Annotated in this window: 49 protein-coding genes (1 of these 49 running past the window's edge); 28 read left to right on the plus strand and 21 right to left on the minus strand. The window is 68.4% G+C overall.

Annotated features, from left to right (window positions below):
* Positions 1-546: 546 nt before the first annotated feature.
* From SKC42_RS22905 to SKC42_RS22915, 3 genes are read left to right on the plus strand one after another with little or no spacing between them, the layout of a single operon-like run.
* Positions 547-1563 carry a GHMP family kinase ATP-binding protein gene (locus SKC42_RS22905; protein ID WP_330966546.1) on the plus strand — a complete coding sequence of 339 codons (1017 nt, stop codon included), beginning with the start codon at positions 547-549 and terminating at the stop codon, positions 1561-1563.
* Entirely contained in the window at positions 1551-2168 is a 618-nt protein-coding gene (locus SKC42_RS22910) for a D-sedoheptulose-7-phosphate isomerase (protein ID WP_330966547.1), read from the plus strand. The genes SKC42_RS22905 and SKC42_RS22910 overlap by 13 nt, the downstream gene beginning before the upstream one ends.
* Before the next feature lie 10 nt (positions 2169-2178).
* On the plus strand, positions 2179-2730 hold the full coding sequence (locus SKC42_RS22915) for a D-glycero-alpha-D-manno-heptose-1,7-bisphosphate 7-phosphatase (protein WP_330966548.1): 552 nt from the start codon (positions 2179-2181) through the stop codon (positions 2728-2730).
* Here SKC42_RS22915 and SKC42_RS22920 read toward each other — a convergent pair.
* Positions 2705-3484, minus strand: coding sequence for a WecB/TagA/CpsF family glycosyltransferase (locus SKC42_RS22920; protein ID WP_330966549.1), 780 nt, complete (start codon positions 3482-3484; stop codon positions 2705-2707). The two genes, SKC42_RS22915 and SKC42_RS22920, sit on opposite strands and share 26 nt — an antisense overlap.
* Before the next feature lie 277 nt (positions 3485-3761).
* Here SKC42_RS22920 and SKC42_RS22925 point away from each other — a divergent pair, with 277 nt between their 5' ends.
* The 4 genes from SKC42_RS22925 to SKC42_RS22940 all read left to right on the plus strand — a co-directional run bounded on the left by SKC42_RS22925 (position 3762) and on the right by SKC42_RS22940 (position 8392).
* Positions 3762-4754, plus strand: coding sequence for a GNAT family N-acetyltransferase (locus tag SKC42_RS22925; protein ID WP_330966550.1), 993 nt, complete (start codon positions 3762-3764; stop codon positions 4752-4754).
* Between the two features lie 50 nt (positions 4755-4804).
* The gene (locus SKC42_RS22930) at positions 4805-5494 is read left to right on the plus strand and encodes a DUF5642 family protein (RefSeq protein WP_330966551.1); all 690 of its coding nucleotides are present in this window, start codon (positions 4805-4807) and stop codon (positions 5492-5494) included.
* A 27-nt stretch (positions 5495-5521) separates the two neighbouring features.
* The gene (locus SKC42_RS22935; protein ID WP_330966552.1) at positions 5522-6178 is read left to right on the plus strand and encodes a DUF5642 family protein; all 657 of its coding nucleotides are present in this window, start codon (positions 5522-5524) and stop codon (positions 6176-6178) included.
* A gap of 459 nt (positions 6179-6637) precedes the next feature.
* Positions 6638-8392, plus strand: coding sequence for an SIR2 family protein (locus SKC42_RS22940; RefSeq protein ID WP_330966553.1), 1755 nt, complete (start codon positions 6638-6640; stop codon positions 8390-8392).
* A 16-nt stretch (positions 8393-8408) separates the two neighbouring features.
* Here the strand turns inward: SKC42_RS22940 and SKC42_RS22945 are convergent, their stop codons facing one another.
* Entirely contained in the window at positions 8409-8597 is a 189-nt protein-coding gene (locus SKC42_RS22945; RefSeq protein ID WP_330966554.1) for a hypothetical protein, read from the minus strand.
* A 721-nt stretch (positions 8598-9318) separates the two neighbouring features.
* Here SKC42_RS22945 and SKC42_RS22950 point away from each other — a divergent pair.
* Positions 9319-9651, plus strand: a complete 333-nt coding sequence (locus tag SKC42_RS22950; protein WP_330966555.1) for a DDE-type integrase/transposase/recombinase — start codon at positions 9319-9321, stop codon at positions 9649-9651.
* A gap of 646 nt (positions 9652-10297) precedes the next feature.
* Here the strand turns inward: SKC42_RS22950 and SKC42_RS22955 are convergent.
* The gene (locus SKC42_RS22955; protein ID WP_330966556.1) at positions 10298-10894 is read right to left on the minus strand and encodes an alpha-ketoglutarate-dependent dioxygenase AlkB; all 597 of its coding nucleotides are present in this window, start codon (positions 10892-10894) and stop codon (positions 10298-10300) included.
* Positions 10895-10961: 67 nt separating this feature from the next.
* On the opposite strand from SKC42_RS22955, the gene arcA reads away from it, so the two are divergent.
* On the plus strand, positions 10962-12176 hold the full coding sequence (gene arcA, locus SKC42_RS22960) for an arginine deiminase (protein ID WP_330966557.1): 1215 nt from the start codon (positions 10962-10964) through the stop codon (positions 12174-12176).
* Positions 12177-12244: 68 nt separating this feature from the next.
* On the opposite strand, the gene SKC42_RS22965 is transcribed toward arcA, so the two are convergent.
* On the minus strand, positions 12245-13093 hold the full coding sequence (locus tag SKC42_RS22965) for a hypothetical protein (protein ID WP_330966558.1): 849 nt from the start codon (positions 13091-13093) through the stop codon (positions 12245-12247).
* 235 nt (positions 13094-13328) lie between these two features.
* Positions 13329-14909, minus strand: a complete 1581-nt coding sequence (locus SKC42_RS22970; protein WP_330966559.1) for a dolichyl-phosphate-mannose--protein mannosyltransferase — start codon at positions 14907-14909, stop codon at positions 13329-13331.
* Between the two features lie 24 nt (positions 14910-14933).
* Between SKC42_RS22970 and rsmI the strand changes: the two genes are divergently transcribed.
* The gene (gene rsmI / locus SKC42_RS22975; protein WP_330966560.1) at positions 14934-15770 is read left to right on the plus strand and encodes a 16S rRNA (cytidine(1402)-2'-O)-methyltransferase; all 837 of its coding nucleotides are present in this window, start codon (positions 14934-14936) and stop codon (positions 15768-15770) included.
* Between the two features lie 7 nt (positions 15771-15777).
* Here rsmI and SKC42_RS22980 read toward each other — a convergent pair whose 3' ends face one another.
* The 4 genes from SKC42_RS22980 to SKC42_RS22995 all read right to left on the minus strand — a co-directional run bounded on the left by SKC42_RS22980 (position 15778) and on the right by SKC42_RS22995 (position 20372).
* Entirely contained in the window at positions 15778-16791 is a 1014-nt protein-coding gene (locus SKC42_RS22980) for a hypothetical protein (RefSeq protein ID WP_330966561.1), read from the minus strand.
* 186 nt (positions 16792-16977) lie between these two features.
* Positions 16978-18237, minus strand: coding sequence for an aminodeoxychorismate synthase component I (locus tag SKC42_RS22985; RefSeq protein ID WP_330966562.1), 1260 nt, complete (start codon positions 18235-18237; stop codon positions 16978-16980).
* 48 nt (positions 18238-18285) lie between these two features.
* Positions 18286-19185 (minus strand): RNA polymerase sigma-70 factor, encoded by a 900-nt coding sequence (locus tag SKC42_RS22990; RefSeq protein ID WP_330966611.1) that lies wholly within the window; start codon positions 19183-19185, stop codon positions 18286-18288.
* A gap of 2 nt (positions 19186-19187) precedes the next feature.
* On the minus strand, positions 19188-20372 hold the full coding sequence (locus SKC42_RS22995; protein WP_330966563.1) for an NAD(P)/FAD-dependent oxidoreductase: 1185 nt from the start codon (positions 20370-20372) through the stop codon (positions 19188-19190).
* 290 nt (positions 20373-20662) lie between these two features.
* Here SKC42_RS22995 and SKC42_RS23000 point away from each other — a divergent pair, with 290 nt between their 5' ends.
* The 8 genes from SKC42_RS23000 to SKC42_RS23035 all read left to right on the plus strand — a co-directional run bounded on the left by SKC42_RS23000 (position 20663) and on the right by SKC42_RS23035 (position 32636).
* Positions 20663-22528, plus strand: coding sequence for a putative bifunctional diguanylate cyclase/phosphodiesterase (locus SKC42_RS23000; protein ID WP_330966564.1), 1866 nt, complete (start codon positions 20663-20665; stop codon positions 22526-22528).
* 11 nt (positions 22529-22539) lie between these two features.
* Positions 22540-24207, plus strand: coding sequence for a hypothetical protein (locus SKC42_RS23005; RefSeq protein WP_330966565.1), 1668 nt, complete (start codon positions 22540-22542; stop codon positions 24205-24207).
* Positions 24204-25883: a hypothetical protein gene (locus tag SKC42_RS23010; protein ID WP_330966566.1), complete on the plus strand. Its 1680-nt coding sequence runs from the start codon at positions 24204-24206 to the stop codon at positions 25881-25883. The genes SKC42_RS23005 and SKC42_RS23010 overlap by 4 nt, the downstream gene beginning before the upstream one ends.
* A gap of 206 nt (positions 25884-26089) precedes the next feature.
* A complete protein-coding gene (locus tag SKC42_RS23015; protein WP_330966567.1) occupies positions 26090-27544 on the plus strand; it encodes an AAA family ATPase in 1455 nt (484 codons plus the stop codon).
* Complete coding sequence (locus tag SKC42_RS23020; protein ID WP_330966568.1) at positions 27541-29010, plus strand: O-antigen ligase family protein; 1470 nt, start codon at positions 27541-27543, stop codon at positions 29008-29010. The genes SKC42_RS23015 and SKC42_RS23020 overlap by 4 nt, the downstream gene beginning before the upstream one ends.
* Complete coding sequence (locus tag SKC42_RS23025) at positions 29010-30023, plus strand: glycosyltransferase family 4 protein (protein WP_330966569.1); 1014 nt, start codon at positions 29010-29012, stop codon at positions 30021-30023. Before SKC42_RS23020 ends, SKC42_RS23025 begins: the two co-directional genes overlap by 1 nt.
* A 16-nt stretch (positions 30024-30039) precedes the next feature.
* Entirely contained in the window at positions 30040-30966 is a 927-nt protein-coding gene (locus tag SKC42_RS23030; protein WP_330966612.1) for an aldo/keto reductase, read from the plus strand.
* Complete coding sequence (locus tag SKC42_RS23035; protein ID WP_330966570.1) at positions 30963-32636, plus strand: FAD-dependent oxidoreductase; 1674 nt, start codon at positions 30963-30965, stop codon at positions 32634-32636. The genes SKC42_RS23030 and SKC42_RS23035 overlap by 4 nt, the downstream gene beginning before the upstream one ends.
* A 21-nt stretch (positions 32637-32657) precedes the next feature.
* Here SKC42_RS23035 and SKC42_RS23040 read toward each other — a convergent pair whose 3' ends face one another.
* The 3 genes from SKC42_RS23040 to SKC42_RS23050 all read right to left on the minus strand — a co-directional run bounded on the left by SKC42_RS23040 (position 32658) and on the right by SKC42_RS23050 (position 36320).
* Entirely contained in the window at positions 32658-34334 is a 1677-nt protein-coding gene (locus SKC42_RS23040; protein WP_330966571.1) for a glucosamine inositolphosphorylceramide transferase family protein, read from the minus strand.
* 44 nt (positions 34335-34378) lie between these two features.
* A complete protein-coding gene (locus SKC42_RS23045) occupies positions 34379-35422 on the minus strand; it encodes a glycosyltransferase (RefSeq protein WP_330966613.1) in 1044 nt (347 codons plus the stop codon).
* 73 nt (positions 35423-35495) lie between these two features.
* Positions 35496-36320 (minus strand): class I SAM-dependent methyltransferase, encoded by an 825-nt coding sequence (locus SKC42_RS23050; protein WP_330966572.1) that lies wholly within the window; start codon positions 36318-36320, stop codon positions 35496-35498.
* Positions 36321-36838: 518 nt separating this feature from the next.
* On the opposite strand from SKC42_RS23050, the gene SKC42_RS23055 reads away from it, so the two are divergent.
* Positions 36839-37510, plus strand: a complete 672-nt coding sequence (locus tag SKC42_RS23055) for a hypothetical protein (protein WP_330966573.1) — start codon at positions 36839-36841, stop codon at positions 37508-37510.
* 54 nt (positions 37511-37564) lie between these two features.
* On the opposite strand, the gene SKC42_RS23060 is transcribed toward SKC42_RS23055, so the two are convergent.
* From SKC42_RS23060 to SKC42_RS23080, 5 genes are all read right to left on the minus strand, one after another.
* The gene (locus SKC42_RS23060) at positions 37565-39508 is read right to left on the minus strand and encodes a glycosyltransferase (RefSeq protein ID WP_330966574.1); all 1944 of its coding nucleotides are present in this window, start codon (positions 39506-39508) and stop codon (positions 37565-37567) included.
* A complete protein-coding gene (locus SKC42_RS23065) occupies positions 39505-40980 on the minus strand; it encodes a flippase (RefSeq protein WP_330966575.1) in 1476 nt (491 codons plus the stop codon). The genes SKC42_RS23060 and SKC42_RS23065 overlap by 4 nt, the downstream gene beginning before the upstream one ends.
* A 13-nt stretch (positions 40981-40993) precedes the next feature.
* Positions 40994-42556, minus strand: coding sequence for a sugar transferase (locus tag SKC42_RS23070; RefSeq protein ID WP_442932230.1), 1563 nt, complete (start codon positions 42554-42556; stop codon positions 40994-40996).
* Entirely contained in the window at positions 42553-43131 is a 579-nt protein-coding gene (locus SKC42_RS23075; protein ID WP_330966577.1) for a dTDP-4-dehydrorhamnose 3,5-epimerase family protein, read from the minus strand. The genes SKC42_RS23070 and SKC42_RS23075 overlap by 4 nt, the downstream gene beginning before the upstream one ends.
* Before the next feature lie 87 nt (positions 43132-43218).
* Entirely contained in the window at positions 43219-44397 is a 1179-nt protein-coding gene (locus tag SKC42_RS23080; RefSeq protein WP_330966578.1) for a PPE family protein, read from the minus strand.
* 571 nt (positions 44398-44968) lie between these two features.
* On the opposite strand from SKC42_RS23080, the gene SKC42_RS23085 reads away from it, so the two are divergent.
* The 4 genes from SKC42_RS23085 to SKC42_RS23100 all read left to right on the plus strand — a co-directional run bounded on the left by SKC42_RS23085 (position 44969) and on the right by SKC42_RS23100 (position 48718).
* Entirely contained in the window at positions 44969-45124 is a 156-nt protein-coding gene (locus tag SKC42_RS23085) for a hypothetical protein (protein WP_330966579.1), read from the plus strand.
* Positions 45121-45822 (plus strand): TetR/AcrR family transcriptional regulator, encoded by a 702-nt coding sequence (locus SKC42_RS23090; RefSeq protein WP_330966580.1) that lies wholly within the window; start codon positions 45121-45123, stop codon positions 45820-45822. Before SKC42_RS23085 ends, SKC42_RS23090 begins: the two co-directional genes overlap by 4 nt.
* Positions 45823-45919: 97 nt before the next feature.
* Positions 45920-46618, plus strand: a complete 699-nt coding sequence (locus tag SKC42_RS23095; protein ID WP_330966581.1) for a TetR/AcrR family transcriptional regulator — start codon at positions 45920-45922, stop codon at positions 46616-46618.
* A 114-nt stretch (positions 46619-46732) separates the two neighbouring features.
* Positions 46733-48718, plus strand: a complete 1986-nt coding sequence (locus SKC42_RS23100; RefSeq protein ID WP_330966582.1) for a hypothetical protein — start codon at positions 46733-46735, stop codon at positions 48716-48718.
* A gap of 33 nt (positions 48719-48751) precedes the next feature.
* On the opposite strand, the gene SKC42_RS23105 is transcribed toward SKC42_RS23100, so the two are convergent.
* Positions 48752-49114: a PAS domain-containing protein gene (locus tag SKC42_RS23105; protein WP_330966583.1), complete on the minus strand. Its 363-nt coding sequence runs from the start codon at positions 49112-49114 to the stop codon at positions 48752-48754.
* A 122-nt stretch (positions 49115-49236) separates the two neighbouring features.
* A complete protein-coding gene (gene metG / locus SKC42_RS23110) occupies positions 49237-50796 on the minus strand; it encodes a methionine--tRNA ligase (RefSeq protein WP_330966614.1) in 1560 nt (519 codons plus the stop codon).
* Between the two features lie 56 nt (positions 50797-50852).
* Here metG and SKC42_RS23115 point away from each other — a divergent pair, with 56 nt between their 5' ends.
* The 5 genes from SKC42_RS23115 to SKC42_RS23135 all read left to right on the plus strand — a co-directional run bounded on the left by SKC42_RS23115 (position 50853) and on the right by SKC42_RS23135 (position 56816).
* Positions 50853-51677 (plus strand): TatD family hydrolase, encoded by an 825-nt coding sequence (locus SKC42_RS23115; protein ID WP_330966615.1) that lies wholly within the window; start codon positions 50853-50855, stop codon positions 51675-51677.
* A 145-nt stretch (positions 51678-51822) separates the two neighbouring features.
* Entirely contained in the window at positions 51823-52950 is a 1128-nt protein-coding gene (locus SKC42_RS23120; RefSeq protein ID WP_330966584.1) for a transglycosylase family protein, read from the plus strand.
* The gene (gene rsmA, locus SKC42_RS23125; protein WP_330966616.1) at positions 52914-53852 is read left to right on the plus strand and encodes a 16S rRNA (adenine(1518)-N(6)/adenine(1519)-N(6))-dimethyltransferase RsmA; all 939 of its coding nucleotides are present in this window, start codon (positions 52914-52916) and stop codon (positions 53850-53852) included. The genes SKC42_RS23120 and rsmA overlap by 37 nt, the downstream gene beginning before the upstream one ends.
* Positions 53853-53925: 73 nt before the next feature.
* On the plus strand, positions 53926-54882 hold the full coding sequence (locus SKC42_RS23130; protein WP_330966617.1) for a 4-(cytidine 5'-diphospho)-2-C-methyl-D-erythritol kinase: 957 nt from the start codon (positions 53926-53928) through the stop codon (positions 54880-54882).
* Positions 54883-55181: 299 nt separating this feature from the next.
* The gene (locus SKC42_RS23135) at positions 55182-56816 is read left to right on the plus strand and encodes a fatty acyl-AMP ligase (protein ID WP_330966585.1); all 1635 of its coding nucleotides are present in this window, start codon (positions 55182-55184) and stop codon (positions 56814-56816) included.
* Between the two features lie 72 nt (positions 56817-56888).
* Here SKC42_RS23135 and pth read toward each other — a convergent pair whose 3' ends face one another.
* Both pth and SKC42_RS23145 read right to left on the minus strand, forming a co-directional pair.
* Positions 56889-57464, minus strand: coding sequence for an aminoacyl-tRNA hydrolase (gene pth / locus SKC42_RS23140; RefSeq protein WP_330966586.1), 576 nt, complete (start codon positions 57462-57464; stop codon positions 56889-56891).
* Positions 57465-57476: 12 nt separating this feature from the next.
* A protein-coding gene (locus SKC42_RS23145) for a 50S ribosomal protein L25/general stress protein Ctc (RefSeq protein ID WP_330966587.1) crosses the window boundary here: on the minus strand, positions 57477-57671 show its 3' portion. The gene runs 444 nt beyond the window's last position; only the last 195 of its 639 coding nucleotides appear in the window; its start codon lies beyond the right edge, outside the window; it ends in the stop codon at positions 57477-57479.

Raw genomic sequence — 57671 nt, forward strand, 5'->3', positions numbered from 1 at the left:
GCCGGCCGCCCCGTCACCGTAATCATCCATCCCTCAGGCCTGCCCATCGGACACCTCCACACTTCGAGGTGTTGCGACGATCAGTTGAATTCACCTAGTGCACCAGCATCTTCGGCCGTGCATCCCGCTGTGAACACGTCGAACGTGGGGGAAAAGTATAAACCACCAACACTTTTCGTCCATAGGGCCCACGCTCGGAAACAGGAGCGAAGACTACACCCGAACCAATGACTCATGGCACGGGGTGCTTGGCATCAGCGAGCTGTTCAGCGCCGCGGCATTGCCGGCGCTGCAGCGGGGCGAAGACGTCGGATCCGCCGCGGCAATACGATTCGTCAGCGCGGTGCGACCGACACGCCGTAGACGCGGATTGCGACGGCGATCCGTGCGGCCCGCTCAGCCGAAAAGATCCGCCTATGTTTGCTGGTCGGCCTGCTATTCTGTGCCGGATCCGCCCTGGACGATGACGCATCGACAATGGGGTTTGCGCGTCGCGGGCGCGGTCCCATCGACGTCACTGGGCAAACCGCGCCGAAAGAGAGCCGCATGACACGTCCACGGATACGGGCGCGTGCGCCGCTGCGGATATCGTTTGCGGGCGGCGGCACGGACGTACCTCCTTTCCCGTCGACCGAGGGCGGCTGTGTCCTCTCGGCGACCATCGACCGCTACGCCCAGGGTTCCCTCACTCCGCGCACCGATCGCATGGTCACGATCGAGTCGGTGGACTTCAAGACCACCCACGAGATGACCCTCGACAGCGAGATCCTCTACGACGGCAGCCTCGACCTGATCAAGGCCGCCGTGCGCAGGTTCGGCCGCGACGGCACCGACGGCTACGACCTGGTGCTGCGGTCGAGCGCGCCGCCCGGGTCGGGGCTGGGTTCGTCATCGACGATGATGGTCGCCCTGACGGGTCTGCTCGCCGAGCACTACGGCGTGCCCATGGGGGAGTACGAGACCGCCCAGCTGGCCTGCGCCATCGAGCGCGAAGACCTGGGCATCACCGGCGGCATGCAGGACCTCTACGCGGCGACGTTCGGCGGCTTCAACTTCATCGAGTTCACCGATCGGGTGATCGTCAACCCGCTGCGCATCCGCGACGAGATCGCCTTCGAGCTCGAACTCAGCCTCCTGCTCTGCTTCACGGGCATCACCCGGGATTCCGCGCGCGTGATCGAGGACCAAACGCGCCGCGCCACAGCGGGCGCTGGCGACACACTGGCGGGCCTGCGGGCTCAGAAGGAGCTGGCGGTTGCCATGAAGGCGGCCCTGCTCACGGGCAAGTTGAGCGAGTTCGGCGCCCTGCTGGGTGAGGCCTGGACCCAGAAGAAGCGCATGTCCCCGTACATCACGAACGGGCGCATCGACGAGCTCTACGAGCTGGCCACGCGCAACGGCGCGTTGGGCGGCAAGCTCACCGGCGCCGGTGGCGGCGGCTACATCCTGCTGTTCTGCGACTTCGCCAAGAAACACCGCCTGATCGAGGCCCTGGAGGTGGCCGGGGCCACCATCACCGAGTTCGCCTTCGAAAGCAAGGGGTTGACGACATGGCTGGCATGAGCGGCTCGGACGTCGTCGCCCCGAGCGCGGAGCTGGTCGAGAAACGATTGGCGGAGACGATCGCGGTCAAGCAGCAGATGCTGTCGGGCCCCTTCGCAACGCAGACGGTCGAGATCGCGCGGCGGATGATCGAGTCCCTGCGCTCCGGCGGAAAGGTCATCTTCTTCGGCAACGGCGGGTCCGCGCAGGACGCGGGACACCTGGCCGCCGAACTCATGGGCCGTTTCGCCTTCGACCGTCCGGGCCTTGCCGCGCTCAGCCTTCCGGACGCCACCGCGGCGATGACCGCGATCGGTAACGACTACTCCTACGACGAGGTGTTCGCGCGGCAGGTGCTCGCCGCAGGGCGTGCCGGCGACGTCGTCGTCGGGCTCACCACGTCGGGCAACTCGCCCAACGTCGTGCGCGCCCTCGAGGCCGCCGCGCAGGCCGGGATGACGGCCGTCGCCCTCACCGGCGCGGGCGGCGGCAAGGTGGCCGAGGTCGCCGAGATCTGCGTCCGGGTGCCGAGCGGGGACACCGGGCGCGTCCAGGAGGCGTGCCTGCACCTGGGCCACACGATCTGCGAGATGGTCGAAGCGGCGCTGTTCGCCCGGCCGTCCTGACCGGCCTCCCATGGCCACGATCGCCGGGCGGAGGGTGCGCACCGTCTTCTTGGACCGCGACGGGACCGTCAACGTCAAGGCTCCCGATGGTGAATACATCACCTCGCCGGCCGACCTGGTCCTCTTGCCCGGCGCGGCGAGGGCGATCGCCGCCCTCAACCAGCGCGGCGTCCGAACCGTTCTGGTCACCAACCAGCGATGGCTGTCGCGGCCGTCGGCGGATCTCGCGCGTTTCGCCGCCGTCCACGCCCGCCTGCAAGAGCTGCTCGCCGCCGAGGGCGCACGGCTGGACGCCGCCTATCACTGTCCGCACGCGGCGGGCACGTGTGACTGCCGCAAACCCCTCGCCGGCATGCTGACGCGGGCGGCGCGCGAGCACGGGCTGGACCTGGCCGAGGCGGTCATGATCGGCGACAGCGACAGCGACATGCTGGCGGGCAAAGCGGCGGGCACCGCGACCGTTCTGGTGGGCACCGGCGGCCGGGACGCCGGGGGAGCCGACGCAGTGGCCGAAGACCTCGCCGCCGCGGTACGGCTCATCCTGGGCGGCGGGGGCGCCTGAGTCGTTGCGCCGCCGAGCGGGTCAGCAGCGCGAGCGCAAACGGTAGGTCGTCGCGAAGGTATCGACGGGCGAGCCGGCGCGGCTCGAGCGCCAGCCGGTGCGCCCACTCGAGCCCCAGCCGCTGCAACAGCGGAGGGGCCCGCCGGACCACGCCGGCGGCCATCGCGATGCCACCGCCGCAGGCGAGAAACCAGGCGTGGGGCAGCTCGCGCCGGAGCTGCTCGATCAAGCGCTCCTGCCTGGGGAAACCGAGCCCGACAAAGACCAGGTCCGGCGCAGCGGCCACCACGGCGGCGACCGCCCGGCGGGTCCCGTCCGGGGTCCCGTCGAAGCCGAACGCCGGCGACAGCGTGCCGGCGATACGCAGGTCCGGCGAGCGCGCGGCGAGCGCGCCGGCCGCCGTGTCCGGCACCCCTTCGGCTCCGCCGAAAAGGTAGACCGACTTTCCGTCGGCCGCCGCCGCCGCGCTCAACGCGAAGATCAGCGATGACCCGGCCACCCGCTCCGGCAGTGGGCGGCCAGCGAGGCGCGCCGCCCACACCAGGGGCATCCCGTCGGCCACCACCAGCGAGCCCCTGGCGACGAGCTCGGCGAGCGCGGGGTCCCGGGTGGCCGCGCGGGCGACGTCGACGTTCGCCGGGATGATCGTTCCGCCGCGGCCGGCGCCCCAGGCGGCGCACACCACGTCGACCACCTCGCGCAGTGTCAGCGCGTCGAACCACAGACCGCCGACGTGAATCCTCTTCGGCCCCATGGCTGTTGGGTGCGGCGGCCTAACGGTTGTCCCCCGTTCTCGGGTGCGAATGATGCCATCCGCTGAGCCTCCGGCTGCGCTCCACCCGATGATCATGCCGCAGGCCGACGCTTGCCGGGGTCGGAACACACGCCATAACCTGGGCAACATCCGACCGTGTCCAGGAGCGGGTGGCTGGCGCGGTAGACGACGGCAACGCAGGCGGGCGGCTCATGGCACAGCGGTCAGCGCGACGCGCGGACCCGTCCCGTTGCTGCATGATCGGCGGGCTGGCGCAATGGCCGAGTTGACCGGCGCCCGGGCCGAAGAGCTGGCGACGATGGACATCTTCGAGGGGTGTCCCACCGAGGATTTGGCGCCGCTGGCCTCGGCCGTTCGACCCCTGCGCGCCGAGGGCGGCCAGGTGCTGATGCAGCAGGGCGAGCGGGCCGTGTCGTTCCTGCTCATCTCGTCGGGCATCGCCACCGTCACCCACGTCGGCGAGGACGGTGTGGTGGTGGTCGAGCAGGCCCTGCCCGGCATGATCGTCGGCGAGATCGCCCTGCTGCGCGACATCCCGCGGACCGCGACGGTGACCACCGCCGGGCCGCTGACCGGTTGGGTCGGCGACGGTGACGCCTTCGTCCGGCTGGTACACGTTCCCGGGATCATGCCGCGGCTGCTGCGGACGGTGCGCCAGCGGCTCGCCGCCTTCATCACGCCGATCCCGATCCGGGTGCGCGACGGCACCCACCTGATGCTGCGCCCGGTGCTCCCGGGTGACAGCGAGCGGACCGTGCACGGACACATTCACTTCTCTAGCGAGACGCTGTACCGCCGCTTTATGTCGGCTCGGATGCCCACTCCGGCGCTGATGCACTACCTGTCCGAGGTCGACTACGTGGACCACTTCGTCTGGGTGGTGACCGACGGAAGCGACCCCGTGGCCGACGCGCGCTTCGTTCGCGATGACACCGACCCCGCCGTCGCCGAGATCGCCTTCACCGTGGCCGACGCCTACCAGGGCCGCGGGATCGGGTCCTTTCTGATCGACGCCCTTTCCATTGCGGCCAGCGTGGACGGAGTCGAAAGATTCTCGGCCCGAATGCTTTCCGATAACGCACCGATGCGCGCCATCATGGATCGCCACGGCGCCGTCTGGGAGCGCGAGGACGTCGGCGTCATCACCACCGTCATCGACGTGCCGCGCAGGCGCGACCTGAAGTTCCGGCACGACACCGCCGAGCAGATCATGCGCGTCGCCCGCCAGGTGATCGAGGCGGTCGGCTGACCCGGGCGCGCTTGACGTCGATTCCGGGCGTCGCGTGGTATGAACGCCCGATGCGGCCATCCTGGGTTGCCCTGGCGGCATGTCTCGTGCTGACGATGGCCGTGACCGCATGCAGCCATGCATCGGCGCCCCGGCCGTCCGCCACCCCCGCGAAATCCCCACCACCGCAAGGCTTTGCCGTCAACCCCGCCAACATCCGGCGCGTCGTCGCTGACCTGCCGCCCGGATACGAGACGACCACCGCCATCCCCGGCGGGGTGTCGCCGAGGGCGATCTGGAGTCTGGCCGCCGGCGCGACGGCGGATCCGCCCCAATGCGCGACACTGGCCGACCCGGGCGACGGCCGCGACCAGTCCGCGCAGGGCGTGTCCGGTTCCGGGCCGGGCGGCATCGTCAACGCGGTGGTGGTGACTTTGCCCGGGCCGGTGGTCCTGGCGCCCGACGTCGTCGCAGCGTGCGGGCGGTGGTCGATGCGCGCCGGCCGCGACAGCGCCACCGTGCAGCTGACCGACGCTCCGCACGTCGATGGCGCCGATACCGTCGGCATGGTGGCCGAAATCAGGTCATCGGTCGAATCCGGAACCGAAATCGATTCGCGCATCTACACCTTCATCGCGTACCTGGGTTCTTACTACGCCTTCACCACCTTGAGCGCGGACCCGGGTTCGGCGCTGCCGGCGCTGCCTTCGCAATTCGCCGCGAATCTGCTCGTGAAAACGGTGTCCACGTTGCGCGGGTGAGCCAGTGCCTTGGGTAGATTAGCCCCGGTGTTGAAGCTGCTGCTTGCCGTCGCGTCCGGGTGCGCGCTCGCCGGCTGCTCGTCGGGTGCGGACACTTCCGGGCAGAAAGCCGACATCGGCAAGGTTGCCGCCGTCAAGTCGAGCTTCGGGCCCGAGTTCAAGGTCAACGACATCACCGAGCGCGGGATCGACCCCAAGCTGTTGGCCTCCCGGAAGTTGCCCGACGGACTGACCTTCGATCCGGCGAACTGCGCGAAAGCGGCGGTGGGGCCGGACATGCCGCCCGACCTACAGGGCAACATGGCCGCGGTGTCCGCGGAAGGCAAGGGCAACCGCTTCGTCGTCATCGCGGTGGAGACCTCAAAGGCGTTGCCGTTCAACGACCCCGGAAAAGACTGCGCGAAGGTTGCGTTCTCCGGAACGGGGGTGCGCGGCGGCATCGAAGTGGTGGACGCGCCACACATCGACGGGGCGCAGACCCTGGGCGTGCACCGGGTGCTGCAGGCGCTCGTGCCCGGCGGCGCGCGTACTGGTGAACTCTACGACTACTCCGCCCAATTCGGGGACTACCAGGTCATCGTGATCGCCAACCCGCTGGTGATCCCCGACCAGCCCGTCGCCCCGGTCGACACCCAACGCGCCCGCGACCTGCTGGTGAAGGCGGTTGGCGCGGTCCGCGGATAGCCGGTTAGTGGTGCGTCCTGTATTTCATGGACTTTCCCCCCTTTCTGCTACTCGGCGATTGGTCGAACTCAGCCCCAATTGCCACGCTTGACCTTATATGTGGCTCGTGCCGCGCCGACGGGTTGATGTGCGTAGCCATCGGCCGCCGTGGGGCTGGACGCTGCCGCTTGGGACCACGGTCGAGCATGCGCGGCCCGGTTGGGAGCCGAACAGGTGAACCAATCCTTGGAGCGGCTTATCGCCGAGTGTTGTCCGCTCGACGTCTGCTCGCTGATTCCGCGGTGTAGCGCGGGAGCAAAATGGCTGCGTCGAATGTGAAAGCGGTCTCGCGGCCGTCGCATAATCGCTAGACTCGACGCCGGTGCTGGAGGCGAATAGCCCTGCCCGTGGCCCGTCCGCGAGTGGCCATGTGACTCGGCTAGACGACAGTCGTTCACAATTAGCCCAAAGGAAGTAACGGTGGCGCAGACAAATGCAGATTTCTCTGTGAAATTTTTTTCCAACCCATCTATTTCATTTGCGACTCAGCATGATCTTAAGTTACTCTTCGACACCTTGGCCAACCGCGAGGAGCGCTTCACAATCTTTGTCGGTGCCGGGGTCTCGTTGGACGCGGGCCTTCCTTTATGGCCAAGGCTCATCGACAATATCATTGCGCAAATCCCCGATAAGGATTGGCAACGAGAAGCGCGCCTTGACCACAACGATCTGATGCGTAAAGCGGAGTATGTCATTCGATTGACAGAGAGTTTAACAGTATTACCGGTCGAGAGTGTCATACTTAAGGCTTTGTATTTGAAGAGCTCTGGAGACACCCAATTTATTCGCGATCCACAGCCAGGCAGGCTGGCCGATGCGATAGCTCGCTTGTGTATATCGCTTGGCGATCGAGTCGATATTATCACAACGAATTTTGATATATTGCTCGAAAAAAAGGTGGAGGAATACGGGCAGAACGTAGACTCAGCGCACTTCCGCAGCGGAATCGACGACGCTGCTTGGGCGAAGGGAAAGGGTGTTCTTCACTTGCACGGGATTCTTGTTCCAGGCGAAAGGGCAAAGGGAAACATTGTCCTGACCGAGAACGATTTCTTGGAACACGGACCCCAGATTAAGTCATTCATGTTGAATCGATTAAAGCAGACGAACGTACTGTTTATTGGCGTTAGCATGACAGATCCAAATTTGGTAGGACCTTTGTGGGATATTTTTAACTCCAACAAGAAGCATGCGGGCGTCGACCGAAAGCGGTGCTTTATGCTGTCGGTGGCGGCTCCCAGTGTCGAGTCATCCGCAGACGCAGCGACGGTGGACGAGGCAAGGGATCGCGCAATGGCGTCGAAGAAATTCGCAGTCTTGCGGACGAGTTACTTGCGGGACACTCTTGATGTAAACACGATTTTCTTCAAGTCATACGGTGAGCAGATTCAAGCAATCTATGAGATGTCGCTGGCGCTCAGTGACTATGCCGCATACCAATCAGACGACGAGGCAACGTCGAGCCGATATGGCTTTCGTCTCATACGGGCGCTACGGGACAGTTATCGCAACATTGGGTGTGCAGACAACAGCGAGATGCCGGTTGGCGAGCATGCCGAAGCGTTGAGCGATCTCTTGCACGAGCATCTGACTGTCCGGGGTGGCGCGTTGCGAACGGTCATCGACGACGCCAGGAAAGACGCAGCGCAGGCGGCGCTCCAGGGTGAGTTGGGAAAGTATCAGTCTGATTTCGACTCGGAGCAGTTTGGTTTGTTTCTCTGGCTTCGTTTACGGGCTTCTCGTGGCAACGACTCGTACGAATTGCGGCTGGTCGGGTCGTCTGTGTACCGGTATCGCGACGCGTGGTCTGTGGAGAGAACGGCCGACATTTCGCCATTGTCTCGGTTTCCGGCCGGTCGTGCAGCCTTTCGTGGTCAGTTTGTTGTCGAGGACTTCCCCGTCGAGCCGGCGTGGCAGCTGTGGGGGTCGGCTTGGGCTGTGCCATTCAGCTTCTTTTATCCGGGCGCGGATCCTCGCGAGTCGGTAGAGGTGGGTGTAATTTCGCTGCAGTCGACTCGTTTCTGGTCTGAGCCGTGGTCGTCGATTCGGAAGCGTTCCGTTCTGTCGACGCTGAGCGAGGGGCAAGCTGGCAAGCTGGCTGATGAGTTGGCGGGCGTCGGCCGGCAAATCGTGACGACTGCCCTACCGACAGTTCTGTCGGGTGGATCGCCCTAAGCGGCGTTGCGCGTGCCTAGGCCTGGGCGCGTTCTGCCAACTCCTGGCGAATCTGACGTCCGATCTCGGCGGGATCCCCCGCGACGGGACCGGGGCGATATTGCATCGTGTGGCCGTAGAGGGTCCGATGTTCGTAATTGTCGACGGCGACGTCGGTGGCGGAGGTCGTCACCTCGGGCGGATTCATTGGGGCGGGCGAGGTCATGTCGGCGCTGCCTTCCGTGTGCCTAGAATCACGAGCCCTCGTGGCGGGCGGAGTGTGCGGGATGGGCCATTCGGTTGTTCTGATGTTTGTCGATACATTGCCGATCAGGCTTGCGCAACGGCTTGACCTGCCATCTTGTGGCTGATGACTGTTGCTGACGGCCCTTCTGCATCGACTCACCTAAGCATACAGCCTTGGATACTCGGCCGTGGGCAACTTGTTGTCGGGGTCGATTTCGCGCTCAAGTTGTGGGCATGACTTGCCCACGGTCAATGCGGCGACCGACTTGAGCGGACTCGGATGCCGGTGCGCCGTGGCGGGCGTCGCGAGGTTTGTTCGATGCGAGACGGCGCGGCGGAGCGGGGTTGCGTGATGTCGGCGTGCAGTGGCGTGGCCGAGCGGCCGCTTGTCGAATGCCGGGGCGGCATCGCGGAAATAATGTCGTTGCCCCGGCTGGGGCGCGACGGCGTGTAGCGGCGCGACGCTCGGCGGGCTGGCGCAGCTTTGCGGACTGTGACCTACGCGATCAATTCCGGGTCGAGCTCATCTGCGGTGTGTTGCGGACAGCTCTTCCGGACTTTCTCACGTCCCGCGGGTATCGGGCCGCGCGGACCCGGGCACCATCGGATCGTGAAATCCGCGACGAGCAGCTGATCGCCGACCTGCGGGCGGTGCACCGGCAGAACTTCTCGGTCTACGGCGTGCCAAGATGCACCGGGCCATGAACCGCAAGGGCTGGCACCTGGGCCGCGAACAAACCCGACGGTTAATGCGCAAAGCGGGCCTGCGGGGCGCTCAGCGCGGAAAGCCGGTGTTCACCACGATCACCGCCCCGGCCGATCAGCGGCCGGCTGGTCTGGTCAACCGGCAGTTCAAGGCCAGCGCACCGAACCGGCTGTGGGTCGCTGACATCACCTTCGTGCGGACGTGGCAGGGGTTCTGCTACGCCGCGTTCGTCACTGATGTGTGCACCCGCAAGATCGTCGGCCGGGCTGTCTCGGCGACGATGCGCACCGAGGCCATCCCGTTACGGGCATTCAATCATGCTGTGTAGCAGTCGAATACCGATCTATCTGAGTTGGTGCATCATTCCGACCGCAGATCCCAGTCAGTACCTATCGCTGACCTATCCTGATCGGCTCGTCGAACTCAGCATCACGCTCTCGGTGGGATCGCGCGGCGACAGTTACGACAACGCCCTCGCCGAGGCCGTCAACGCCGCCTACAAGACCGAGTTGATCAACCGCGGCAAACCCTGGCGATGCATCGACGACGTCGAACTCTCGACGGCCGATGGGTGGCCTGGTACAGCCAAGAACGCCTGCACGAAGCCCTCGGCTACGTTCCACCCGCCGAGTTCGAGACCGCCCTTGCCGGCACCTCACAACGACCGAGCCAGCCAACCGCGGCCCTCGCGACCGACTAGGAACTAAACCTGGGGTAGTTCACCCTGTCGGCCTTCACCCAACGCGGATGGATTGAGCAAGACGGCAAGACGCTGTTCATCGTCGCCCCCGAAAAACTTGCCCGTCGCGCCCGATTGGGGCCAGCGACGCCACGCCCGGGGGGATTCGAGTACAAGAGCTCTGACCGACGTAGGGGTTGGCTGGACGTTCCCGAGCGGAGCGGTGGGCGACCCCGTCGATATGTCCACTCGCTCACCGATTTCGGATCGGGTACGGGCGGTGCCGGTCAGCGCACTAGCGCACGTCGCGGGGCCGGAACTGGATGCTGACCCGCGGCCCCGTGGGCGCCGACGTCTTGGGCACGGAATGCTCCCAGGTCCGCTGGCATGACCCGCCCATGACCAGCAAGTCGCCGTGGGCCTGCGGCAATCGCAACGACGGGCCCCCACCACGCCGCCGCATGGCGAAGGTTCGGGTCGCGCCCAGGCTTACGATCGCGACCATGGTGTCCTCGGTGCTGCTGCGGCCGATCGTGTCACCGTGCCAGGCGACGCTGTCGGCGCCGTCGCGGTAGCAACACAACCCGATCGTGGTGAAGGGCTCGCCCAGCTCGCCGGCGTAAATGTCGTTGAGCCGGCGCCGCAGGCGCACCAACATCGGGTGCGGCGATTCCTCGACGGCCAGGTCGTGGAAGCTGACCAGCCGGGGCACGTCGACCACCCGGTCGTACATCTGCCGCCGCTCGGCCCGCCACGGCACCGTCGAAAGCAGGGCCTCGAGCAGCTCGTCGGCATCTGTCAGCCAGCCGGCGCGCATCTCGATGAAGGCGCCGTCTCCGAGCTGCCGGCGCTCGGTGTGCTGGAACAGGGAGCCCTGGACCGCGATCTCCACGCCGCCCAGTTTATCGCACATCCGTTCGATCAACGGCTGGGCGGCGTGAGCGGCTACCGTTTCTGGTGTGGGCGTTGTCGAACTGGGCACCAATTCCGAAGTGGGCGCGCTGCGCGGAGTCATCGTCCACCGCCCCGGGGCTGAGTTGCGGCGGCTCAACCCACGCAACGTCGACCAACTGTTGTTCGACGGGCTGCCCTGGGTGGCGCGCGCGCAGGACGAGCACGACCAGTTCGCCTCGCTGCTGCGCTCACGCGGCGTCGAGGTGCTGTTGTTCTCGGATCTGCTGACCGAGGCGCTCAACCACAGCGGGGCCGCGCGGATGCAGGGCGTGGCCGCCGCTGTGGACGCACGTCGGCTGGGAGTGCCTTTGGCGCAAGTGCTTTCGGCCCACCTGCGCAGCCTGGACCCGGGCCGGCTGGCTCAGGTGCTGATGGCGGGGATGACGTTCAACGAGCTGCCGGCGGACACCCGGACCGACGTCTCGCTGGTGCTTCGGATGCATCACGGGGGCGATTTCGTCATCGAGCCGCTGCCCAACCTGGTCTTCACCCGCGATTCGTCGATCTGGATCGGGCCGCGCGTGGTGATCCCGACGCTGGCGTTGCGGGCGCGCGCCCGCGAGGCGTCCCTGACCGACCTCATCTACGCCCACCATCCTCGGTTCACCGGCGTCCGGCGCGCCTACGAATCGCGCACCGCGCCCGTCGAGGGGGGCGACGTGCTGCTGCTCGCGCCCGGCGTGATCGCCGTCGGAGTTGGGGAGCGGACCACGCCCGCCGGAGCGGAGGCGTTGGCGCGCAGCCTTTTTGACGACGACCTTGCGCACGCGGTGCTCGCGGTGCCGATCGCCCAGCGACGCGCGCAGATGCACCTCGACACCGTGTGCACGATGGTCGACACCGACACCGTCGTGATGTACGCCAACATCGTCGACACCCTGTCGGCGTTCACGATCGAGCGCACGCCGGCGGGCGTGACCATCTCCGATGAGGCCCCTTTCCTCGAGGCGGCGGCCAGGGCGATGGGCATCGACAAGCTGCGCGTCATCGACACCGGTCTGGATCCACTGATCGCCGAACGCGAGCAGTGGGACGACGGAAACAACACGCTGGCGCTGGCGCCCGGGGTGGTGGTCGCCTACGAGCGCAACGTGCAGACCAACGCCCGTCTCGAGGAGGCCGGGATCGAGGTGCTGACCATTGCCGGCTCGGAACTCGGCACCGGTCGCGGCGGTCCGCGGTGCATGTCCTGCCCGGTGGCCCGTGATCCCTTGCCCTAGCCGTTGTTTTCGCGGCATTGCGCGCCGGAATTGCTCCTGCGGTCGTGGGCCCCGTCAAATGGCAGCCCTCACGGCAAACTCGGCCGGGCCCGGCGCGCGAGGGCTTCTCGTGCCCGTCGCACGACGAACTCGGGCCGGTCCTCGTTGACCACCCTGATCGATTGCCAGCCGAGGTGGTTGGCCATCTCAGCTCGTCGGATGTCATTCAGGTACTGGCGCCGATCGGTCCTATGGTGGTCTCCGTCGTACTCGAGAGCCACCATTGGCTGCTCCCAGCCCATATCGAGGTAGGCCACGCGACGGCCATCGGTGATCCTTATTTGTGTTGTTGGCCGTGGCAGACCCGCATCGATGAGGAGGAGCCGCAACCAGGTTTCCTTCGGTGATTGGGCACCCCGGTCCATCAGCGCCAGCGCCGTCAGGCAGCGGCGCACGCCCCTCGCGCCTTTGTAGCGGGCAATCAGGGGATCGACGTCCGAGCGAATGAGGCCGGTGGCCGCGGCGAGCGCGTCAAGGTTGGCAACCGCGGCATCGCGCGGTAGGTGTCGGGCGAGGTCAAACGCCGTTCGCGCCAGGCTGGTGAGACGTAGCCCGTTCAGCTCGACCGCCTCGTCTGGACGCAAGCGTTCGCGGCGGATGATGACGCCCGGCGGTGGGTGGTGGAAGGGCCCGACGAGCTCTACCGGGGTGAAATCGTCGACCCATTTGGCGCCGTGGAGTGCGGCGGCGGCGCGCCCCGCAATGATCCCCTGGCGACCCGACCACAGCCAGGCGGCAACGATGTCGACCCCCAGTGACCTCGGGGCATTTCTCGGTAGATACACATTCGGATGGATCCGCCGGTAATTCCACCTCAGTTGCCCGCGGGTCAGTTGCCCGCGGGCGACTGCCTCACTCCCAAGAACGACTTCGGCCATGGGCCGTTATGGTGCTCGGCTTTTCCGACATCGCAGTCCGATTGCGCCCTGGGTTGTGGATAAGCCGAATCCGCGACCATGCCAGCAATTTCGGTGCGCGTCGAGGGGTGCAAGCCCGGCGGTTTACAGCGAGGGTGCGTCCTGGGCTGCAAATGAGCGAATTCCGTGACCATGCAGGCAATTTCGGCGCACAGCCGCGCAGCCGCGCAGCCGCGCAGCCGCGCTGCATGCGCCGTCAGCGCCAGCTGGGCAGCCAGATCTCCATGTTCCACGTCTGTTGGGAGATGGGCAGGCCGGTGAGCACCGGAAACAGCCACGCAAAGTTGGTGACCACCAGGGCCAGATAGCAGGAGACGGCGATCAGTCCCAGGGTGCGCCGCTCGGAGTTCTTCGCGAGCCGCGGACCCGCGGAATACAGGATGTCGCCACAGATCAACGCGATGGCCATGGTGAGGAAGGGCCCCATCGTCGCCGCGTAGAAGAAGTACATCTGCCGGTCGATGTCGGCAAACCAGGGCAGCCACCCGGCGCAGTACCCGGTCAGCACCACCGCGTAGCGCCAGTCGCGGCGCACCAGCATCCGCCACGCCGCGTATACCAGCACCGGCGCGGCCAACCACCACATGGCGGGTGTGCCGACCATCATTTCCGCTTTGACGCACGATTGCGCGCCGCATCCGGGCACATTCTGCTGATCGATGGCATAGAGGACGGGCCGCAACGACATCGGCCAGCTCCACGGCTTGGATTCCCACGGGTGGTAGTTGCCGGCGGCATTCGTCAGACCCGCATGGAATTCGAACGCCTTGGCCGTGTAATGCCACAGCGAGCGGATGGCGTCGGGCAGGGGCACCACGGAGTGGGGGCCGATCGACTGGCCCACCTCGTGCCGGTCGATGGCCGTCTCGGAGGCGAACCACGGCGCATAGCTGGCCAGGTACACCCCGAACGGGATCAGGCCCAGCGCGTACGCAGTGGGGAGGAAGTCGCGCCGCAGCACCCCGAGCCACGGCCGGGTCACCTGGTACTGGCGTCGCGCCGCCACGTCGAAGGCCAACGACATGGCGCCGAAGAACACCACGAAGTAGAGCCCCGACCATTTTGTGGCACAAGCCAATCCGAGCAGGATGCCCGCCAGGAAACGCCACCAGCGCACACCCAGCCGCGGGCCCCAGACGGTGTCAGCGTTGCGGCCCGCCATGAGCGCTACGTGCATCCGCCGGCGGACCTGGTCCCGGTCGACGATGAGCGCCCCGAAGGCGGCGACGACGAAGAAGGTGAGGAAGCCGTCGAGCAGTGCGGTCCGGGCGGCGACAAAGCTGACGCCGTCGCAGGTCACCAGGACCCCGGCGATCGCGCCGACCAGCGTCGAGCGGCTGATACGCCGCACGATGCGCATCACCAGCGCGACCACGACCACACCCAGCAGCGCGCCGGTGAACCGCCAGCCCACCCCGTCGTAGCCGAAGATCGCCTCCCCGAGCGCGATCAATTGCTTGCCCACTGGGGGATGGACCACGAGGCCGAAGCCGGGGTTGTCCTCCACGCCGTGGTTGTGCAACACCTGCCAGGCCTGGGGCGCGTAATGCTTCTCGTCGAAGATCGGCGTGCCGGCGTCGGTGGGCGAGCCGAGGTTGAGGAAACGGGTCACCGTGGCCAACAGGGTGATCACGCCGGTGACGACCCAGCCGCGGATCGTGTCGGTGGGCCCGAAATCGGCCACCGGAACCAGCGGCCCGGGACTGACCACCGGCACGACGCGCTCCTGGGTGGCATCCTCTGCGCGCACGGAGGTTTCGCTGGGCGGGGCGATCATCACGTCGATCGTAGGCTGTCCGTCATGACCTCTGGCCGCCTATTGCTGGGCGCGACCCCGTTGGGCCAGCCGTTGGACGCCTCGCCGCGTCTCGTCGACGCCCTCGCCCGTGCCGATGTGGTGGCCGCCGAGGACACCCGGCGCCTCCGGACGCTGGCCAAGGCGCTTGAGGTGCGGGTCTCGGGCCGGGTGGTCAGCCTCTTCGACAGCGTCGAGGCCGACCGGGTGGAGCCCCTGGTCGATGCGGTCCGCGCCGGTGCGACCGTGCTGGTGGTCAGCGACGCCGGGATGCCGCTGATCAGCGACCCGGGCTACCGGCTGGTCGCGGGCTGCGTGAATGCCGGCCTGCCGGTCCAGTGCCTGCCCGGTCCGTCCGCCGTGACGACGGCGCTCGCCGTCTCCGGCATGCCGTCGGACCGGTTTTGCTTCGAGGGGTTCGCGCCGCGCAAGAAGTCCGCGCGCAGGACGTGGCTGGCGTCGCTGGCCGACGAGCCGCGGACGTGCGTGTTCTTCGAATCACCGCGCCGGTTGGACGCATGCCTGCGCGACGCCGTCGAGGAACTTGGCGGGACGCGCCGGGTCGCGGTATGCCGGGAACTGACCAAGGTGCACGAGGAGGTGGTGCGCGGGTCGCTCGACGAACTCGCGGCCTGGGCCGCCGACGGCGTGCTCGGCGAGATCACGGTCGTGCTGGCCGGGGCGACGCCGCGCACGGACCTGCCGTCCCTGGTGGCCCGGGTGGAGACCCTGGTGGCGGCGGGGGCGCGCGTCAAGGACGCCTGCGGCGAGGTCGCCGCCGCGCATCCCGGCGTGCGATCGCGGCAGCTCTACGACGCGATCCTGCAGTCACGCCGCGAGTGAGCGCCCGTCAGAAGTGGGGGAGGTTCAGCGGGTTCGGTAGCGACGGAAGCGCCGGCGGCGGCAACGCCGGTAACGCGGGCGGCGGCGGCAGCGCCGGCAGCCCGACGGGGAAGGCCGGAAGTGCGGGCGGCGGCGGCAGTGCCGGCAGACCCGGCGCGCCGGACGCGATCATCGGGAGCGCCGCCGCGGCCAGGATCGTGGGGTCGATACCCGGCAGCCCCGGAACTCCCGGCAGCCCGGGCAGACCCGGCAAGCTCGGAAGACCGACGCCTGGCAACGCGGGCAGGCCAACCGCCGGGACACCGGGCAGGCTCACCGCGGGCAGGGCGGGCAAACCCACCGCGGGCAGACCGGGCATGGCCGCGGCCGCGGCCAGCGTGGGCAGGCCCACTCCAGGCAGGCCCACCGTCGGCAGGCTGACGCCGAGGTTCTTCGGCAAGAAACCGATCTGCTGCAGGTAGGCGATCGCGATGGCGGCGCTGGTCACCGTGCCGACGGCACTGCTGGCCACACCGACCACCGTGCCGCCGACGCCCACGACGCCGTTGACGATCGAGAACGCCGCGTTCGCCCCGTAGGGGACCGCGGCGGCGCCGAGCACGCTCGGCAGGAGCACGTTGGGGTCCAGCATGCCGAGAGCGGCCGCGTCGGGCAGGCCCAGCAGGCCGGGGTCCTCCACTCCGCCGAGCGGTACCGAGCTACCGCCGGCGGCCGGGGCTGCACCGCCGCCACCGCCACCGCCCACGAAGCTGGGACCGGCGGCGACTCCGGCCGAGGGGCCCCCGGGAGGTGTGGGGGGTGTCACGTTGGCCGCCGGGGTGAACGGTGTCGGCGCCGGCGACACCAGGTCGCCGGCCGGCTTCGGCGTCTCGGGCATGAGGACGGAAGCCACCCGCTCGCACTTTGCGCCACCGCACGCCCCGCCGGCAGTGATCGGCGTGTTGACCGAAGTCAGCGGCGTGACCGCCAGCGTTCCACCGACCAGGGCGGATGCCGCGGCGCCAAGGAGAGCGATTCTCATGACTAAGCCCCCATCTTGCATTCGACTCGTGATCGGCACGGGTCGCTGGTCAGAGCTTAAGCGCAACCTGGCGGTGATGCGGCCGTTATTCCGGAATCCGGTCACCCCGGATCGCCACGATTCCGGCCGCTGGCCAGCCCAAATGACGCCGAGGTTGCCGCCCGGCGATTTGATCGGAAACGGCCGTCAACCGGGTGAGCCCGCGGTCGCGATGCACCTCGCCCCGACGATCGGGGACGCCTTGTGCAGGCACTCGGCCCATTCGGCGTCGGGGTCGGAATCGGCGGTGATCCCGCCGCCCACGCCCAGCACGGCGTTCCCGGCGGCGTCGAATTCGACGGTGCGGATGGCGACGTTGAGTTCGCATCCCGCCAGCGGGGACGCCAAACCGATCGTGCCGCAATACACCCCGCGTCGGTCCAGCTCCCACTGCGAGATGAGTTGGCGGGCCCGCGTCTTGGGCGTTCCGGTCACCGACGCCGGCGGAAACGACGCGTTGAGCAGCGCCGACGTCGGCAGTTCGAGGGGAACCTGCGCCGACACCGTCGACACCAGATGCCACACGCCGGGTGCCCGCCGCACCACTAACAGCTCGGGCACGGTGACCGTGCCGGTGACCGCGACCCGGCCCAGGTCGTTGCGGACGAGGTCCACGATCATGATGTTCTCCGCGACATCCTTCGTCGAGGCCCGCAGCGCCGACGGCCGGGCGTCCAGCGGCAGGGTGCCCTTGATCGGGCTGGAGGTGACGACCGCCCCGCGCCGCCGCAGGAACAGTTCTGGTGACAGCGAGGCCACGGCGCCCCAGGGTCCGGCCAGGTAGGCCGCCCGGGCCGGGGACGTCTTGGCGATCCCGTCGGCGAAGAAATCGAGCGGCGCGCCGGTGACGGTCCCGGTGAGCTGGGTGCAGACGCACGCCTGGTAGACCTCGCCCGCCCCGATCGCCTCGAGGCAGGCGAGCACGCCGGCGCGGTGGGCCGCGCGGTCGGGGGTACCCCAGTCGATCCGGCATTCGCGCCCCGGCGCCGGCCCGGCCGCGAGCGCGGTGGTGAGCCAGCCCGGCATCGGCGCACCGGACAGGCTTTCGTACCACCAGTTGCCGGCCGCGTCTCGGCGCAGCACGCAGTCCGTCCAGCCGCCGGCGGCCGCGGGAATCCGGGCGGGCTGCCCGTCCGCGGCCGGATCCGGATAGGAGAGGTAACCGAACCAGCCGCCCCCCACCGCGTCGATGTAGGGGGTCTTCGCAGCGGGGGCCGGGGCGACGGCGAAAACGTCGTCGACGCTCACCGGCCGCACCGCCAGGCTGGGGGCGATGACCGCCAGCGCGCCGAACCACTCGCCCGTCAGGGCCGCCGGCGGGGGGAGGCCGAGCCGGTTGGTCGCGGCGCCGACGGCACGCAGCACCGCCGGCGCCGCGCCGAGGTCACCAAGCCGGTCGATTCGCACCGCCTCAGCTTGACAGAGCGCGGGATTTCCGCACGCCGGGCGCCGGCCTCAGCCGCGGCTGATGTCGCGCGCCGCCGCCAGGTTGGTCAGCTTGTCCGGGTTGCGGGTCACGTAGAAGTTGGTGATCTTGTCGCCGACGATCTCGACGGTCACCACCCCCTCGAGGTGCCCGTCGAGCATGAACAGCACCGCCGGGGCGCTGTTGCAGGTCACCATCTCCAGGCGCAGGTCCGGCCCGGCCTTGCGCAGCAGCCCGGCGACGGCGGCGGCCACCCGCGCGGCGCCGACGACGGGCCTGCGGGCGGCGCTGACCTTGCCGCCGCTGTCGGCCGTCCAGGTCGCGTCCGGGGCGAGCATGGTCATCAACGCCTCCACGTCGCCGTCGGCGGCCGTATGCAGGAACCGCGCGGTGATTTCTGCGTTGCGTTGCGGGTCCGTCGCGTCGAATCGTTTGCGCCGGGCCCGCACATGCTCGCGGGCCCGGTGCGCGACCTGCCGCACGGTCTGCGCCGGCTTACCCACCGCGTCGGCGATCTCGCCGTAGTCGAAAGCGAACACCTCGCGCAGGACGAACACCGCCCGTTCGTCGGGGCTGAGCGTCTCGAGCAGGACGAGCATCGCCATGGAGACCGATTCCGCGAGGACGACGTCGGCCGACGGGTCCCGCTCGTCGAGGAGCAGTGGCTCCGGGAGCCACGGCCCGACGTACTCCTCGCGGCGCCGGGCACCGGCGCGCAGCGCGTTGAGTGCGTGACGGGTGACCAGCTGGGCCAGGTAGGACTTGGTGTCGCGCACCGACGCCAGGTCGACCGCCGACCACCGCAGGTAGCTGTCCTGCAGCACGTCGTCGGCCTCGGTCGCGGAGCCAAGGATCTCGTAGGCGATGGTGAACAGCAACGGGCGCAATACGGTGAACCGTTGCGCGTGCTCGTCGCCGGGCGGCTTCATCTTCACCGGAGGGCGGCCTCCCGGTCGTCCGGCAGCCGCGCGGCCCGGTTGCCGCCCTTCAGCCAGAAATAGGAGCCCGGCTTGGTCGCCTCCCGCCGAATGGACCACAGGGTGCCCTTGCAGATCGCCTCCTTGAGCGAGGCGGCGACGCGTCCTCCCACCAGGAGGTTCATTGGGGTGTCGTCGGTGTGGGCGAGTTGGACGGCGCCGTCGGAGCGGCCCAAGCTGATGCATTGGCCGACGAACGCCTGGTTCAGTGCCGCCGGCGTCTTTCCGGCGATGCGGCTCAGCACGGTGTCGGCGGCCTGGGCGCCCAGCGGCCCGGCGGCCTGGCAGCTCATCCGCAGGGGCCGGCCCGACGGCGCCGCGGCGTCGCCCGCGGCGACGATCCGGCCGTCGTCGACGCTGGTGAGTGTCTCGTCGGTGAGCAGCCGGCCGAGGTCGTCGGTGTGCAGCCCGCTCCGAGTGGCCAGGTCGGGCACCGTGAACCCGGCGGTCCACACGGTGACCGCGCTCGGCAACACCCCGCCGTCGCTGAGCACGACCGCGTCGGAGCGCACCTCGCCTGCGGCGACGGACTCGAGCACGTTGACGCCGAGCCTGCGCAGCCGCTTGGCCACCGAACGGCGGCCCCGGTCGCTCAGCGACGGGCCGAGCATGCCCCCGCAGATCAGGGTGACCGCGCGTCCCCGTCCGGCCAGCTCGGCGGCCGTCTCGATGCCGGTCAGCCCGCCGCCGACCACGCCGACCGGGGCTCGCGGCGGCAAGTCGGCCAAGGCGTGCCGGAGCCGCTCCGCGCTCTCGAGATCCGTCACCCGGTGCGCGAATTCGACCGCACCGGGGATCGCCACTGGCACCGCGCCGGTGCTGCCGACGGCGTAGACGAGGTAGTCGTAGGCCAGCTCGGCGCCCGATCCGAGTACGACGCGCCGGCCGGCGGTCGTGAGGTGGTCGACCGCGTCGACCACCAGCCGGATCCCGTCGGCGAGCAACGACTCGTAGTCGGCCGTCGCGGCGCCGGTGTCGGCGACCAACTGGTGCAGGCGAATTCGCTCGACGAATACCGGCCGAGGGTTCACCAGCGTGATGTCGATGTCCGGATTCTGCCGTAGCCGGTTGGCGGCCAGCGTTCCGGCATACCCCCCGCCGACCACGACGACGTGAGTTCTTGGGGCCACCTCGGTCATTGCTCTCTCCTACTCTCTCGGGGTGTGTGCCCTTGAGACACCGCGCGCCCCGCGGGCGTGACAGTCGCGACGCGGATGTGACTCGCCTCACTGCACCGTGCGGGCTCGCCGTGGCCCTCTTGAAGTCCGTCGCGCCGGAGGCCGGGTGCTAGGCTGCGCTACACCGGTTCGGGGCATGTCCCCCGGCGAGGGCTGCCCGCCGGACATCCGCGAAAGACCGTGAAGACGACCATCCGCCTGATTGGGCCGGGCGCCCAGCCGGGGACCTGTGGCCCACCTGGGAGGAGCCCGTGCCGCGCAGCCTGGATCTCGTCGTCACCTCCGTGGCCACCCAGCTCATGGAAGCCACCGGGGCCACCGCAGCGCGGGTTAGCGAACGGGTCTTGGCGCAGCTCGTCGAGCAGTTCGATCTGGACGCAAGTTTTCTGCGTCACCATGACCACGACGTCCGGGCCTCGGTCCTCGTCGCCGAGTGGCCGCCGCGCGAAGAGCCGCTGGACCCGGACCCGCTGGCCGTCGTCCACTTCACCAGCGCCGACCCGGTGCTCGCCGAGTGCGAGCACGGCAGAAAGCCGGTCATCGTCCGGCCGGGCCAGCCGCACCGACCCCTCCTGCGCTGGACGGGCAAGGGCAGGGGCGAGGCCCCGCCGTCGGTGGCCGTCGCGCCGCTGGTCTCGGGTGACGTGACCACCGGCGTGCTCGGCTTCGTCAAGACCGGCGCGCGAAGGTGGCGACAGGAAGAGATCAACACGCTCGAGGTGGTCGCCGCCCTGTTCGCCCAGCTCGAGGCCCGCATCGCGGCCGAGGAGAAGCTGCGGTACCTGGCCGAGCATGACGACCTGACCGGCCTGCACAACCGGCGGGCGCTGGTGGCGCACCTGAGCGAGCGGCTCACCCCGGGCAACCCCGGACCCGTCGCCGTCCTCTACCTGGACCTGGATCGGCTGAAGCCGATCAACGATTACCTGGGCCATACGGCCGGCGACTGGTTGATCAGGGTCTTCGCGCAGCGGCTCCGGACGTGCGCCGGCAGTGAGAGCATGATCGCCCGGGTCGGCGGCGACGAGTTCGTCGTGGTCCCCGACCAGCCCATGACGACCGCGACGGCCGAGTCGTTCGCCCGGCGGCTGGGGACGATGCTGCGCGAGCGGCTGGCCATCGGCGGCCATATGATCACGCGCACCGTGAGCATCGGGCTGACGGTCGGCATGCCGGGCCGGGACAACGGCACCGACCTGTTGCGCCGGGCCGACGAGGCGGTCCTGACCGCCAAGCGCGCCGGCGGCAACCAGGTCGCGATGTCTACCGACGACATGTCCCTGAAGAGCGCCTTTCGCAACGACATCGAGCTGCATCTGCAGGGCGACATCGACAGCGAGGCGCTGCTGCTGCACTACCTGCCCGAGGTGGACCTGTGGACCGGCGCGGTCGTGGCGGCCGAGGCGCTGGTCCGTTGGCGGCATCCCATCTGGGGCCTGCTGCTGCCGGACTCGTTCATCGGGGTGGCCGAGTCGACCAACCTCGCCGGGGAGCTGGGCCGGTGGGTGATGCGCAGCGCCTGCGCCGAATTCAGCCGCTGGCGATCGAACGGCGTGGGTCTGGGTGCCACCCTGCGCATCAACGTGTCACCCGTGCAGCTGATCACCCGGGGCTTCGTCCGCAGCGTCGCCGACACCATCGACGAGTTCGGCATCGACGCCGGATCGGTCTGCCTGGAGATCACCGAACGTGCGGTGGTGCACGACATCGAAACCACGCGGAAAACGTTGGGAGAGCTCAAGGACGTCGGGGTTCAGCTGGCCATCGACGACTTCGGCACCGGGTATGCGGTCCTGTCGCACCTGAAGTCGCTGCCGGTCGACGCGCTGAAGATCGACACCGGCTTCGTGCGCGACCTGGGCAACAATGCCAGCGATCTCGCCATCGTTCGCGCCATCATCGGTCTCGCCGAGGCGTTCGGTCTGCAACTGGTCGCCGAGGGTGTCGAAACCCCGGCCGCGGCACTGACTTTGATGCAGCACGGCTGTCACCGGGCGCAAGGTTTCCTGCTGTCCCGCCCCGTCCCCAGCGACGCCATGGAAGCTCTGCTCGCCGCGCGCTGGATGCCGATGCCATTCCTCGCCGACCGCGAGGCATTGTCGTCAGGCGCGATCTAGTCCCGGTGACGATGCCCCGCCTATTGAGGAAAGCCGTGCTGGCCGCTGCGTTACTGCAGGTGGTGCTGCTGAGCGGATGCGGCGGCCACCCCAATCCCGGGCCGCTGTCGGCGATGGTCTTCCCGGCCATACCGCCGACCGCGCAGGAGATTCCCAATCCGCTGCGCGGACAGTACGAAGACTTGCTGGATCCGCTTTTCCCGCAGGGTAATCCGGCGCAACAGCGGTATCCGGCGTGGCCCGCGTCCGACGATGCGAGCATCCGCGTCTCGTGGCGGCAGCTGCAGCCGACCGACCCCCGCACGCTGCCGCCGGATGCCCCGGACGATCGCAAATTCGATTTCAGCGCGATCGACGACGCGCTGACGAAGCTGGCGGACCGCAACATGCGGCTGACCCTGCGCGTCTACGCCTACAGCTCCTGCTGCGGCGACTCCCGCGCCGACAACACGAACATCGCCATCCCCGACTGGATGCGGTCGGCAGCCACCACCTATCCCGCCCCGCCCAATGGCCGTGCGCCGGCGGCCGCGCAGGTCGTCCCGAACTGGAACGACCCCGGCTACCTCAACGCTTTCGGCCAGCTGCTCGCCGCGCTCGGTCGCCGCTACGACACCGACGAGCGACTTAGTGTCTTCGAGTTCTCCGGGTACGGCGACGCGAGCGAAAACCACATCGAGTACCTCCGCGACGTGTTGGGCGCGCCGGGCCCGGCGCCGGACGACAGCGTCGCCAACCTCGGCTACTACAGCCAGTTCCGCGATCAGAGCATCACCATCGCCTCCATTCGGCAGCTCGTCGCCGCCAACGTGAACGCGTTCCCGCACACCCAGCTGGTCGTGACGCCACAGAACCCGGAGATCGTGCGCGAGTTGCTTGCCGACGAGGTGACCCACCGATTGTCCGGGCCGGTCGGCATCCGCGCGGACTGCCTGGGGGTCCAGGCGCCGCTGCCGGCCTGGGCGGAATCCGCCGACTCGCACTTCGTGCGGTTCAACGATCCCGTCGTCAACGCGATCAAGCAGCGGTTGTCATCGGCCCCCGTGATCACCGAGTGGTGCCGGCCGCCCGACGGCACCGATCCCCGGACGTATTACGAAAAGGGCCTGCACGACGTCATCCGGTACCACGTGTCGATGACGTCGAGCACCGGCTTCCCGGACCGCGACGCGGGTTCGGCGATGGATCCGAAGCTGTATTCGCTGTGGTCCCACGCCAACATCTTCGCCGGCTACCGCTACTCGGCGGAGGCCAAACCGGGGTCGCAATCGCTCCAGGGTTCGACGGCGACGATCTCCGTCGTCTGGACCAACTACGGCTCGGCGGCGGCGACCGAGCACTGGGCGCCCGGTTACCGGCTGGTGGATTTCTCGGGGGCCGTGGTCCGGAACCTCCCCTCGTCGGTAAACCTCCGGACACTGGTCCACGACGACTCCAGCCAATCGCGCGACGAGGCGGTTCCGGAGTCGACGACGGAGCCCGTGCACGTCGACGTCACCGGCCTGGCGCCCGGGCACTACACGCTGCGCGCGGCCGTCGACTGGCAACAGCACAAGCCGGGCGCCTCGCGGGTGGTGAACTACGCGCCCATGGCGCTGGCCCGGGACGGCCGCGACGGGTCGGGTTCGTATCCCATTGCCACGCTCGATATCCCGAATGATTCGGACCAAAACCAATGAACCACTTCCGGCGCCTGGCGTCGCTGGCGGCCGTGATCGGGTGCGCGGTGCTGCTGTTGGCCGGGTGCGCCCATCGAGCGGACCCCGGCCCCCTGGTGGCGGTGGCGAGCCCGCCCATACCGCCGGGTGTCCAAGAGGTGTCCAACCCGCTGCGTGGCCAGTACGAGGACCTGATGATGCCGCTGTTCCCGCAGGCCAATCCCGCGCAGCGGCGGTACCCACCCTGGCCCGCCTCGTATGACGCCAGCCTGCGTGTCACGTGGCGGCAGCTGCAGCCGACCGACCCGAGCACGCTGCCCCCGGACGCCGGCGACGATCGCAGGTTCGACTTCGGTGCGATCGATGACGCGCTAGCGAAGGCGAGCGGGCGCAACATGCGGCTGACGCTGCGCGTGGTCGCCTACCACTCTTGTTGCGACGCCAACTATCCCGACAACACCAACATCGCCATACCCGATTGGATGCGCTCCGCCGCCACGAATCTGGTTGGTCGGCAACGATATTGGTGGCCTGCCGCACCGACGCAAGTGGTGCCGAACTGGAATGATCAACGGTACCTGGACGCCTTCGCCCAGCTGCTCGCCGCCCTGGGCCGCCGTTACGACGGTGACGAGCGGCTCAGCGTGTTCGAGTTCTCCGGCTACGGGGATTTCAGCGAGAACCACATCGCGTATCTGCGTGACGAGCTGGGCGCCCCGGGCCCGGCGCCGGACGACAGCGTCGCGAAACTCGGTTACTACAGCCAGTTTCGTGACCAGAGCATTACCGCCGCGTCCATCCGGCGGCTCGTTGCGGCGAACGTCGACGCCTTTCCCCATACCCAGGTGGTCGTCACCCCGCTGAACCCCGAAATTGTCCGCCAGCTGCTTGCCGACGACGTCACGAGGAAGCTGTCCGCGCCGGTCGGCATCCGTTCGGACTGTTTGGGCGTGCTGGCGCCGCTGCCCACCTGGGCCGAGGCGGAGGGCTCGCACTACGTGCGGTCGAAGGATCCGCTCGTCGGCCGGCTCAAAGACCGGCTGACCTCGGCGCTGGTGATCACCGAGTGGTGCCAGTTGCCGCCCGGCACGGATCCACGGTCGTACTACGAAAAGGCCCTGCGCGACGTGGTGCGCTACCACGTCTCGATGACCTCGAGCTACAACTTCGCGGACGCCGGTTCCACCACCCCGATGAATCCGGCGCTGTATCTGCTGTGGGCCCAGGCCAACGTTTCGGCCGGCTATCGGTATTCGGTGGAAGCCCGGGCGGGATCGCAATCCGTGCGCGACGGGGCGGCGACCATATCGGTGGCTTGGACCAATTACGGCAGCGCCGCCGCCGTCGAGAACTGGGTGCCGAGTTATCGGCTGGTGGACTTCTCGGGTGCGGTGGTCCGGGCGCTGCCCGCGCACGTGTCGCTGAAGACCCTGGTCCAGCAATCCGGAGCCAACGCCGGGGACCAGCCGGCCGCCGTGTCGTCGATCGAGTCGGTGACGGTCGATCTGACGGGGCTGGCGCCGGGCCATTACACGCTGCGCGCGTCCGTCGATTGGCGGCAGCACAAGCCCGGCGCGTCGCACGTGGTGGACTATCCGCCGCTCCATTTGGCGCGCGACGGCCGCGACGGCTCCGGCTCGTACCCGATAGCGACGCTCGACATCCCGCGCGATCAGCCGAGTTCTGCCGCCCGATAGTGCCGGCCGCCCCCACAATCGGTCCCGGACGCGGGACGGAGGCCGCCGAAGGGCGACAGAGGGGTGGGTGGGGGAAAGGGTGAGAAATGGGAAGGTCACGACCCGGCCTGGCCATGCTGCATAATGTGAAGGGTTTGCGGGGACGCCGATCGGGCGACCAAAGGTATGCTCTTAGGCGCTGCGGCCGTTAGAAAGGTGATCAGCCGATGGATTTCCGTACCTTTGTCCGGATTCTCGGTGCGCACTGGAAGCTCGCGATGGGCGCCCTGCTGGCGTGCACCATCGGCGCCGCCGCCGTCACCGCCCTGCAGACCAAGCACTACCAGTCGGCGGCCACGATCCTCATTTCCTTCCCTGGCGCCACCGACCTGACCGAGCTGTACAACGGCACGCTGACGGCCCAGGAACGCCTGTCGTCCTATGCCCAGATCGCCGGCGGACGCACCGTGGCCGAGCGCGCCGTGAGCCAGCTTCAGGTCCCGATCAACCCCGATGCCCTGGTGAGCCAAACGCAGGTGAAGTACACCGCGAAGTCGATGCTGTTCACAATCATCGTCCGGGACACGGATCCGGCGCGTGCCGCCGCGCTGGCGGGAGCTATGGCCAACCAGTTCGCCGCGATCATCCCGACGCTGGGCGCGAACCCGGGCCCGAACGGTCGGGACGTGCCGGTGACCGCGGGACCGCGGCCCGACACGGGCGAGCCCGCCCCGCCCACGGAAGCGCCCGGCCCGGTGACCGGCCCGGCAGCAAAAACGCTGCCGGTGGGCCGGGCGAGGGTGGTGGAGCAGCCGCGGGTTCCCGAGCATCCGGTGTCGCCGGTGCCGATGCGCAACATGCTGATGGGCTTTGTGGCCGGGATACTGCTGGGCATCGCGGTGGCGCTGACCCGCGAGGCGAGCGATCGCACCGTGCGCACCCGCGAGAAACTCGAGCAACTCTCCGGCTTACCGACGCTCGCGCAGCTGCCCGGTAAGCGTGGCAGTCCGTTGCGGTTCGGCGCCGACCCGACGCTCGACGACGCGGTACGAGGCCTGCGCGCCCGGCTGCTCAGGGCGATCGGGCCGGACGGCCGCCGGGTGCTGGTGGTGGCACCGTTCGGCGGCGAAGGAACGACAACGACGGCGGTGAACCTGTCGCTGGCCCTCGCCGAAATCGGCGAAGACGTCCTGCTCGCCGAGGGCGATACTCGACGGCCGGTGATCGCCGGGCTGCTGAAAGTCGAATCGGGGGAGGGGCTGGGCAACGTGCTGGCGAACCCCGAAATCGCCGCGGAAGCCGTCAAGCCGACTCCGCTGTCGAAGCTCTTCATCCTCGCGTCCCGGTCCGTCCGCCGCGAGACGCTGCCATGCAGCGCCTACCTGCCGGAGACGGTCGACCGGGTGCTGCAGGACCTGTCGTCGCGGTTCGACCGGATCGTGGTGGACGGTCCGCCCGTGCTGGCCACCGCCGACGCCGGCCTGCTTTCGGGTGCCGTGCAGGCCACGGTGCTGGTCGTGCGGGCGCGCCGGACCACGTTCGACGAGCTCGAGGATGCGCTGACCGCCCTGCGTTCGGCCGGCGCACAGGTCGTCGGCACCGTCCTGACCGACGCCAGGCCGTCCATCCACGTCCGCGCCGCGGCGAAGACCTACCGGTCGAAGGTCAGCAGACCGGCGTGATTCCCTACCTGCCGAGTCGCCATCGCCTCGCGGTCGATGGCGCTCTGCTCGCGGTGTTTCTGTTCGGGTGCTTCGTGTTCGGCGTGCTCTCGGTGCGCCGAACCACCGAGGGAGCGCTGCTGATCGCCGCGCTGTTCTGCCTGGTGGTGTACTGGGTGAAGCCGGAAGGGATGGTAGGCGTCACCCTGTTCCTGGCGTTCGCGGCGCTGCCCGAGGGTTTGCACATCGGCAAAGTCATTGGGCCCGTGGCCATTTACGCGTTCCACGTGGCCGCCGTGCTAGCGATCTGCTACCTGATCCCGATCGTGAGACCACGATTCACCGATTTCCTGTTGGCCGCGATGTTCGTGTTCACGGTGGTGGTCTACACCGTCATCGGGTTTCTGCGTGGACACCAGGCCACCATGGTGATGCTGGAGTCGGCGACCCTGATCGAAATGGTCATCGGTTTCGTGTTGGGGCTGTTCGTCGTCTACGGCGGCTACCTGAAGTTTGCGATCCGGGTCATGGCTGTGACGCTGTGGTTCTCGGCTTTCATGACGATTGTCAGCTCGTTGCATGCGATCCGGCTGGCGGGAAGGGCCGAAAGCCTGGAGGGGGCGACGGGCGCCAGCCAGGCCCTTCGCATCGTCTTGTCCACCCAGACGCCGGCCACCGCCGTGCTGGCCGCGCTCGTCGCCGCCTCGATCATCGGCAAGGTCAGGCTCGCAACGATTCTCGCGTTGGCCCCGCCGTCGCTGGTCATCTCGCTGCTGGCCTTCGCCCGCAACACCCTGATCGCCGTCGCGGTGGCGGCCGTGGTGGCGTTCCTCGCCAGTTTCGGCTGGCATGCGTTGCGGCGCACGGCCGTCGTCGTCACGATCAGCGCGGCGGTCTTCGCGGTGACGGTGCCGGGGTCGCTGTTCCTGCTTCAGCAAACGCACGCCGGCGCCTGGCTCAGCGATCAGTTCACCGCGTTCAATCAGCGGGTGTTCGGCGGGATTTCGGCGAGCGCGCTCGCCACCGACGAATCGACACTGGACCGTCTGCGCGAAAATGCCCGGCTCAACGACGCGATCGCGCAGGCGCCGCTATTCGGCCACGGCCTGGGCTACGCGTATCAGCTGCCGTCCGGAAACGATCCCAACGCCTTCCCGTGGGTGTTGGGCCCCACCTACTCTCACCTGTTCTACCAGTGGTGGCTGGCCAAGGCCGGCGCCGTCGGGATGGCGGCGTTCGTATGGTTCGCGGGGACACCGATCGTCCGCGCGCTGCGCCGCGCCTCGGCACCGGCGAAGATCAGCGCCGCGGTCTGCGCCGCCCTGCTCGCGATATCCGCCGTCTGGCCGCTTCCGGAGATGCAGTCGCACGCACTGGCGTTGGGACTCGCCCTGGGATCGGCGATGGGGTTCGCGAACCTGCCGCGCCGCGCGGGCGACGCGGCTCTCGACGCCCCCGGCCCGGCCGCCGCGCCAGGGCCGAACTGATGGTCGCGGTCATCCATGTGGGACCCGGCATGTACAGCTTCGGCGGGACCCAGTCGGTGATTCGGGTCATCCGCGACAACCAGATCGGCGCCGACGACATCCGGGTCCTGTCGACGTGGAACGGGCGCCACCACCTGAGAAGCCTGCTTCTCACGGCGCGCGCGGGTGTCGCGCTCGCGCGGGCGCCGCGGGCGACCATCGTGCACTTCCACTTGGCCAACGGGGGAGCGTGGCTACGGGAAGGACCGTTGATCCGACTGGCGCGAGCACGCGGCCTCCGGGTGGTGGTCACCATCCACGGCGCCGACTTCCCGGAGTTCGCCGGGTCGCGCCCCCGCTTCGTGGGAGCCACGTTGCGCCATGCCGACCATGTGATCGTCCTGTCGGAGCAAGCGCGTGCCGCCGTCGCGGCGGTGGCGCCGGCGGTGCCGACGTCGGTGGTAGCGAACCCGATCCCGATCGATCGGGACGCGCCCGGAGCCGGCGCGACACCACCCGTGGCGCTCTTTGCGGGCACCATCGGCCACCGCAAAGGGGTCGACACCCTCGTCGCCGCCTGGCGCCTGCTGGTCGCCGAGGGCGTCGAAGGGCGTTGTCGGATCGTCGGTCCCATCGACGACTACACGCCGCCCCCCATCGAACGCCTGTCCGTCGAGGGGCCGGTACACCCGGACGGGATCCGGGACCTGCTCCGGTCCGTTCGCGTGGTGGTCCTGCCGTCGACGGCCGAGGGAATGCCGATGATCCTCACCGAAGCCCTGGCCGGTGCGCGACCGTTTGTGGCCACCCCGGTCGGGGGTACGGCCGAAATCGCTTCGGACCCGCGGATGCTCGTGCCCGTCGGCGATGCGCCGGCGCTAGCAGCGGCGATCGGCCGGTACCTGCGCGACCCCGCTTTGGCGGAGCGAGACGGGCTGCGGGGCCAGGAGCACATCGCGGCGACGCGCAGCCCGGAAATCATCGATGCCCAGCTGCGCCGGATCTACGAGGGCTGTGGCGTTGGAGCGCGTTGAGCTTTCGGGACCGCGGCTGCAGGTGAGCGCGGTCGGGTTCGGCTGCGGCGGTCTCATGCAGTCACCTTCCCGCCGCGAGCGGATGGCCGTGCTGGGCAGCGCCGTCGACAACGGCATCACGCATTTCGACACCGCGCGCATGTATGGCCTTGGAATGGCCGAGGCCGAGCTTGGGCGGTTCTTGCGCGGATTGCCGCGCGACACCGTGACCGTCGCAACCAAATTCGGCATCGACGTGGGCGGCGTGGCCCGGCGCCTCGGCCGCTTTCAGGCGCCGGCCCGCGCCGTGCTGCGCGGGGCGCCGGCGCTGCGGCGCACGGTCAAGCGGCAGCGGTCGACACCCGAGACGCCACGTGTGTACGGTGTCGCCGCCGCGGCGGACAGCCTCGACCGCAGCCTTGCGGCGCTGGGCTGTGACTACGTCGACATCCTCTTCGTGCATGCCCCCCGACCCCACGACGTCGTCGAGAGCGACGAACTTCGCGAATTCTTCGAACGCGCCCGCCGGCAGGGCAAGATCCGCGCGTGGGGTGTCTCCCAAGACGAGGGCCTCGAGTCGGACCTCGCCGGCGAATTCGCGCCCGAGGGCGTCAGCCAGGTCCGTGGTGATCTGCTCAACCCTCCGCCGCGTCCCGCCGATCTGGCCTTCGGCGTGCTGAACGGATCGCTCACCGCACTGTCCGGCGCGCTGCGGGCCGACGCGCCGCTGGCGAGACGCTGGCGCGAATCGCTCCAACTCGATCCGCTCGCCCCCGGGGTGCTCCCGCGATTGATCGTCGGATCATCCGCTGCCGCAACGGGTTGCCGCGCGATCCTCTACAGCACGACCCGTCCGGACCGCGTCGCCGAAGCGGCGAAGGCCGGCTCGTCGACACCGGACGCGGAGATCGCGACGCGCTTCCTCGAACTCGTCGCGGAATTCCGGGAGGGCGGCGCGCGGTGATCCGTGGCCCGCGGGAGTTCGCCGATCACACGACAATCGAGACCGATGTGGTGGTCGTCGGAGCCGGTGCGATCGGCATCGCCACGGCGCTGGAACTCGCGGGGTCCGGGGTCCGGGTGGCCCTGATCGAGAGCGGGCTCGAGCGCGCGGAGCAAGCGGCGCAACGATTGTCGGATCTCGACTCGCGGCAAGACGATCATCTCCACTCGAGCGGTGAGCTCATGGTCCGCCGACAGGTGGGCGGCACCACCGCGCTCTGGGGCGGGCGCTGCGTCACATTCGACCCCATCGATTTCGAGAATCGCCCGCTGACCGCGCAGGCGCCCTGGCCGATCCGCTATGAAGACGTCGAGCCCTACCTGCAACGCGCCTGTGATTGGGCGGCGTGCGGGCGGGCGGCGTTCAACGCGCGCGACATCCCGCGGCTCGCGGCGGGCGATCTGGTCGCGGGGCTGCCCGACGGGCCGGTGCGCACGACCGATCTCGAACGCTGGGCGCTGCCAACGCGTTTCGGCCGCGAGTATCGGGACGCCCTGCGCGACGCCTCCCGCCTCACCCTGTGGACCGGCCTGACCTGCACCGAAATCGTGACGACACCGGGCGGCGACTCCGTCGACCACCTCGTGGTCAAGACGCTTGACGGTCGCCAGGGCGGCGTGGTTGCAACCGATTACGTCATCGCGACCGGCGGGCTGGAGGCGACCCGGCTGCTCCTTGCGTCGGATCGCCACCACCCCGCGGGGCTGGGGAATGCGGGCGGTCACCTGGGCCGCTGGTACATGTCGCACGTCGAGGGCCGCGTCGCGCGCGTGCGGTTCACCACTGACGCCGTGATCCACGGTTACGAACGCGACGACGAAGGCGTGTACGTGCGCCGCCGCTTCACCCTCGATCCGCAGCTGCAGCGGGCGGCCGCGATGCCCAATGCCGCTGTCTGGCTGGTGAATCCGCCGATCAGCGACCCGCGGCACGGAAGCGGGATCCTGTCGGGGGTCTATCTCACTCTCATCTCCCCGGTCGGCCGGTTCCTGCTCGCGGAGGCCATCCGCGCCAAGCACACCCACACGGACGGACCACCCCAGGTCCTCGCGCACCTGCGAAACATCGTGCGGGACCTGCCCGGCTCGATCCGGTTCGCGCTCACCTTCTCCTACGCCCGGTTCGTCCGCCGGGGTCGCAAGGCGCCGGGCTTCTTCGTCAAGAGCGCCGACAATCGGTATCTGCTGCACTACCACGGCGAGCATCTTCCGCACTGGGACAGCCGCATCGAGTTGGCCGACGACCGCGACGCCCTCGGCATGCGGCGGATCCGCACCCACACCCAATTCTCCGACGCCGACTATCAGAGCGTCCGAAAGGCCATCGTCGCGATCGACGAACACCTGCGCCGCCACGACGTCGGGTACGTGGAATGGCTATCCGACGACGCCGAGGGCTTGGTGCGCGAATTCCTCGCCGGACATGCCGGCTACCACCAGGCCGGCACCACCCGGATGTCCAGCACTCCCGGCGGCGGCGTCGTCGACGCCAATCTCGAAGTGCACGGGGTGCGCGGGCTTTACGTCGCCAGCACGTCGGTGCTCCCGACGTCGAGTCAGGCCAACCCGACGCTCGTCGGGATTGCGCTCGGCGTCCGGCTTGCCGAGCGTCTGGCAAACGCCCGGGCGTGATCTTGCGCAGCGGACGCCGGCTCAGCGAGACGTGCCGACCCGCTCCACCTTCTGGACGTCGATCGCCAGCAGGCCGTCATGGTAGGAGAACGAGTGCGTACCAACGATCTTCGGAGCGAAGCGGGGGGCAATCCTGGTGACGACCTCCTCGCTGTACGTGTCCGGGCCAAGGCCGGTGATCTCCGCGATGCCCATGGATTCGCCGTACAAGTCGTAGCCCTGGGTTTGGAAGACCCGCAACAGGGTGTCTCCGTCGCGGAAGAATCCGCCGTTTCTGGCCCGGCCGCTGTCGAACACCACGGGATTGTTGGCGTGCGGGATCCAGGCTTCGGAGTCGAACGCGTCGGCGCAGAAGACATGCAGCTCGGAGTTGTGGTCTCCCATGTCGGCGCTGTCGATGTTGGTGAGCAGCCACCATCTGCCCCGGGAAAAGAAGATGGTGGTATCCGCCGCTGACACGTCGCTGACGAGCGTCTTGTGAAAGGACCACCGCAGCGGGAAATCGACGCACTTGTACAGTCGTATCTCCTTGATCTCCGCGGTCTCCGGGCACATGTACAGCTCCCCGTCGACGGTGAAGACGAACGGATACGAGAGGTGAAACGGCTCCTCGAGGGCGGTGCCGAGCAATTCGTAACCTTTGGGGTCCACCCGGATGACCGAGATCTTTCCCTTCTTGGTCCTAAAGTCGTAGTCCTCGACGAAACACGCGTCCAGTTTTTCGTGCCGGAAGACGAAGGGGTCGGCGAGGAAGCGGTGGGCGGGATTCGCGATGAACTTCGACCTCCACAGCACCGAGCTGCGCCAGCTCTCCGCGAATTGGTAAGCGACGCCCCAACGATGCTGCCTACCGGTCAGCCGGTCGGACAGGCGTCGCATGACGGTGTTGAGCGTGTCGATCTGATACCGCGCGAGGTCTCGCAGCGACGGCATCCGGTAGAGCCGATGCGAGTACGGCGACTTGGGCAGCACCGCAGGCAAAGCCTTCGTCCGGCCCAGGTCTTCCAGGAACTTGTGCAGGAAGACGTTGGACTTGTTGTGGATTCGCGCGAGGTTGCGCGCATAGGGGCTCACCGTGCCGATCGAGCCCCTCGCGAGGACGTCCCCGCCGTCGAGTTCGTCGAGCAGCCGCTGGATCACGAATCCCGTCGACGGTTCGTGATTGAAAACTTCCCAGAATGCGGGGGGGCCGCCCCTATTCACGTCATTGTTCCCGTGGTGGAACGAGATGATCCCGAACTCGCAGAGGTCGAGGATCCCGCCGCGCAGAATCCCGCTGCCGCCGCGCACCAGGACATCGACGTTCAGGCCCCTGATCGATTCCAGGTCATCCGCACCGTACCGGTAAACGGCCCCACTGGGCGACTTGATCGGGCGGACAAGCAGTTTCGGTACCTGTAAATCGTCGAGGTGACGGGTTTCGAAGGCGCTTTTCAGACGTGGGTCGCGCACGAAGACGCGCACCTCCATGGCCAGGATGGCTCTGAAGCAGAGGGCGGCCAGGGTCTTCAGGAATCGCCGTTCCCTGAATAACCGGAGGGCCTTACCGACCGGGCCGCCCCGGCGCTCGGGGAATGTCTGCACGATCAAGTGGTCGATCGAATAGTGTGCCGCGGATTGGCTCTTTTCGATCAGGTCGAACACCAGGTTCGGTTGGTATCCCTCGTCGACGAGGTAACCGACGCTGAGCTTCGTCATCGTCTCTTGCCTGCCTTTCGGACGCGTGGAGACCTCGACGGCCATCAGCGCCTACCGCCCAAGACCTCCGCAATGACCTCAAGAATGCGGCCCGCGACGATGTCGACGTCGAATCGACCCGCGTAGTGGCGAGCGGCGCCAGCCCCGAGCTCCGCCGCCGTCCGCGGGTCGGCCAGGGCGTCGAATGCGGCGGCAAGGCCGTCGATGTCGTCGACATCGATAGGGTCGCGACCCGGCGGCTGGAACTCCGGTAGGGCACCGGCCGTCGACACGATCGGCATGACGCCGAGCTGCATCGACAACACCTGCACACCGCTCTGCGACGCGCGGCGGTAGTGCGCGACCGAACCCTTGGCGGCGGCCAACGCCGGCACCACGTCGGCATAGCGGTAACCGCCGTTGCGCCAGATGGTGTGTGGTGGCAGGGCGTTGACATCGAGATCGCCGGCGCCGATGAGGACCAGGTGGTCTCCGCGCCAGCCCCCGCCTGTGGCATGCCGGCGCCACGCTTCGAGCACCACGTCGACGTTCTTGTAGGGGTTGAGCCGGCCGAACATGACGAAGTCATGCCGCCCTTCGGGTCCCACGAACGGCGGCACCCGGTCGAGGTCCAGGTCGCTAGCCAGGGGCACCACGTGCAGACGCGTGCTGGCGACGTCGCGTCGTGCGGCCACGGCCGCCGCAACGTAATCGCTGTAGGCCATCGTGGCGGCCGACCGTGCGCCCCAACGGTCCAATACCGCGCGCTCGTAGGCCGGCTGCCGTTCGTCGGGACCGTGCGGCTGATCGTCGTGCAGCACCCGGATGCGCGGCGTCCTCCCCGCCAGCGCGATCCAGCGGGGATCGCGGACCAGCTCGGTGATGACGACGTCGGGTCGGTACCGGCGGATCCGCCGCCAGGCGGCGAAGAACGGCGGCCAGGTGGCGGCGCTGAGAAACCGCGGCTCGAGCACCAGCTCGTAGGCGCGCGCGGCGTCCGACTCCGGGTGTCGATCGGAGGTCACCAGCAACACGTCGGCCCCCCGCCGGATCAGCGCCTCGGCCTGGACCCGCACCGCCGGACGCGTCCACGGCGAAAGCCACAGCACCCGAGGCGAACTCACAACGGGCACCCCGTGTCGCGTTTTCCCGCAATCCGTCCCCGGTGCGATCAGTTCTCCGTCACCCTTCGCCCGCCCGGAGGAACCCGTCGGCGTCTGACCACGTCCGAGACTCGAGGGCGCGCCGCGGTATCCCCTGCAGGACGCCGGCGACACGCGGTGCGGCGAGCACCTTCCAGACCAGCGGGTTGATTCTCGCGCGTGACCACACGTGCACGCCCACTCCGCCGAGTCCCCGCACCCACGGCCACCTGAGGGACGTGTGGAACCGCATGCCGAAACGCTTACCGATGAGTTCGAGCGTCGACTTCTGGTAGAAGGTGATGTGTTGCCCTGTCGCAAAGGCGTAATACCTCCATTCCTCCGGAGCCGGTGGGGTGCCTTCGAAGAGGTCCGTCGTGAAGATGACGGTGTCGGTCCCTGTGCTTTCCAACAGCTCCGCCACGAAGGCCATCGGGTCGGAAAGATGCTCCATCACCTCGAACGCCGTGACCGCTTCGTACGGAGCTCCCGGACCGCCGTCGGCCTCGAAGCCGCGCGCCGTCAGGTTCGGCGAGTGGCTGTCGGCCCAGTAATAGTCGAAACCGATGTCCCGCATCAGGCGGGTGAAAAGGCCGTAACCCCCGGCCGTGTCGAGGAATCGGCCGTCGTGGTCGAACTGGAAGTACAACAAGACGGACACCACCCGGGCTAGGTAGAGGTTGCGCCACAGGATGCTGGTGTCCGCCGCGGCCACCGGGCTCGCATACGCCTCGTCCAGCCAGAAAGGCTCCTCGGTCTGCAGGCAACCGCAATTGCCGCAAAGGTAGTAACGGCAATCGTACTTACGGAGCACCCGGTGCGTGAACGCCGGTGCGGTGCTCGAGCTACAGACGCGGCACAGCACGCTATCGAGCCTCCTGAGGGTTCTCCCCGGAGCCGGCAAACACCGAAGAGTTCAGGATAGAACCTACGACACGCGGAGCGGGCCGGGCAAGCAATCCGTCCCGAGATGCGTTCGGCGAAAGCCGAGTTCGTCGGGGCGCCGCAGTGACGCGATGAGCCCCGCCGCCGTGCCGGGGGCTGGCCGGGACGTCGAAGTTGCCGTCGTGGCTGCGAAGTGGGCGTTGTGGCGGCCCTGGTGCGATATGGCTGGGGCGTCGGCACCGCACGACATGGTAATTTGAAGTCCGTTCCGTATCGGTCTGCTCGTAGAGAGTTAGCCTAGTGACCAGAAGCGTGACACCGAAGTTCACGAAGGCGCTCAAGCGGAGAATCCGGTGGGTCGTCGGCAGCGAAACGCTCGAACAGCTCAAGGATCTGCTCCTCTTCGATCATTCCCAGACACTCAGGGCGAATCACCCGAATCCGCTCAACCGCGCCGGGCTGAGGTGTTTCTCCGCGACCGACGAGGACGGGATCACGTTGGAGATCCTGCGCCGGATCGGCCGCCTCGAAGGCGGGACGTTTGCCGAATTCGGCGTCGGCGACGGCACGCAAAACAACACGCTGATTCTCGCGGCGTTGGGCTGGAAGGGTTTCTGGGTCGGGGGGCAGGATCTGGCGGTCGAACTCGACGCTAACCCGCGCTTCACCTACCAGAAGGCCTGGATAACCGCCGACAACATCGTCACGTCGAGCCGGTTTTGCATGCAGCGCATCGGCGCCACCCACGTTGACGTCGTCTCGCTCGACCTCGACGGCAACGACATCTACCTGGCCGAAAAGCTGTTGGCGGACGGCCTGCGTCCGCAGCTGTTCATCGTCGAGTACAACGGCAAGTTTCCGCCTCCCGTGAAATTCCAGATCGCCTACGATCCCGGCCATGTCTGGCAGTCCGACGACTACTTCGGGGCGTCGCTGACCAGTTTCGCCGAGTTGTTCGAGCGCTTCGGTTACCGCCTGGTGTGTTGCAATGCGCATTCGGGTTCCGACGCGTTCTTCGTCGATGCCGCGCTCTCGGAGCATTTCGCGGACGTGCCGACCGACATCGGGCAGCTCTATGTGGAGCCCCGTTACTTCCTCTACGGTGGGTTTGGGCAGCACAGGACGTCCCCGCGCACGGTTGCCAGCATTCTGGCAGGTGCCGGGCGATGACTCGCCCCCGCGACGGGACGTGGCAGCGGCAAATCGCTTGCGCGAGAGGCTCAATCAGAGCACCTCATTGATCGCGTCGACATAGGCGTCCGCCATGGCTTCGATCGTGTAGTGCTTGCTCATTCGCTCGAAGCCGCGCTGTCCGACCGACGGAAGGGCGGCGGGGTCCGCGAGGATCGCCGCCAGGGATTCCCGCCAACCCCGCACCGACACGTCCTCAACGAGGAACCCGGCACGACCGAAGTCCAGCATCTCCGGTACGGCGCACACCGCCGACGACACCACCGGAATTCCGCGCGCCATGGCCTCGAGAATGACCAGGGGGAACGTCTCGCAGCGGCTCGGCATGCACAGCAGGTCGGCGTCCGCGAGAGCGGGCTCGGGGCCGTCCGCCCAGCCGCGCCAGTGCACCCGGTCGCGCAGGGCGGCGGGGGTGCGTGCTTCCAGCATCTCCCGGTCGGGTCCGTCGCCGAAGATCGACAGCTCCCAGGGCAGCTCCGTCAGGCCGCTCAGCGCGTCGACCAGGAGGTGAGGATTCTTGAATTCGACGATCCGCGACAGCATCACCAGTCGTATCCGATCACCGGCCGGACGGACCCGGGGGTGAGGCGGACCCGGTATGACGACGCCGTTGGGTGCCACGAAGTGCCGCCTCGTCAACCGGTGCTGTTCGGCGAGCATCTCCCAATGCCGTTGCGCCAGCATGATGAAACCGTCGGAACGGTTCATGGCGGCGACCAGGGGCCGGGAATAGATGGGCATGTCCGGGTGAGTGTGGGGCGCCACCAGCCACCCCCGACCGGCGCCGGCGGCGCGCCACACGGTGGCGAACCCGGTCTCGGTGTTGCTGTCGCCGCTGATGATGACCGCGGGACCGTCGGGCAGGTCGACGTGCGGCGCCCACCAGGGCTGCCGAACGACGCGGACGGTCGGTGGAATCTCCCTAACCAACGGGCCGAACCGCTGCACGCAGGCGACGGTGACCGGGTAACCGCGGCGGTCCAGCTCCGTTGCCAACAGCACCTTCTGCCGCTCGGCGCCCCCGTAGATGAGCCGGTTGGTGGTGATGACGATCGCGGGGAGGTCCCCGCGCCGGCCGGCGCGGGGAAGCTTGCGCTGAATGCGCTCCAAAAGGGTCGTACCGGCCAGGTAGACGTCGGCATGGTGGACGCCGTCCTGGTGTTCCAGCAGCAACGCCGCGTTGGCGCGCGCCAGGTCCTGCGCGCGGCGGCGCTCGACGTCCGCGCGGCGCACCGGCCGCGCGCGCTCGGCGCCCAGCTCGTCGGCCAGCAGGATGCGCCAGCCCGCGGCGCGGGCCCGCTCCTGCCAGTCGGCCGCCTCGCCGTCGCCGAAGAACTCCTCGTCGAAGCCGCCGAGAGTGTTCCAGGCGGCGCGGCTGATCGCCAGGCAGTTCGGGCTCAAATCGCCGGTGATGCAATGTATTTCGGCGGGCTGGCGGGCATAGAGCGGCGAGAGCGAGGTACGGCGTAGCGATTCGGACGCGCCGGCGGCCGCGGTCAGCCCGCGGGCCACGGTGCGGCGGCGGCTGGCGACGTCCCACGGCGTCCGACCGGCCGCGGTGGCGTCGCGCACCAACGGCGAAACCGCCGCCACGCCGGGGCGGCGAAGCAGGTCACGGGTCCGGGCCAAGGGGCCCAGCACGCTGGTCCCGGCATCGACGAGCAGCAGATCGGCATCGCTCGCGACGCGTTCCGCCAGCGCGTTAAATGCTTCGGCGAGGCCGACTTTGGCCGTCCCGGCCACCCAGTGCACCCCCGGGTAACGGTCGGCCAGTTCGGCGCGGCCGCCCCGATCATCGACGTTGTCGTAGACATGGACCGGCAGTTCGGGCAGGTGCGCGGCGAGCCTGCCGAGGCACACCCCGAGTTGTGCGTGATCCGCGTCGTTGACGATCAGCACCGCAAGCGGGCGCACGGAAGGCAGGGCGGCCGCGCCCGCGACAGGGCGCTTCAGGTATGCCCGATCCAGCTCTTTCACGCCGGCAGCTGCCCCCCGCGCGACGACCCCCGCAGCGCGGCGACGCTCGACCAGCCGATCGGGCCCACCACCGCGCTGGTGGCCAGGTAGGCGGCGGCGGCCGCCGCCAGGATCACGAGCACGTGCTGCCCCGAAAGCGCCAGTGCCACCGCTGCACTCACGCCGGTGGGGACGAGCGTCCGCAGCAAGAACACGACAGGCGTTCGGTATTCGCACCGACTGCGCAGCCACCAACTGCTCACGACCATGTTGAAGAACTCCGTGCACACCAGCGCGACCGCCGGACCGACGGCGCCAAACTTCCCGGCGAGGGCGACGTTAAGCGCGACGTTGAGCGCCAGCGTGGCCATCGTCAGCCAGAACAGGACCCGCTGGTGATGACTGGCGACCAAGCCCTGGCCGAGGGTGCCGCTGACGAATCGCAGGGCCGCTGCGACAAACAACAACGCCAGGGTCGGTGTCCCCCGCGCGACGAAGGCCTGGTCGCCGAAGAGCGCGATCAACGGCCCGGCGAGCAGCGCGCCGATCACCGCGACGGGGATGGCCGCGAAGGACATCAGCTCGACGCTGCGGCGCAGGAATCCGGCGAACGCGGCGACGTCCCGCGCGTAGAGCTCGGTGGCGGTCGACAGCGTCGACTTGAGGAAGACCAGCGAAACCACGATGGTGTTGAAGGCGATCGTGAAGGCCAGGCCGTACACGCCGACCTCGGAGTGGGTGCTCAGCAAAGACAGGATCACCCCGTCGGCGCGGCAGTAGAGCAGCCCGACGACCAGGAAACCGATCAGCGGCAGGCTTTCCCGCAGCAGGTCGAAGGCCTCGCGCGGCGCGAAGACCGGACGCACCGAAATCTGCCGCGTCGCGGCGCCGCCCTGGATAAGCAATTGCAGGGCCGGAGGGATCAGCTGCACGACGGCGAACCAGATCACGCCCGCCCGCTCGGCAACCAGCCAGCCGACCATGATGAGCGCGGCCAGCCTGCCGGCGACGTCGGAGATGGCCACCGCGGAGAACCGGACGGTGGCAAGGAACACCGGCTCGAACCGGGTGGTCATGGTCTGCAGCAGGAGCGCCCCCGACAGCACGACGAGCATCACCCGCACGTCGGAGTCGTGGTAGATCAGCAAACCGGAGCCGGCCGCCAGCCCCGCGAGGGGAATGCAGTAGATCAGGGCCATGCCGCTGTTCACGCGCACCAGGCGCTCGAGGTCACCACGCCCGGAGGTCACGCGGCGCACGATCACGGTGGCGATACCGAGGTCGGCGAGGCTGTTCCACATGGCGATGAAGAGGACCGCGATGGCGAGCTGGCCGTAGCGGCCGGGACCGAGATAGCGGGCGGTCATCGCCACTGAGACCACCGAGGCGAGCATCCCCAGCGCGCGGCAGATCAATTGGATCGAGAACGCGTGGGCCATCCGGGCGAGGGGTACCGATGGCACGACCACGCCAGGTGCCACCGGCTCAGTCATTGTGCGCGGGAACCTAGTAGGCGCCGTGGCTCGTCAGAACGGCCTTCACCGTCTTGGCGACGATCATGAGGTCACCCGCCATCGACCAGTTGTCCACATAGGACAGATCCAACCGGACCGACTCTTCCCAGGAAAGGTCGGAGCGGCCGCTCACTTGCCACAGCCCGCTCACGCCCGGTTTGACCAGTAACCGCCGCTTGACGTCCCCGCGGTAGTTCTCGACTTCCCGCCGCAGCGGTGGCCGCGGCCCGACCACGCTCATGTCGCCTTTGAGCACGTTGATGAACTGGGGCAGCTCGTCGACGCTGAGCCTGCGGAGGAATCTGCCGACCGGGGTCACGCGGGGGTCTTCGCGGATCTTGAACAGCATGCCGCCCGCGCCCTCGTTCGCCGGTAACAGCCGGTCGATGTGGGTGTCGGCTCCCTCGGTCATCGTCCGCAGCTTCAGCATCTTGAAGGGCTTCCCGTCGATGCCCATCCGTTCGGAGGGGTAGAAGACCGGCCCCCGGCTGGTCAACTTGATCGCGGTGGCCGCCGCCACCAGGACTGGCGCCGTCGCGATCAGGGCGGCCGCCGAGAAGCAGATGTCGAAGAGCTGTTTCTGGAAGCGTTGCGTCCCTTCGTATTGCGGCTTCTCCACGTGCAGCAGCGGCAATCCGGCGGTGAGGCGCAGGGTCAGTCGCGCTTCCGCCACGTCCATCACCCCGGGAGAGACGACGACGTCGACGTCCATCCGCTCCAGCTGCCACATCAGCTCCCGGATCCCGTGCATCCCGAAGTGATCGGTCTGCGTCACCGCGACGGTGTCCGCGCCGCAGCTCCTGACCGCGGCCACGGCATGGGTTTCGTCGCCGAGGATCGGCACCTCGCGCCCCCCGAGCGTGATGGTGTTCCCCCGGGGTCGGCCATATCCGGGCAGGCACACACCCACCACCACGCAGCCGTCGGAGGGATTGCGCGCCAGCTCGTGGGCCAGGTGCGACACGGCCTGTCGATCTCCGATCGCCAGTATCCTCGTCTGGCATTCGCCGTGGGCCCGCATGCGGGCGAGGCTCTTCCGCCACAGGCTGCGGCTCGTGAGCAGTCCCAGCGTCCCGACGGGCAGCGCGATCGCCAGATAGCCCCGGGCGAGATCGACCTTGGCGAGCAGCGTCACCATCGCGATGATCCCGAACGTCCAGAACGACGCGCTGCCGATCCGCCGATATTCGTCGATTCCGGCCCCGATGACCCGCGGGGACCGGGTCTGGAAGACCGCGAGGGACGACAACCAGAGCGCAGCGAACAGGATCGAGAGCAGCGTCATCACGAAATCGGAGTAGCCCGACGTGTTCGCGATCTCGCCGAAGCGGACGTACTGCGCCAGCATCACCGACGCGCAGACAATCAGCGAATCGCTGATGCGTAGACGCTGCGCATATCGGAGTTGCCAACGCGGCGCAGCCTTTCCGGTCGTCGGCACCGGTGCCAGGACGTTGGTCCCCGGCGCAACGCTGACTCGGTCCGGTAACGCGACCACGCCGATCGGTCGCCGGCGTCGTTGCGGTTGAAGGACATTCACCGTGTTGTGGGTCATGCTCGGCTCATGCATCGTGTCGGGTTCTCGATCGCCGTCAACTCCCGGTCGCGCGATGGCCAGCTGGCGTCCCGTTCGGAGATGACCGTGACGGGCAGCGGCCACTCGATCCCGAATTCCGGGTCGTCCCAGCGGAAGCCATGCTCGTCGACGGGTGTCTGCCCCCGGCCCCCGACTTGATAAATGACCTCGGTGTTGTCGATGAGGGTCTGAAACCCGTGTGCGACGTGCGGCGGCAGAAACAGCGCGCGATGTTCGTCGGCGCTCAACCCGACCATCACGTGGTTGCCGTAGGTCGGCGACTCGTCGCGCACGTCTACCGCGACCGCGGCGATCGCGCCCCTGGTGCAGCGGACGAGCTGCGCCTCGGCATGGGGCGGCGCCTGGCGGTAGAGACATCGCACCGTGCCGCGGGTGTAGTTGAAGAAGGTGTTGGTTTGCGTGATGTCGAAAGCCAGGCCGTGCTTGCCGAATTCGCGGGCGCAGAACCAACGTGACGAGAAGCCGCGGTGGTCGCGTTCCGGTTCCAGATCGACGATCGTGACTCCCGCGACCCGGGACGGGGTGAACTTCACTTCTCGCTCCTCCAGCGACAGGCACCCATGGCGGGAAGCCGCCGAAGCGGTCCCTCTGCGTACGTACGCGACTTGTCCATGGGTGGCCTAGCCGTATCCGCCGGACGGTGGCCGCGTCATCACGGTCGGGACGACCCCGTATCGGGGTCCGAGGTTCTTCGTCGCCGACGCCAGTCGCGGCAACGAACCCATGACGCTCGGCGGCACGTTGGCGGCGCTGAGACTGGCGTTCGGCAATGCCGCCGCGGCGCTCATGTTGGCGGTGGGGATCACGCTGGTCCAGCTCGCCGGCACCGCCAACGGGCCCAGGGAGGTCGCCGTGCCGAGGCTGCCGAACACGCTCGAGCCAAGCGCACCCGCCCCCGCGCCGGCCGCGCTGATCGCCCCCGACGCTGCTTGCCCGGCCGCAGCGGCGGCCCCCTGAGCCGCCGAGCTCGCCAGACCTTGTGCGGTCTGGGCCATCCCGAGGATGGACGACATCCCGTACAGCGGGGTCGCCGCCGCCATGAGGTACGACGGCAGAGCCGATGGTGCGTTGGACACGAAGGTGGACAGCATCTGCGACATGCTGGCGCTGCTCAGGATGCTCGAGGCGCTCCCCGCAGTGGCCGGCGAGGCGAGCCCGCCGAGGGCCGCGGGCAGCGAAGACACCAGGTTCGTCAGCGAGGCTTGCACCGTCTCGGCCGACGAAGCCACGGAGTTGGTGACCGCGGTGGCCTGGTTGGTCAGCCCCACTGGGCTGACGACCTCCGGCGGCTGGATGAACGCTGTGACCTCGCATGCGGCGGCCGAATTCGCCGCGTACTGGTACATCGCCGCGGCGTCTTGGGCCCACATCTCGCCGTATTCGGCCTCGGTGGCGGCGATCGCCGCGGAGTTCTGGCCGAAGAAGTTGGTGGCGATCAGCGTCGCGAGCTGGACGCGGTTGGAGATGATCGCCGGTGGCGGGACGGTCATCGCGAAGGCGGCCTCGTAGGTTTCGACGGCCTGTCTGGCCTGGCCGGCCGCCTCGAGCGCCCGCGCAGCCGCACCGGCCGTCCACGCCATGAACGGAGCGAACGCCGACGCCATGGTCAACGACGAGGGCCCCATCCAGCGGCCGGTGGTCAATCCCGCGATCACCGATCGGTAGGAGCTCGAGGCCAGATGCAACTCGGCGGCCAAGTCATCCCAGGCCGTCGCGGCCGCCGTCAGCGACAGCGGTCCGGGGCCGGCATACATCCTCGCGGAGTTGACCTCCGGCGCGAGTGCGCCGAAGTCGATCACTTCGACTCCTGATCATCCGCCGGCCGCGCGGTGCGCCCCGACGATACCGTCGGGGCAGCTAGACCGGAAACAGTAATACTCAAAGTATGGATTATGTGCGGATCACTCATTATGGGTATTTGATCCCTCGAGCGGAGGATTAGGGCCCTGGGTGCCCGGGCGTCGCCGTTCGCGCTGGATCGCGCCGCGCGATGTGGTGTGGGGCGGGCGCTCCGTGGCGCGGCGATGCTTGCGACACGTGCCGCGCGGGTGAGGTCTCGGTCCGGGGGCGGGGACGACATGGGCTCTCCTGACGGGCCTCTGTTCTCGCCGCGGTTTGCGGCCGAACCGCTACTGACAAACTGACAGCAGCTCGTCCGGCTATTTAACATACTAATAGTCTGGATTTCAAGTGAGACGCGCACCACAGGTATCGCGGTGAGGGCGCAGCGGGTCACGCCGTGTGGCGAACTACTGCTGCTAACCTGGTATGCGGACGATTGCCGCTCGGGGAACGTCCGGCCGGGGCTCCCTGAATACGGCTGATCCGTCGCAATGTTTGTGCCATCCTTACAAGAAGGACACCGTTGACGTGAAGGCGATCGAATCGGCGCATTGCGTGACGTCCGGAACCGCCAACCGCTTTGCCGCCGTCGAATCCGAGCGCCCCGCAATTGAGCTGAATTTCCGAACGTCGACCGGCGGCGGTGGCTCGCCCGAGCCGAAGCGCTGTTCTCCATTCCGATGACGCCTCAATCCGCGGATGGAAGGGCAGACGCGACGCGGCGACAAATTCTGCGGGCCGCCTGTAATCAGTTCGCGCGGCGGGCCTACCACGATGTCGGCCTCGACGATATCCTCGCCGATGCGGAACTGACAAAAGGCGCGATGTATTTCCATTTCCGGTCCAAGCACGCGCTGGCGGTGGCGATTATCGACAAGCAAATCTTGGCCGGCTCCGCCGCGGTGGAGGAGCTAGTCACTCGCGGTTTGTCGGGCCTCGAGACCCTGATCGACTTCTCGTACCTGATCGCTGTCCGGGATATCACCACCGACGGCGTTCGGGCGGGGCTGAACCTGCTCGGTTCCGTCGGTCGCTCAGAAGGGCTGCAGGAGAGGCTGTTAGACAGATGGGCCAAAGGTCTGGCCGAGGTCGTGGCGCAGGCGGTCGCGGAGGGCGACGTCGACCAGCGGTGTGACCCACAGGATGTGGGCCGTTTGATGGTGTCGCTGCACATGGGGCTCCGTCAGACGAGCAATCTCGACGACCCGGAACGGTTCCTCCGCGACTTGGAGAACAGCTGGACTCTCATCCTCAACGGCATCCTGCAGCCCGAGCGGTCGGACTACTTCAGGCAGTTCCTCAGGCGGCGTGCGGCACTCGCGATCAACGCCAGCTCCACCGGTTCGTCGCCCTGGGAGGACCCCCACGTCGGCCGATGGTAGGCCTTAGCGAGAAGGCTGTTACTGTGAATCTTTGCTGCGCAAAGCGACTCGGTACTGAGGAAGCCGCGCGCTAGACGAGGTCCGCGGAGGTGGGGCAGTGGCGCGCCAAGTGCGATCTGAAGCGACCAGGCGCAAGATTCTCGACGCCGCCATCGACGTGTTCGGCGAGGTCGGGTACGCGGCCGCCGGTTGGGGCACGATCATCGAGCGGACCGGCATGACCAAGGGCGCCCTGTATCACCACTTCGATTCGAAGGAATCGCTCGCCTCGGCGATCATCCAAGAGGGCTCCGAAACGGTCCTCGACGCCGTCCGCAATGTCTGCAAGTCGTCGTCGCCCGCGCTCGAGAATATCGTGCACGGCACATTCACGATCGCGAAAGTGTTGAATTCGGAAAGATTCTCGCGGGCGGCTGAGCAGCTGACCCACACGCTGGGCGGATTCAATGAGGCGGCCAGCCGATTCTGCACGGGTCTGGTCGAAGTGCTGGCTGCCGAAGCGCGCCGGGCAACGGCCGAGGGCGACCTCCGAGACGATATTGACGCCGATGTGCTCAGCGAATCGATCGTCGCCGGAATTTTCGGCATCCAATTGCTTTCCAACGCGTTATCGGCGGAGGGGCCGAGCGGCGGCGTCGACATCACGGGGCGGTTGAGTCAAATATGGGAACTGATCCTTCCCGGTGTCGTTTCCGAAACGTCGCTGCCGTATTTTCAGCAATTCCTGCGTCGCGAGGCCATGCGCCATTCTCACGGCGCGTCGCCGCGGGCCGAGGACGGCGCTCAACCCGATTAGGGCTAGGGGTCGGCGGTCCGGTGGGCCCCCGCCGGGTCGACGGAGCCGCGGTGTCCCGGACCGGTGGCGCGTGCATTCCACACGTGCCTAGTGTTTCGACTACGTACCGATAGAATGCATACTGTTGCGGTGATGCACTGCAAGTATGTGACTCGCGGCCTCGCTCTGGCCGGTGTGGTCGGAGCCCTGGCCCTGAGCGCGCCGGCCTCTTCCTGGGGCGCGCCCGCCGAGCCCGCCACGGGTACCGACTCGACCACCGCCCTTTCGCTGGGCGATCTGGGGGCCGGTCCCACCCTGTCCTTCTGGGGGCTGACCAGCACCCAACAACTGACCGTGCCGGTATTGCACGGCCTGACCCCCACGGCGCTGAACGCGACGGTCGAACTCCCGGTCAACCTGCGTTCGGGGATGATCACCGTGACTCAGAACGACCGCACGATCGCGCGGTTGAACCTGCCCAACGGCGACCAGTCGCCGATCGTGATCCCGCTGGCGGGTGCGGAGGTGAACGACAACTGGCTGTCCGTGACGCTGCGGACCTACCTGGTGCCGTTGGACGGATTCTGCCTGTACCCCGAGAGCCCGTTGCGGCTGTCCAACGGAACCATCACCTACAGCGGTGTCGAGCAGCCGCCCACGACCGTGGCGCATTTCCTGCCGCCGGTATTGCGCAAGCTGACCATATATCTGCCGCAGTCGCCGTCCTCGGCCGAGTCCGACACGGCGATCCAGCTGGCCGCCTCCGCCACCGCGCGCTACGGCAAGCAGGCTCCCGACATCGCGGTCGTGCCGTTGCCGGACGGGCAGACCGCCCCGGCCACGCCGCCGCAGCCGCTGGAACGGCAGATCGTCGTCAAGGAGGGATCGGACACCGGCCTGTCCCTGCAAGGGTCCGGCGGTGTGCCCTGGCTGCTGGTCTCGGGAGCGCTGGGCCGCACCGACGAATCCGACACGGCCGTGTTGTTCAACGATGTGTCGCAGCTGGCCCTCGCCTCGAAGGCGGCGGTCGACTCGCCGAAGGCCGCCCCGCAGCTGCCGGGCGACACCACCACGCTGAGAGCGCTCGGTGAGCCCTTCGCCAACGCCACCTCGCTGCAACCCCGGGTGTCGCTCGGGCTGGACCAGACCCGGTTCGGCCGGCCGGTGCACAGCGTGCGGGTGCATCTGCAAGGGTCCTACACCCCCACGCCGGGCAACATCGGCGGCCAGCTCTCCGCAACGATCGGGCCGGAAACCATCGACCACTGGCCCACCGACGGCCAGGGCTCCATCGATCGCTGGGTCGACGTGCCGGACCGGCTCCTGCAGCGATACACCAGTCTCGACGTGGTGCTCGACGTCGCCGGAAACATCGGCCACTGTGGGGACTTCTACACCGCGGGCCCGGGAAACCAGCTCCTGACGTTGAATATCAACGGGGACACCGCGGTCCAGAGCAGTCCCGCGTCGCCGCCCGTGCCGGACGGCTTCCAATCCGTGCCGCAGGCGCTGATGCCCCGCATCCAGGTCGGCCTCGAACCGCACTCGTTCGTCGACACTGTGCGTGCGGTCAACATCATGGTGGGATTGCAGCGCCTGAGCTCGATTCCGATCGAGACCGCCGTGACGACGGTGAAGCAGGCGATCGAGTCGCCGAATCCCGCGCTGGTGATCTCCGCGGACGGCTGGAATCACTCGGACGTGGCACTGCCCGTGTCCGCGGGCCCGAGCGGTCCGTTGACCGTCAACGCCGTCGAGTCCGGTGGCAAGCCCACCAAGCTGACGCTGGACCCGACGCTTCGATTCGGTTCGCTGCAAACGGTGTTCAACCGTGGCCGAACGCTACTGGTCGCGACGTCCAACGGCGCACCCGCCCAGCTCGACGAGCTGCTCCGGTGGCTGGGCAGCGACGACAAGCGCTGGCAGCGGCTCAAGGGTGTCGCGGTGGTGTCGGTGCAGGGGCAGGAGCCCGTGACCGTCGACCACACGGCCGTGGCTTCCCCCGGCTCGTCGACGGGAGGTCACTCCGACCTCCAATGGTTGTGGTGGTTCGGTGCGGGTTGGCTTGCCGTCGCCGTCGTCGGCGCGGGAATCATCGTGCTGCGCACCCGCCGCCGCTGAGCGCCCGGGCGGGCCGGCTTCCTGGGCAGGGGGCTAGCGGCCCTGCTGCCACAGCTGCTCGGTCAGGTCCTGGAACACCGCCAGGGCGAATTGGTCGTCCGCCCGCCGCACAGCCGACCGGCTCATCAGCGCTCGGACGACCGAACCGTCTTTGTGTAGCAACTCGACGACCATGTTCGCGAGGGCGTTGACCACCGAGAGCAGCGATTCCGAGGCGGGCGCCTCGTGGAAGATCTGCTCGAACCGCAGCGCCAGCACCTCCTCCGGTTCGCACCCCACCATCTCGGCGAAGGCGGAATTGGTGAACAGGATGCTGCCGTCATGACCGATCGCGAGTACGGGAACCGGAATCCGCTCGAGTACAACCAGCGCGGGAAGCTCCTGCAACGCCGTCATTGGCGATTGGGCAGGCGGGGTTCGTCGACGGTCCACGGGCCGATTATGGCGTATTGCGGGCGCCACGCCGTGCGCGTCTTATTAACGCACCCGTCGAAGTTCCCTGGGGCGTTTCGCCGGTGTCAGCCCGCTTCGGGCTCGGCGGCCTGATGGCGGGGGAAGACGCCCGTCGGCGGGGGCAGGGCGGTGCCGGCGACGAGCCGCGTGCCGATGGCCGAAAAGGCACGCCGGTCCTTCGGCTGGCCGAGCAGGTCGAGTAGCTTGCCCGCCGACTCCGGCATGACCGGCTGAGCCAGCAGCGCCGCGATGCGCACCGCCTCGCACGTCGTGTAGAGGACCGTGCGGAACCGCGCTTGATCCCGTTCGGACTCGCTCTTGCGCAACACCCACGGCTGCTGCGCCGAGAAGTACTTGTTCGCGTCGCCCAGCATCAACCAGACGGCCTCCAGGGCCAGATGCATTGCCTGCTCGTCGAAGTGGGCGCGCACCCGCTCCAACAGGCCGTCGGCCGTCGCGAGCAGCTCCGCGTCGGCGTCGGTCAGCTCGCCCGGCTCGGGCACCACCCCGCCGAGGTTCTTGGCGATCATGGACAGCGACCGCTGCGCCAGGTTGCCCAGTTCGTTGGCCAGGTCGGTGTTGATCCGGGTGACGATGGCCTCCTCGGAGTAGTTGCCGTCCTGGCCGAACGGCACCTCCCGGAGCAGGAAGTAGCGGACCTGGTCGACCCCCAGCGTCTCGGCGAGCGCCACCGGGTCGACCACGTTGCCCAGCGACTTGCTCATCTTCTCGCCCCGGTGGTGCAAGAACCCGTGCGCGAACACCCGGCGTGGCAGCTCGATTCCGGCCGACATCAGAAACGCCGGCCAGTAGACGGCGTGGAATCGGATGATGTCCTTGCCGATCATGTGCAGGTCGGCCGGCCAGAAGCGGCGGTACAGCTGCGAGTCCGTGTCCGGGAAACCGGCCCCGGTCAGGTAATTGGTCAAGGCGTCCACCCAGACGTACATGACGTGGGCGGGGTCGTCGGGGACCGGGACGCCCCAGTCGAACGAGGTGCGCGAGATCGAGATGTCGGCCAGCCCGCCGGAGACGAAGCTGACCACCTCGTTGCGCCGCACCTCGGGCGCGATGAAGCCGGGGTTCGCGTCGTAGTGCGCGAGCAGCCTGTCCGCGTAGGCCGACAGCCGGAAGAAGTAGGACTGCTCCTCGGTCCAGGTCACCGCGGCACCGGTCTCGGTCGCCACCCGGGAGCCGTCCTCGACGAGCTGCGTCTCCGACTCGAAGAAGAACCGCTCGTCGCGCACGGAGTACCACCCCGAGTAGTTGTCGAGGTAGATGTCGCCGGCCGCGGCCATCCGCCGCCAGATCTCCTTGGAGGCCTCGTAGTGGTCGGGATCGGTGGTGCGGATGAAGCGGTCGAAGGAGATGTTCAGCGCCTCCTGGACGCGCTGGAACACGTCTGAGTTGCGCCTCGCGAGCTGGGCCGTCGGGACGCCCGCCGCCGCGGCGGCCTGCGCGACCTTCAGCCCGTGCTCGTCGGTCCCGGTCAGGAAGCGCACGTCGAAGCCGTCCAGCCGCTTGAAGCGGGCGATCGCGTCGGTGGCGATGTATTCGTACGCGTGGCCCACATGCGGCGCGGCGTTGGGATAAGCGATCGCGGTGGTGACGTAATAGGGCTTCATGTCGGTGTCCACCCTATTGTGTCGGGGTGAGCTCTGACCGACCCGGTGAACGGGAGATGCCGCCGGCCCCGGAGCCGTTGGCGCCGTTGATCGATGCGCACACGCACCTGGACGCCTGCGGCGCGCGCGACGCCGACGGGGTGCGGGCCATCGTCGACCGCGCCGAGGCGGTCGGAGTCGGCGCGGTGGTCACCATCGCCGACGACCTGGAATCGGCGCGCTGGGCGGCGTCCGCCGCCGGCTGGGACGCGCGCGTGTATGCCGCGGTCGCGCTGCACCCGACCCGGGCCGACGCCCTGGACGACGCGGCCCGCGCCGAGATCGAGCGGCTCGTCGCCGACCCCCGGGTGGTGGCCGTCGGCGAGACCGGGCTGGATCTCTATTGGCCCGGGCGCCTGGACGGCTGCGCCGAGCCCGGCGTCCAGCGGGAGGCCTTCGCCTGGCACATCGACCTGGCCAAGCGCAGCGGGAAACCGCTGATGATCCACAACCGCGAGGCCGACGCCGAGGTGCTCGACGTGCTCGCGGCCGAGGGCCCGCCCGAGGCGGTGATCTTTCACTGCTTCTCGTCGGACGCCGCGATGGCCCGCCGCTGCGTGGAGGGGGGCTGGTTGCTCAGCCTGTCGGGGACGGCGAGCTTCCGCAACGCCCGCGCCCTGCGCGAAGCCGTCCCGCTGATACCGCCCGAACAGCTGCTGGTCGAGACCGATGCGCCCTTTTTGACGCCGCACCCGTACCGCGGCTCAGCGAACGAGCCCTACTGCCTGCCCTACACCGTGCGGGCTATAGCTGACCTGGTGGGTCGTCGCCCGGAGGACTTGGCCGCGATCACCACCAGCAATGCGCGGCGGGTCTACCGCCTGGACGGGGTGGGCCCGTGATCTCCATAACAGCACCGTGCCGGAGTTGCTCAACATTGGCCGGTTCGTTACCGTCTTGTGATCGTACTGGGGGCCCTCGGGCCCATTTGTCTTTATCTACCGAATTATTCGTTGACGTGGTTGCTGAGGTCGGGGTAGACGCGCTTTGACTGTATTGACAAAACTTCATCACACCCCGTCGGCATCGTTGCGGCTCGTAGTTGGAGGGCTGCTGTTGGTGCTGGCCTTCGCCGGCGGGTTCGCCGTGTCGGTCTGCAAGACGGTGACCTTGACCGTCGACGGCATCGCGATGCGGGTGACCACGATGAAGTCGCGGGTGATCGACATCGTTCAGGAAAGCGGCTTCACCATCGACGAGCGCGACGACCTGTACCCGGCCGCCGACGTCCAGGTCCGCGACGCCGCCAACATCGTGCTGCGGCGCAGCCGGCCGCTGCAGATCTCGCTGGACGGCCACGGTTCCAAGCAGGTGTGGACGACGGCATCCACCGTGGACGAGGCCCTGGCCCAGCTCGCCATGACCGACACCGCGCCGGCCGCCGCCTCCCGCGGCAGCCGCGTGCCACTGGCGGGGATGGCGCTGCCGGTCGTCAGCGCCAAGACGGTCCAGATCAACGACGGGGGCGCCGTGCGGACGGTGCACATGCCGGCGCCGAACGTCGGCGCGCTGCTGAGCGCCGTCGGCGCGCCGCTGCAGGAGAGCGACCAGGCGGTCCCCAGCGCTACGGCCCCCATCGTGGACGGCATGCAGATTCAGGTGACGCGCAACCGGATCCAGCAGGTGACCGAGCGCATCCCGCTGCCGCCGACGTCCCGGCGTGTCGAGGACCCGGACATGAACATGAGCCGTCAGGTCGTCGAGGACCCGGGCAGCCCGGGCACGCAGGACGTGACTTTCGCGGTGGCGACCGTCAACGGCGTTGAGACCGGACGGCTGCCGATCGCCAACACCGTGATCGCGCCCGCCCGCGATGCCGTGGTGCGCGTGGGCACCAAGCCGGGCACCGATATTCCGCCGGTGACCAACGGGTCCATCTGGGACGCCATCGCGGGCTGCGAGGCCGGCGGCAACTGGGCGATCAACACCGGCAACGGGTACTACGGCGGCGTCCAGTTCGACCAGGGCACGTGGGAGCGCAACGGCGGCCTGCGGTTCGCCCCGCGCGCCGACCTCGCCACCCGCGACGAGCAGATCACCGTCGCCGAGGTGACCCGCGAACGCCAGGGCTGGGGCGCCTGGCCGGTGTGCAGCGGAAGGGCCGGGGCGAGCTGACCATCCGGCTGCTCGGTCGCACCGAGATCAGGCAGCTGGCCAAGGAGCTCGATTTCCGGCCACGCAAGTCATTCGGACAGAACTTCGTCCACGACGCCAACACGGTCCGGCGGATCGTCACTATCGCCGGGGTGAACCGGTCCGACCACGTCCTGGAGGTCGGTCCCGGGCTCGGGTCGCTGACGCTGGCGCTGCTGGATCGAGGCGCCACCGTCACCGCCATCGAGATCGACCCGGTGCTCGCCGGGCGGCTTCCGCAGACCGTCGCCGAGCACTCGAACAGTGAGGCCAACCGGCTGACCGTGGTCAATCGCGACGTGCTCACCCTGCGCCGCGAGGAGCTTGCCGCCGAGCCGACGGCCCTGGTGGCTAACCTGCCGTACAACGTCGCCGTGCCCGCACTGCTGCACCTGCTCGCCGAATTCCCGTCGATCCGGGCCGTGACCGTTATGGTGCAGGCGGAGGTCGCCGAGCGACTCGCGGCGGAGCCGGGCGGCAAGGAGTACGGGGTGCCCAGCGTCAAGGTCCGCTTCTTCGGGCGAGTGCGGCGCTGCGGCATGGTGCCGCCGACCGTGTTCTGGCCCATCCCGCGCGTGTATTCGGGCCTGGTGCATATAGATCGGTATGAGACCTCGCCGTGGCCGGCCGACGACGCCTTCCGGCGGCGGGTGTTCGAGCTGGTGGACATCGCCTTCGCTCAGCGGCGGAAGACCTGCCGCAACGCGTTCGCCGAATGGGCGGGTTCGGGCAGCGAGTCGGCGAATCGATTGCTGGCCGCCAGCATCGACCCCGCCCGGCGCGGGGAGACGTTGTCCGTCGACGACTTCGTGCGGCTCCTGCAGCGGTCCACCGCGGGCACCGACGGCTCGGATAGCCCGCCACCGCAGGTGTCCGCGAGCTGAGGTGTCGCCGTTTGCGTATGGTTCCGCTGTGCCGGCGATAGTCTGCTGCGGTGGCTGACAGGGCTGACCGGGGCTGATGATGTCTGACGGCAACACCGCCGCCCAGTGGGTGCCCACCGGGTCCGTCACCGTGCGCGTGCCCGGCAAGGTCAACCTCTACTTGGCCGTCGGCGACCGCCGAGACGACGGCTATCACGAGCTGACGACGGTGTTTCAGGCCGTCTCGCTGTCCGACGAGGTGACGGTCCGCAATGCGGACGTACTGTCGCTGGAACTCGTCGGCGAGGGCGCCGACACGCTGCCGACGGACGAGCGCAACCTGGCGTGGCGGGCCGCCGAATTGATGGCCGATCACGTCGGCCGGGCGCCGGACGTGTCGATCTTCATCGACAAGTCCATCCCGGTGGCCGGTGGCATGGCCGGCGGCAGCGCCGACGCCGCGGCCGTGCTGGTGGCGATGAACTCGCTGTGGGAACTCAACGTGCCGCGGCGCGACTTGCGGACGCTGGCGGCGCGGCTGGGCAGCGACGTGCCGTTCGCCCTGCACGGCGGTACCGCGCTGGGCACCGGGCGGGGCGAGGAGCTGGCGACCGTGCTGTCGCGCAACACATTCCACTGGGTGCTGGCGTTCGCCGAGGGCGAGCTGCTCACCCCCGAGGTCTTCGCCGAGCTGGATCGGTTGCGCGAGGCGGCGGACCCGCCACGGCTCGACGGGCCCGGCCCGGTGCTGGCGGCCCTGGCGGCGGGCGACGCCCAGCAGTTGGCCTCGCTGCTGGGCAACGAGATGCAGGCCGCGGCGATCAGCCTGAAGCCCTCGTTGCGGCGCACGCTGCGCGCGGGCGTCGAGGCCGGCGCCCTGGCGGGCATCGTCTCCGGCTCGGGCCCGACGTGCGCGTTCCTGTGCCCCTCGGCGGCCGTCGCGGTGGACGTCGGAACCGAGTTGTCGGGCGCGGGGGTCTGCCGGACCGTGCGGGTCGCCAGTGGGCCGGTGGCCGGCGCGCGGGTCGTGCCGGCACCCACCGAAGTGTGAAATTTCGAACTCGGTGCCGCGAAAGTTTGGCGGTTACTTAAGAGGAGTTTAAGATGGCTCGCGGTGACGAATAGCGAAAAGCGGGACCACCCGACTTCGTCCGCCGGGAGCGCCGGCGGACGGCTGACCGGCGGCCGGGCTACCACGGTTTTCGCTGACCGCGCGGTCGCCGATGTGCCACCCATTCGAGACCTAACCGCCGCCCAACCGTGCTCGCGCGCCTGCTACCACGTGGCAGCCCGCGAGCGGAACATGAGACTGACGGGCCCTGGGACAGCGCCGAAACCGAGGAGGTTTTTGTGAGCAGGTTTACCGAGAAGATGTACCGCAATGCCCGCACCGCGACGACGGGCATGGTCACCGGTGAACCCCACAACCCCGTCCGGCACACGTGGGGCGAGGTCCACGAGCGCGCCCGCCGCATCGCCGGCGGTCTCGCCGCCGCGGGCATCGGGCTGGGCGACGCGGTCGGCGTGCTCGCCGGCCTGCCGGTGGAGATAGCCCCGACGGCGCAGGGCCTGTGGATGCGTGGGGCCAGCCTGACGATGCTGCACCAGCCGACGCCCCGCACCGACCTGGTGGTGTGGGCCGAGGACACCATGACCGTTATCGGCATGATCGAGGCCAAGGCCGTCATCGTCTCCGAACCGTTCCTGGTGGCCATCCCCGTGCTCGAGGAGAAGGGCATCAAGGTCCTCACCGTCGGCGACCTGCTGGCGTCGGAACCGATCGACCCCGTCGAGGTCGGCGAGGACGACCTGGCGCTGATGCAGCTGACGTCCGGTTCCACCGGGTCGCCCAAGGCCGTGCAGATCACTCACCGCAACATCCACTCCAACGCCGAGGCGATGTTCATCGGCGCGCAGTACGACGTCGACAAGGACGTCATGGTCAGCTGGCTGCCGTGCTTCCACGACATGGGCATGGTCGGGTTCCTCACCATCCCGATGTACTTCGGCGCCGAGCTGGTCAAGGTCACGCCGATGGACTTCCTGCGCGACACGCTGCTGTGGGCCAAGCTCATCGACAAGTACAAGGGCACCATGACCGCGGCGCCCAACTTCGCCTACGCGCTGCTGGCCAAGCGGCTGCGCCGCAACGCCAAGCCCGGTGACTTCGACCTGTCGACGCTGCGTTTCGCCCTGTCCGGCGCCGAGCCTGTCGAGCCCGCCGACGTGGAGGACCTGCTCGACGCGGGCAAGCCGTTCGGCCTGAAGCCGTCGGCGATCCTGCCGGCCTACGGTATGGCCGAGACGACGCTGGCGGTGTCCTTCTCCGAGTGCAATGCCGGCCTGGTCGTCGACGAGGTCGACGCCGACCTGCTGGCCGCGCTGCGGCGCGCGGTGCCGGCCACCAAGGGCAACACCCGCCGGCTGGCCACGCTCGGTCCGCTGCTCAAGGACCTCGAGGCCCGGATCGTCGACGAGAACGGCAACGTGATGCCACCCCGCGGCGTCGGCGTCATCGAGTTGCGCGGCGAGTCGCTGACGCCGGGCTACCTCACCATGGGCGGCTTCATCCCGGCCCAGGACGAGCACGGCTGGTACGACACGGGTGACCTCGGCTACCTCACGGAGGAGGGCCACGTGGTGGTGTGCGGCCGCGTGAAGGACGTCATCATCATGGCCGGCCGCAACATCTATCCCACCGACATCGAGCGGGCGGCCGGCCGCGTGGACGGGGTGCGGCCGGGCTGCGCCGTCGCGGTGCGCCTGGACGCCGGTCACTCGCGCGAGACGTTCGCCGTCGCCGTCGAGTCCAACGCCTGGCAGGATCCTGCCGAGGTGCGGCGCATCGAGCACCAGGTCGCCCACGAGGTGGTGGCCGAGGTCGACATGCGGCCGCGCAATGTCGTGGTGCTGGGCCCCGGCACGATCCCGAAGACGCCGTCGGGCAAGCTGCGCCGGTCGAATTCGATCACACTCGTCAGCTAGCTTCGTCGAGCAGACGCAAAAGTCCCTCGAAATCGGCGTGTCGCTGCACTTTTGCGACTGTTCGGCGGGTGTCTACCAGGCGTGGACCCTGTTTTGCGCCGGCTCCAGCCCCAGCTCGATGAGCAGTTCGGTCGCGTCGGCGGCCTGCTCGCAGATGGTCGGGACTTCGGTGCGCTCGGCCGCGGTGAAGTTCTCCAGCACGAACGCCGCGGGGTCCTTGCGGCCGGGCGGACGCCCGATCCCGACGCGGACGCGGTGAAAGTCCTTGCTACCCAACGCCGCAGCTATCGACCGCAGGCCGTTGTGGCCGCCCTCGCCGCCGCCGATCTTGAGCCGGATGCGGCCGAAGTCGAGGTCGAGGTCGTCGTGCACGACGATGATGTCGCCCGGCGTCACCGAATAGAACTTCGCCAGCGGCCCGACCTGGCGGCCGGACTCGTTCATGAAGCAGCGCGGCTTGGCCAGCACCACGGCGCGCCCGGCTAGCCGGCCGCTGACGATCTCGGCCCCGGACTTCTTGTGCGCCTTGAACTTCGAGCCCAGCCGCCCGGCCAGCAGGTCGGCGACCATGAAGCCGACGTTGTGCCGGGTACGGGCGTAGTTGTCCCCGGGGTTGCCCAGGCCGACGACCAGCAACGGCTCGGCCATGTCGTGAGCCGCCTACTCGGTCTCTTCGGGCGCGCCGGCCGCCTCCGCCTCCGCGGTCTCGGCTTGCTCCTGCGCCGCCTCACCCTCGAGGTCCTCGGCGGTCGGCGCGGTCACCACGTTGACCACCAGCGTCTCGGGGTCGGAGATGAGGTTGACACCCCGCGGTAGCTCGATCTGGCCGGCGGTGATCTGGGTGCCTTCCTCGAC

The sequence above is a fragment of the Mycobacterium sp. 050134 genome (assembly GCF_036409085.1).
Lineage (GTDB): Bacteria > Actinomycetota > Actinomycetes > Mycobacteriales > Mycobacteriaceae > Mycobacterium.

Bases quoted from the DNA above. Each gene is read 5' to 3' on its own strand.
- SKC42_RS22905 (WP_330966546.1), top strand. From the start codon at position 547: ATGACACGTCCACGGATACGGGCGCGTGCGCCGCTGCGGATATCGTTT.
- SKC42_RS22910 (WP_330966547.1), top strand. From the start codon at position 1,551: ATGGCTGGCATGAGCGGCTCGGACGTCGTCGCCCCGAGCGCGGAGCTG.
- SKC42_RS22915 (WP_330966548.1), top strand. From the start codon at position 2,179: ATGGCCACGATCGCCGGGCGGAGGGTGCGCACCGTCTTCTTGGACCGC.
- SKC42_RS22920 (WP_330966549.1), bottom strand. From the start codon at position 3,484: ATGGGGCCGAAGAGGATTCACGTCGGCGGTCTGTGGTTCGACGCGCTG.
- SKC42_RS22925 (WP_330966550.1), top strand. From the start codon at position 3,762: ATGGCCGAGTTGACCGGCGCCCGGGCCGAAGAGCTGGCGACGATGGAC.
- SKC42_RS22930 (WP_330966551.1), top strand. From the start codon at position 4,805: ATGCGGCCATCCTGGGTTGCCCTGGCGGCATGTCTCGTGCTGACGATG.
- SKC42_RS22945 (WP_330966554.1), bottom strand. From the start codon at position 8,597: ATGACCTCGCCCGCCCCAATGAATCCGCCCGAGGTGACGACCTCCGCC.
- SKC42_RS22950 (WP_330966555.1), top strand. From the start codon at position 9,319: ATGAACCGCAAGGGCTGGCACCTGGGCCGCGAACAAACCCGACGGTTA.
- SKC42_RS22965 (WP_330966558.1), bottom strand. From the start codon at position 13,093: ATGGCCGAAGTCGTTCTTGGGAGTGAGGCAGTCGCCCGCGGGCAACTG.
- SKC42_RS22970 (WP_330966559.1), bottom strand. From the start codon at position 14,909: ATGATCGCCCCGCCCAGCGAAACCTCCGTGCGCGCAGAGGATGCCACC.
- rsmI (WP_330966560.1), top strand. From the start codon at position 14,934: ATGACCTCTGGCCGCCTATTGCTGGGCGCGACCCCGTTGGGCCAGCCG.
- SKC42_RS22980 (WP_330966561.1), bottom strand. From the start codon at position 16,791: ATGAGAATCGCTCTCCTTGGCGCCGCGGCATCCGCCCTGGTCGGTGGA.
- SKC42_RS22990 (WP_330966611.1), bottom strand. From the start codon at position 19,185: ATGAAGCCGCCCGGCGACGAGCACGCGCAACGGTTCACCGTATTGCGC.
- SKC42_RS22995 (WP_330966563.1), bottom strand. From the start codon at position 20,372: ATGACCGAGGTGGCCCCAAGAACTCACGTCGTCGTGGTCGGCGGGGGG.
- SKC42_RS23005 (WP_330966565.1), top strand. From the start codon at position 22,540: ATGCCCCGCCTATTGAGGAAAGCCGTGCTGGCCGCTGCGTTACTGCAG.
- SKC42_RS23010 (WP_330966566.1), top strand. From the start codon at position 24,204: ATGAACCACTTCCGGCGCCTGGCGTCGCTGGCGGCCGTGATCGGGTGC.
- SKC42_RS23015 (WP_330966567.1), top strand. From the start codon at position 26,090: ATGGATTTCCGTACCTTTGTCCGGATTCTCGGTGCGCACTGGAAGCTC.
- SKC42_RS23025 (WP_330966569.1), top strand. From the start codon at position 29,010: ATGGTCGCGGTCATCCATGTGGGACCCGGCATGTACAGCTTCGGCGGG.
- SKC42_RS23040 (WP_330966571.1), bottom strand. From the start codon at position 34,334: ATGACGAAGCTCAGCGTCGGTTACCTCGTCGACGAGGGATACCAACCG.
- SKC42_RS23065 (WP_330966575.1), bottom strand. From the start codon at position 40,980: ATGACTGAGCCGGTGGCACCTGGCGTGGTCGTGCCATCGGTACCCCTC.
- SKC42_RS23070 (WP_442932230.1), bottom strand. From the start codon at position 42,556: ATGACCCACAACACGGTGAATGTCCTTCAACCGCAACGACGCCGGCGA.
- SKC42_RS23090 (WP_330966580.1), top strand. From the start codon at position 45,121: ATGACGCCTCAATCCGCGGATGGAAGGGCAGACGCGACGCGGCGACAA.
- SKC42_RS23100 (WP_330966582.1), top strand. From the start codon at position 46,733: ATGCATACTGTTGCGGTGATGCACTGCAAGTATGTGACTCGCGGCCTC.
- SKC42_RS23105 (WP_330966583.1), bottom strand. From the start codon at position 49,114: ATGACGGCGTTGCAGGAGCTTCCCGCGCTGGTTGTACTCGAGCGGATT.
- metG (WP_330966614.1), bottom strand. From the start codon at position 50,796: ATGAAGCCCTATTACGTCACCACCGCGATCGCTTATCCCAACGCCGCG.
- SKC42_RS23115 (WP_330966615.1), top strand. From the start codon at position 50,853: ATGCCGCCGGCCCCGGAGCCGTTGGCGCCGTTGATCGATGCGCACACG.
- pth (WP_330966586.1), bottom strand. From the start codon at position 57,464: ATGGCCGAGCCGTTGCTGGTCGTCGGCCTGGGCAACCCCGGGGACAAC.